General features: G+C 59.5%; 45 protein-coding genes and 4 pseudogenes (2 of these 49 only partly in view). 27 read left to right on the top strand and 22 right to left on the bottom strand.

All coding sequences use genetic code 11. From position 1 onward, the window contains the following. From K0P33_RS15140 to K0P33_RS15130, 3 genes are all read right to left on the bottom strand, one after another. Positions 1-1,227, bottom strand: partial view of a hypothetical protein gene (locus tag K0P33_RS15140; RefSeq protein WP_242155946.1) — the beginning only. It extends 2,070 nt beyond the left edge of the window; the window shows 1,227 of its 3,297 coding nt (coding positions 1-1,227); its start codon is at positions 1,225-1,227; the stop codon falls past the left edge of the window. Positions 1,228-1,665: 438 nt separating this feature from the next. Beyond that, entirely contained in the window at positions 1,666-5,142 is a 3,477-nt protein-coding gene (locus tag K0P33_RS15135) for a hypothetical protein (RefSeq protein WP_242155944.1), read from the bottom strand. A gap of 120 nt (positions 5,143-5,262) precedes the next feature. Continuing rightward, positions 5,263-6,282 (bottom strand): AraC family transcriptional regulator, encoded by a 1,020-nt coding sequence (locus tag K0P33_RS15130; RefSeq protein WP_094951133.1) that lies wholly within the window; start codon positions 6,280-6,282, stop codon positions 5,263-5,265. A 166-nt stretch (positions 6,283-6,448) separates the two neighbouring features. On the opposite strand from K0P33_RS15130, the gene efeU reads away from it, so the two are divergent. The 4 genes from efeU to efeO (K0P33_RS15110) are packed head-to-tail and all read left to right on the top strand — an operon-like array spanning position 6,449 to position 10,670. Then, on the top strand, positions 6,449-7,294 hold the full coding sequence (efeU, locus tag K0P33_RS15125; RefSeq protein ID WP_094951132.1) for an iron uptake transporter permease EfeU: 846 nt from the start codon (positions 6,449-6,451) through the stop codon (positions 7,292-7,294). A gap of 10 nt (positions 7,295-7,304) precedes the next feature. Continuing rightward, positions 7,305-8,507, top strand: coding sequence for an iron uptake system protein EfeO (gene efeO / locus K0P33_RS15120; protein ID WP_094951131.1), 1,203 nt, complete (start codon positions 7,305-7,307; stop codon positions 8,505-8,507). Positions 8,508-8,521: 14 nt separating this feature from the next. After that, positions 8,522-9,826, top strand: a complete 1,305-nt coding sequence (gene efeB, locus K0P33_RS15115; protein ID WP_094951152.1) for an iron uptake transporter deferrochelatase/peroxidase subunit — start codon at positions 8,522-8,524, stop codon at positions 9,824-9,826. 25 nt (positions 9,827-9,851) lie between these two features. Next, complete coding sequence (efeO, locus tag K0P33_RS15110; protein ID WP_094951130.1) at positions 9,852-10,670, top strand: iron uptake system protein EfeO; 819 nt, start codon at positions 9,852-9,854, stop codon at positions 10,668-10,670. A gap of 52 nt (positions 10,671-10,722) precedes the next feature. On the opposite strand, the gene K0P33_RS15105 is transcribed toward efeO (K0P33_RS15110), so the two are convergent. Beyond that, on the bottom strand, positions 10,723-15,393 hold the full coding sequence (locus K0P33_RS15105) for a hypothetical protein (protein WP_242155941.1): 4,671 nt from the start codon (positions 15,391-15,393) through the stop codon (positions 10,723-10,725). Between the two features lie 125 nt (positions 15,394-15,518). Beyond that, positions 15,519-16,862 (bottom strand): CDP-diacylglycerol--serine O-phosphatidyltransferase, encoded by a 1,344-nt coding sequence (pssA, locus tag K0P33_RS15100; RefSeq protein ID WP_094951128.1) that lies wholly within the window; start codon positions 16,860-16,862, stop codon positions 15,519-15,521. Positions 16,863-16,986: 124 nt separating this feature from the next. On the opposite strand from pssA, the gene K0P33_RS15095 reads away from it, so the two are divergent. Next, positions 16,987-17,550, top strand: coding sequence for a TetR/AcrR family transcriptional regulator (locus K0P33_RS15095; protein ID WP_094951127.1), 564 nt, complete (start codon positions 16,987-16,989; stop codon positions 17,548-17,550). A 55-nt stretch (positions 17,551-17,605) separates the two neighbouring features. After that, entirely contained in the window at positions 17,606-18,085 is a 480-nt protein-coding gene (locus K0P33_RS15090) for a nuclear transport factor 2 family protein (RefSeq protein ID WP_094951126.1), read from the top strand. A 1,006-nt stretch (positions 18,086-19,091) separates the two neighbouring features. On the opposite strand, the gene K0P33_RS15085 is transcribed toward K0P33_RS15090, so the two are convergent. Next, positions 19,092-20,249 carry a PQQ-dependent sugar dehydrogenase gene (locus K0P33_RS15085; RefSeq protein WP_094952461.1) on the bottom strand — a complete coding sequence of 386 codons (1,158 nt, stop codon included), beginning with the start codon at positions 20,247-20,249 and terminating at the stop codon, positions 19,092-19,094. 12 nt (positions 20,250-20,261) lie between these two features. Next, positions 20,262-20,576 (bottom strand): hypothetical protein, encoded by a 315-nt coding sequence (locus K0P33_RS15080; protein ID WP_094952462.1) that lies wholly within the window; start codon positions 20,574-20,576, stop codon positions 20,262-20,264. Between the two features lie 184 nt (positions 20,577-20,760). Here K0P33_RS15080 and K0P33_RS15075 point away from each other — a divergent pair. Further along, positions 20,761-20,838 (top strand): annotated as a pseudogene (locus K0P33_RS15075) (hypothetical protein); the annotation flags it as partial. A gap of 47 nt (positions 20,839-20,885) precedes the next feature. Beyond that, a pseudogene (locus K0P33_RS15070) lies at positions 20,886-21,294 on the top strand (DNA polymerase ligase N-terminal domain-containing protein); the annotation flags it as partial. Between the two features lie 25 nt (positions 21,295-21,319). Here K0P33_RS15070 and lpxO read toward each other — a convergent pair. Further along, on the bottom strand, positions 21,320-22,219 hold the full coding sequence (lpxO, locus tag K0P33_RS15065; protein ID WP_242155939.1) for a lipid A hydroxylase LpxO: 900 nt from the start codon (positions 22,217-22,219) through the stop codon (positions 21,320-21,322). A gap of 290 nt (positions 22,220-22,509) precedes the next feature. Between lpxO and K0P33_RS15060 the strand changes: the two genes are divergently transcribed. Beyond that, positions 22,510-22,896 carry a TIGR03067 domain-containing protein gene (locus tag K0P33_RS15060; protein ID WP_242155937.1) on the top strand — a complete coding sequence of 129 codons (387 nt, stop codon included), beginning with the start codon at positions 22,510-22,512 and terminating at the stop codon, positions 22,894-22,896. A gap of 138 nt (positions 22,897-23,034) precedes the next feature. Here the strand turns inward: K0P33_RS15060 and K0P33_RS15055 are convergent, their stop codons facing one another. Next, the gene (locus tag K0P33_RS15055; protein ID WP_242155935.1) at positions 23,035-23,847 is read right to left on the bottom strand and encodes a class I SAM-dependent methyltransferase; all 813 of its coding nucleotides are present in this window, start codon (positions 23,845-23,847) and stop codon (positions 23,035-23,037) included. A gap of 152 nt (positions 23,848-23,999) precedes the next feature. On the opposite strand from K0P33_RS15055, the gene K0P33_RS15050 reads away from it, so the two are divergent. The 3 genes from K0P33_RS15050 to K0P33_RS15040 all read left to right on the top strand — a co-directional run bounded on the left by K0P33_RS15050 (position 24,000) and on the right by K0P33_RS15040 (position 28,361). Beyond that, the gene (locus K0P33_RS15050) at positions 24,000-25,238 is read left to right on the top strand and encodes an MFS transporter (protein ID WP_242156050.1); all 1,239 of its coding nucleotides are present in this window, start codon (positions 24,000-24,002) and stop codon (positions 25,236-25,238) included. A 142-nt stretch (positions 25,239-25,380) separates the two neighbouring features. Beyond that, positions 25,381-26,967 carry an ABC-F family ATPase gene (locus K0P33_RS15045; RefSeq protein WP_026140064.1) on the top strand — a complete coding sequence of 529 codons (1,587 nt, stop codon included), beginning with the start codon at positions 25,381-25,383 and terminating at the stop codon, positions 26,965-26,967. Between the two features lie 218 nt (positions 26,968-27,185). Then, positions 27,186-28,361, top strand: coding sequence for an MFS transporter (locus K0P33_RS15040; RefSeq protein ID WP_242155934.1), 1,176 nt, complete (start codon positions 27,186-27,188; stop codon positions 28,359-28,361). Here K0P33_RS15040 and K0P33_RS15035 read toward each other — a convergent pair. Together K0P33_RS15035 and K0P33_RS15030 are read right to left on the bottom strand one after the other, a co-directional pair. Next, positions 28,355-29,392, bottom strand: coding sequence for a dienelactone hydrolase (locus K0P33_RS15035; protein WP_242155933.1), 1,038 nt, complete (start codon positions 29,390-29,392; stop codon positions 28,355-28,357). The genes K0P33_RS15040 and K0P33_RS15035 overlap by 7 nt on opposite strands. A gap of 241 nt (positions 29,393-29,633) precedes the next feature. Continuing rightward, positions 29,634-30,245: an FMN-dependent NADH-azoreductase gene (locus K0P33_RS15030; RefSeq protein ID WP_242155932.1), complete on the bottom strand. Its 612-nt coding sequence runs from the start codon at positions 30,243-30,245 to the stop codon at positions 29,634-29,636. A 232-nt stretch (positions 30,246-30,477) separates the two neighbouring features. Here K0P33_RS15030 and K0P33_RS15025 point away from each other — a divergent pair, with 232 nt between their 5' ends. After that, entirely contained in the window at positions 30,478-31,650 is a 1,173-nt protein-coding gene (locus K0P33_RS15025) for an MFS transporter (RefSeq protein ID WP_094952469.1), read from the top strand. A gap of 96 nt (positions 31,651-31,746) precedes the next feature. Here K0P33_RS15025 and K0P33_RS15020 read toward each other — a convergent pair. Further along, positions 31,747-32,055: pseudogene (locus K0P33_RS15020) on the bottom strand (AraC family transcriptional regulator); the annotation flags it as partial. 128 nt (positions 32,056-32,183) lie between these two features. On the opposite strand from K0P33_RS15020, the gene K0P33_RS15015 reads away from it, so the two are divergent. Both K0P33_RS15015 and K0P33_RS15010 read left to right on the top strand, forming a co-directional pair. Beyond that, on the top strand, positions 32,184-33,092 hold the full coding sequence (locus K0P33_RS15015) for a LysR substrate-binding domain-containing protein (RefSeq protein WP_094952470.1): 909 nt from the start codon (positions 32,184-32,186) through the stop codon (positions 33,090-33,092). Then, positions 33,089-33,442 carry an MmcQ/YjbR family DNA-binding protein gene (locus tag K0P33_RS15010; RefSeq protein ID WP_242155931.1) on the top strand — a complete coding sequence of 118 codons (354 nt, stop codon included), beginning with the start codon at positions 33,089-33,091 and terminating at the stop codon, positions 33,440-33,442. The genes K0P33_RS15015 and K0P33_RS15010 overlap by 4 nt, the downstream gene beginning before the upstream one ends. Here the strand turns inward: K0P33_RS15010 and K0P33_RS15005 are convergent. From K0P33_RS15005 to K0P33_RS14995, 3 genes are all read right to left on the bottom strand, one after another. Further along, positions 33,429-34,721, bottom strand: coding sequence for an amidase (locus K0P33_RS15005; RefSeq protein ID WP_242155930.1), 1,293 nt, complete (start codon positions 34,719-34,721; stop codon positions 33,429-33,431). The two genes, K0P33_RS15010 and K0P33_RS15005, sit on opposite strands and share 14 nt — an antisense overlap. Before the next feature lie 121 nt (positions 34,722-34,842). Continuing rightward, a complete protein-coding gene (locus tag K0P33_RS15000; RefSeq protein ID WP_094952473.1) occupies positions 34,843-35,226 on the bottom strand; it encodes a DUF1294 domain-containing protein in 384 nt (127 codons plus the stop codon). Continuing rightward, on the bottom strand, positions 35,223-36,053 hold the full coding sequence (locus K0P33_RS14995; protein WP_094952484.1) for an undecaprenyl-diphosphate phosphatase: 831 nt from the start codon (positions 36,051-36,053) through the stop codon (positions 35,223-35,225). The genes K0P33_RS15000 and K0P33_RS14995 overlap by 4 nt, the downstream gene beginning before the upstream one ends. A gap of 225 nt (positions 36,054-36,278) precedes the next feature. Here K0P33_RS14995 and K0P33_RS14990 point away from each other — a divergent pair, with 225 nt between their 5' ends. The 3 genes from K0P33_RS14990 (at position 36,279) to K0P33_RS14980 (ending at position 39,713) form a co-directional block, all read left to right on the top strand. Further along, complete coding sequence (locus K0P33_RS14990; protein WP_094952474.1) at positions 36,279-37,913, top strand: methyl-accepting chemotaxis protein; 1,635 nt, start codon at positions 36,279-36,281, stop codon at positions 37,911-37,913. A gap of 715 nt (positions 37,914-38,628) precedes the next feature. Next, the gene (gene pnuC, locus K0P33_RS14985; RefSeq protein WP_094952475.1) at positions 38,629-39,192 is read left to right on the top strand and encodes a nicotinamide riboside transporter PnuC; all 564 of its coding nucleotides are present in this window, start codon (positions 38,629-38,631) and stop codon (positions 39,190-39,192) included. Next, positions 39,189-39,713, top strand: coding sequence for an AAA family ATPase (locus tag K0P33_RS14980; RefSeq protein ID WP_094952476.1), 525 nt, complete (start codon positions 39,189-39,191; stop codon positions 39,711-39,713). Before pnuC ends, K0P33_RS14980 begins: the two co-directional genes overlap by 4 nt. A gap of 178 nt (positions 39,714-39,891) precedes the next feature. Here K0P33_RS14980 and ggt read toward each other — a convergent pair whose 3' ends face one another. After that, complete coding sequence (gene ggt / locus K0P33_RS14975) at positions 39,892-41,616, bottom strand: gamma-glutamyltransferase (protein ID WP_242155929.1); 1,725 nt, start codon at positions 41,614-41,616, stop codon at positions 39,892-39,894. Between the two features lie 113 nt (positions 41,617-41,729). On the opposite strand from ggt, the pseudogene K0P33_RS14970 reads away from it, so the two are divergent. Continuing rightward, a pseudogene (locus tag K0P33_RS14970) lies at positions 41,730-42,102 on the top strand (TetR family transcriptional regulator); the annotation flags it as partial. A 56-nt stretch (positions 42,103-42,158) separates the two neighbouring features. Here the strand turns inward: K0P33_RS14970 and K0P33_RS14965 are convergent. Next, the gene (locus tag K0P33_RS14965) at positions 42,159-43,547 is read right to left on the bottom strand and encodes a PLP-dependent aminotransferase family protein (RefSeq protein WP_242156049.1); all 1,389 of its coding nucleotides are present in this window, start codon (positions 43,545-43,547) and stop codon (positions 42,159-42,161) included. Between the two features lie 147 nt (positions 43,548-43,694). Here K0P33_RS14965 and K0P33_RS14960 point away from each other — a divergent pair, with 147 nt between their 5' ends. Genes K0P33_RS14960 through K0P33_RS14950 form a run of 3 tightly spaced genes read left to right on the top strand, consistent with a single transcriptional unit; the run spans position 43,695 to position 45,194 of the window. Beyond that, positions 43,695-44,171, top strand: a complete 477-nt coding sequence (locus K0P33_RS14960) for a carboxymuconolactone decarboxylase family protein (RefSeq protein WP_242155928.1) — start codon at positions 43,695-43,697, stop codon at positions 44,169-44,171. After that, positions 44,164-44,604 carry a GNAT family N-acetyltransferase gene (locus tag K0P33_RS14955; RefSeq protein ID WP_094952479.1) on the top strand — a complete coding sequence of 147 codons (441 nt, stop codon included), beginning with the start codon at positions 44,164-44,166 and terminating at the stop codon, positions 44,602-44,604. Before K0P33_RS14960 ends, K0P33_RS14955 begins: the two co-directional genes overlap by 8 nt. Beyond that, positions 44,601-45,194, top strand: coding sequence for an NAD(P)H-dependent oxidoreductase (locus K0P33_RS14950; RefSeq protein WP_094952480.1), 594 nt, complete (start codon positions 44,601-44,603; stop codon positions 45,192-45,194). The genes K0P33_RS14955 and K0P33_RS14950 overlap by 4 nt, the downstream gene beginning before the upstream one ends. Positions 45,195-45,239: 45 nt before the next feature. Here the strand turns inward: K0P33_RS14950 and K0P33_RS14945 are convergent, their stop codons facing one another. Then, positions 45,240-49,691: a hypothetical protein gene (locus tag K0P33_RS14945; RefSeq protein WP_242155926.1), complete on the bottom strand. Its 4,452-nt coding sequence runs from the start codon at positions 49,689-49,691 to the stop codon at positions 45,240-45,242. Between the two features lie 354 nt (positions 49,692-50,045). On the opposite strand from K0P33_RS14945, the gene K0P33_RS14940 reads away from it, so the two are divergent. Next, positions 50,046-51,191 carry a PatB family C-S lyase gene (locus tag K0P33_RS14940; RefSeq protein ID WP_094953591.1) on the top strand — a complete coding sequence of 382 codons (1,146 nt, stop codon included), beginning with the start codon at positions 50,046-50,048 and terminating at the stop codon, positions 51,189-51,191. A 193-nt stretch (positions 51,192-51,384) separates the two neighbouring features. Here the strand turns inward: K0P33_RS14940 and K0P33_RS14935 are convergent, their stop codons facing one another. Then, positions 51,385-51,600: a TOBE domain-containing protein gene (locus K0P33_RS14935; RefSeq protein ID WP_003173733.1), complete on the bottom strand. Its 216-nt coding sequence runs from the start codon at positions 51,598-51,600 to the stop codon at positions 51,385-51,387. A 335-nt stretch (positions 51,601-51,935) separates the two neighbouring features. Here K0P33_RS14935 and K0P33_RS14930 point away from each other — a divergent pair, with 335 nt between their 5' ends. From K0P33_RS14930 to K0P33_RS14920, 3 genes are read left to right on the top strand one after another with little or no spacing between them, the layout of a single operon-like run. After that, positions 51,936-52,907: an aliphatic sulfonate ABC transporter substrate-binding protein gene (locus K0P33_RS14930; protein WP_242155924.1), complete on the top strand. Its 972-nt coding sequence runs from the start codon at positions 51,936-51,938 to the stop codon at positions 52,905-52,907. Positions 52,908-52,917: 10 nt separating this feature from the next. Continuing rightward, complete coding sequence (locus tag K0P33_RS14925; protein ID WP_242155922.1) at positions 52,918-53,745, top strand: ABC transporter permease; 828 nt, start codon at positions 52,918-52,920, stop codon at positions 53,743-53,745. Beyond that, positions 53,742-54,458, top strand: coding sequence for an ABC transporter ATP-binding protein (locus K0P33_RS14920; protein WP_094953594.1), 717 nt, complete (start codon positions 53,742-53,744; stop codon positions 54,456-54,458). The genes K0P33_RS14925 and K0P33_RS14920 overlap by 4 nt, the downstream gene beginning before the upstream one ends. 21 nt (positions 54,459-54,479) lie before the next feature. Here K0P33_RS14920 and K0P33_RS14915 read toward each other — a convergent pair whose 3' ends face one another. From K0P33_RS14915 to K0P33_RS14905, 3 genes are all read right to left on the bottom strand, one after another. Beyond that, positions 54,480-55,400: a FecR domain-containing protein gene (locus K0P33_RS14915; protein WP_094953595.1), complete on the bottom strand. Its 921-nt coding sequence runs from the start codon at positions 55,398-55,400 to the stop codon at positions 54,480-54,482. Beyond that, the gene (locus tag K0P33_RS14910; protein WP_094953596.1) at positions 55,397-55,915 is read right to left on the bottom strand and encodes a sigma-70 family RNA polymerase sigma factor; all 519 of its coding nucleotides are present in this window, start codon (positions 55,913-55,915) and stop codon (positions 55,397-55,399) included. Before K0P33_RS14910 ends, K0P33_RS14915 begins: the two co-directional genes overlap by 4 nt. 92 nt (positions 55,916-56,007) lie before the next feature. Further along, the gene (locus K0P33_RS14905; RefSeq protein WP_242155921.1) at positions 56,008-56,625 is read right to left on the bottom strand and encodes an LpxA family transferase; all 618 of its coding nucleotides are present in this window, start codon (positions 56,623-56,625) and stop codon (positions 56,008-56,010) included. A gap of 113 nt (positions 56,626-56,738) precedes the next feature. On the opposite strand from K0P33_RS14905, the gene K0P33_RS14900 reads away from it, so the two are divergent. Further along, a protein-coding gene (locus K0P33_RS14900) for a threo-3-hydroxy-L-aspartate ammonia-lyase (protein WP_242155920.1) crosses the window boundary here: on the top strand, positions 56,739-57,671 show its 5' portion. Its footprint extends 33 nt past the window's final position; the window shows 933 of its 966 coding nt (coding positions 1-933); it begins with the start codon at positions 56,739-56,741; its stop codon lies off the right edge, out of view.

Here is a 57,671-nt window from a genome sequence, read left to right as displayed (position 1 = left end):
TTCACAACGCCTCAGTCCTGCGCCTTGAGTCAGCGCCTGGGTAATGAGCTCGTCGGCATTCTCGCGTATGTACTCCGAGCGCTTGCCTGCCCATGGTTTGGGCGAACAATCGAGCACCGTCAACTTCGGCGGTATGCTGGCGTCGGGCGCTGTCCGGCGTACTCTGATACGTTGCCCATCGCTCAGGGACGCTGGGGATTGCGGGTCCGTCAGAAAGTCTCGGGCATAGCTGCCCAATTCCGACCCTGGCGGCAGCGGGTTGAGTTTCCAGTTCAGCACGTTGTGCAGCTCCAAGGCACTGACCTTGGCAGGCAACTCGTCCATCCCGGCAAAGCGCAGCAGCTGCTGCGCGTCAGCTTTTGCGCCTGAATTGATGATATTTCCGGTCGTTTTCGCCTGTTCGATAGCGTTATCAAGAAGGGGGACCAGATCCGCCTTGGCTCTTACGTGCGCGGTCACGTTGTTCCATTGCCCGAGGCGACCACGGCTCTTGATAAACAACTGCCCATCTACCAGCCGAACTTGAGCGTTCCAATCCGCTTCGCACGTTCGCAAGATAGGCAGCAGGTAGGGATGGTCCCTCAGGTTCTTCAACAGTTGGGGTTTTGACTTATTGGCAAAGGCGAATGAGGACCCTGGCGTAATGGCCTGAACAATCATGCCTAAATCGATTTGCTCATCGCCAGGCTTGTCCTTGATGACGCCGAGCAATTGCTTTATCAGCGCGGCTTCTTGCTCTGTGCCCATGAACTCGCGCGATGCCAGTTCCCGAACGTCTGGGGAGCGCAGGGGGTCATCCGTCACCCCCACTGCGGGGAAACCGCTGATCCTGAGTTGGCCCGCCTGCGCATTGTTGAGAGGCCAGGTTGCGCCGTAGAACGCCATGACGTTTTCCGGCCAGAGAACAGCCCGGGAGCCGCCGACCAAGCCTGACTGTTGCGGGTCAAGTACGGCAGCGCTGGCAATGGCCTGGCGCCCTAGCGGCCACCAACCAGACCCGTCTGACGGCGTAAACGTGCGATGGGTGACTTTACCGTCCACGATCGATTGTGCTGTCAGCGTGCTGCCGTGTAGACGAAGCGAGCGAGGCACGAAATGTTGCGCCTTCATCCAGGCCCGCATTGCAGGCGTTCCCCACGACTGGTTGAAACGGCCCAGCCACTTGCCGACCGATGTGTCTGCCGACAGCGGCCGCCACAATCCGCTGTCGGCGTGCACATCGGCCATAAATTTGGCCAGTTCATCGTCAGCTTTTTTTGCACACTCACCGACGAATCCAACCCAAAGGGTGGCGTCGGCAAATTGAGGTTATGAGCGGATGAATCCGGCAGAACGGTCAACTGCGGATTGGGGAGCTCGTCCCCGTAAACGTTGGCGTGGGTGCCGAAAAACGATTCACTGTGCGAACGTTGTCCTGCATCGACGTTAATTAAACCCATGAACATTCTCCAGTTTGAAGGTGAGCGCATTCTGAAAACCGCCCTCCGCCCTCAAAATCGGAATTGTCCGAACGCTTCTAAGCATTCATGTGTACACATTTCAGTTCGCTGCCCAACCCTCTGGTGGGGCGCATCCAGGCGATTTTTTGCCTTATGTGTTGCGCGCAGTCTCTGAATATACCGGCCAGTGATGAGCCTCCCTGCTCGAAGCAATCGTCGTGATTATCTATGTTGCCAGGGAAATAGTACTGCCCGACGACACCGTCGGCGGTGATTGCTGGATAATATCGTTCGTGCCATAAGTCGTGTTGATCAAGCCGGTGTTCCCGAGTAGATCAATGGCCTCTTTGGGTACTGCCCCGTTTGGCGATAGCCTGATTAAACTCTGGGTATTTTTACCACCGCCACCCGCCAACTTTCTAAGATTAACCAGCCCTTTGCCCAATGCTTTAGGCACTACCGCGCCCACGCCAGTGACGCCGGCTGAAGTGAGTCGAAATAAAGACTTCGCGGTGCCCGTAACCGCCCCCGGAAGATTGAACATCGATAGCGCTGCGTTACCAAGCGCTGCAAGTTTGGTCGCTACCGAGGCGCCCTTTGCTATGCCATTGAAAGCACCGTAGACCACGAACAGAGCGCCTATAATTTCCACGCCCAGCCCGAAACCACCGATGATCATGCGCCGACGGTTGCCCGACGCGAGCTCTTCAATATTGCCTTTGAACGGAATCAGGGTATTGATGACAAAGGCATCCATGGCATCCAAGCGCTGCTGAAACGCCTCGTTGTACGTCAAGCCTGCGGCCTGCGTCAGCAGGAACCTGGGGTTGACAAGCAAATGCTCGTCCGCCAGCACCTTCAAGATTTCGTTTGTCCGACTCGATGAATAAGTATTAGGCAAATCGCCGGGTAGGCCCTGATTCTGTGGCGCAGGTTCGAAGTGCCAGCTGGTTTGAATATCAACCGGCAGTGAAGGATGGTCACTTTTGCGCAGGATGGGCCAATCCTTTAAGGCGTTTTTATTATACAACTCGCTCAGGCTGCTCATCGACGCGCACAACGCTGGGCGTTCTACGTATTGATTAGTCAACGGGAACAACTCATAACACTTGGCGCCCGATGCATCTTTGACAAATAGAATAGGTCCTATTTTTTGCTGGGCCTGCTCTTGAGTAAGCTCACCCTTCTCGGGCCGCTGAGACATTGAAGCCCCATAGACGGTGACCTCACCAAATTCCAACCGCCGTCTATCTTCGACAGGCATATCGCTCATCAGCATTTTCGTCGCGGTGACGCTCGCGCTCGCAAGGCTGAACGTTGCGAGCATGAAGGGGTGATGAAACACTTCGTGCACCGGCTTCAACTGCGCGAGCTTGATTTTTAATATCTCAAATACCGCTTTATCCAGTGGATCAATAAATGTCCATTTTTTTGAGTTTAAATTTCCAGCCGTCAACTGGCCTGATAAATAGAGGTCTCTGATGGAGCAAGGCCCGGCGGCAAGCTCGAATGCCGTCCCTTGAGGCCCACCCAACGCGTTACTGGCCGTGCTGGCAACAAAATCAACTATCCGGCTGCTGACAATTGACGACGCTGGGTCAAACAAAACCGTTGGCTTATTGAGAAACTTACTAAAGCCAGGGCACACCCTCGCCAACTCCTGCTCGCCCGCTTCAACACGGGTTTTAAGGGCTGACTTGGCCCTGTCAAAATCAGTCGCCATTAAACGGCTGTCGGCCAAGCGTTGAGTGTAAGCAGTCAGCGCGGTGTTGAGTGCCGAGGGTGAGTAGTCATCCCTGTCGGTCACCACCCCTTGGGCCAAGGCCCAGTCGTAAATAGGCCCTGCACTTTCCATTGCTTGCAATTGCTTGTGCTCAGGCGATAGCGGTGTCAGCAAGGCGCGTGAGCCAAGCTGTTGTGCGCTCATCAGGCGTGAACTGCCTTGGGATGCCATTTCCACCAGCGCTGTTTGAACGCGCAGGTTTACCAGTGACAACGTCCCCACCCGTACTGTATCCGCCCCCTTTACCAAAAACTCGGGAGCAGCAGTCGCCAATAAAGCATGTGTGACGACTATTGCTTGCTCGAGGGGCAACTGCTTTTCTTTGGCGATGTACTGTTCAAGCTCAGTACGCACCTGCACCAGCGTTTTTCCTGTGTTCGAGGCTGAATACAGGTTGTAGTCGGCAATATGATTACGTTGCGTACCCAGCGTTGGATCAATCACCAGCAGATCACGGGTGATGATCATCTGTTTGCGATAGCTTGGCGAAGCATCGCCGGTTGCAGATAACGGATCGTCTTTCAACGCAGTAAGAATGGGTTCGCAACGGCCCAATCCAGCGCCTTGAGTCAATGCTTGGGTAATCAGCTCATCGGCATTCTCGCGTATGTATGCCGGGCTCTTGCCTACCCATGGTTGGGGTGAACAATCGAGCAGCGTCAACTTCGGCGGTATGCTGGTTTCGGGCGCTGTGCGGCGTACTCTGATGCGTTGCTCGGCACTCAGGGAATCAGGTGATTGCTTATCCCCAAGATAACTTCGGGCATGGCTGCCCAGTGACGGTTGCGGCGCCAGTGGGTTGAGCTTCCAGTTCAAAACATTGCGCAACTCGCTGACAGAAAGGGTGGCCGGCAATTCGTTCTCGGTTGCAAACCGAAGCAGCTGCCATACGTCAGTGCTTGATTGAGAGCTGATGATTTTTGCGCTTTTTTCCGAGTGTTGGATGGCCCTGTTGAGTATTTCCGCCAGATTTGGATGGGTCAGAACGGTTGCCGTCACGTTACGCCACGCGTCAAGTTTGCCGTAGGCGTTTATAAACAGCTGCCCATCCACTAGCCGAACTTGAGCATTCGAGTCGGTCCGGTAAGCGCGCAAGATAGACGCCATCATGGGGTCACGCATCAGGGGCTGTAGTAGTTTGAGCCCCGCCCGATTGGCGATGGCGAGTGACGACCCTGGTTTTATGCCCTGCAAAATCGTACTCAGGTCGATCTGCTCATCGTCTGGTTTGTCTTGGACTTTACCGAGCAGCGTCTTTATCAGTGCGGTTTCATTTTCTACATCCATAAACTCACGCGCTGCCAGCTTGCGTATTTCAGGTGAGCGCATGGGATCTTCTCTCACGCGCTTGACTGGAAAACCGTTGGCGTTGAGTTGTTCGGCATCGGCCTGGCTGATCGGCCAATTCAGGCCGTAGAACGCCGCGATCTCTGAGGGCTGAAGGTGGGCTCCAGGGTTACCGCTCAGGCCCTTCCCTTGCGGATCAAGCATGGCAGCACTGGCAATGACCTGCTGCCCTATCGGCCACCAACCGGTTCCGTCAGAAGGGGTAAACGTGGTGGTTGTTTCTTTGTCGCCTACGAGCGATGTAACCGTCAGGGTGGAGCCGACGATGTGAAACCTAGGCATCACGAAATTGTGCGACTTTACCCAAGCCTGCACGGGCGGCGTGTTCCACGACTGAATAAAAAGGTCCAGCCATTTGCCGACCGACGTCTGTGGCGACAGTTTTTGCCCCCGCCAATCGTCCTGGTGCTTGTCAGCCAGCAATGTGGCCAGTTCTGCGTCAGCGTTTGTCTTAACCTCATCAGCCGGCAGGTCCGACTGAGCGATCGACGTCGCCAGGTTCAGCTCATTAGTTGGCGGATTTGATTGAGGCAAGAGCGCAAGGCTGCCTGAATCAATGCGGGATAGGCTCATTAAAAGTACTCCAGAGAAAGGAGCCTAATAGTCTGAGAACCGCTCGCCGCAACAGGATCAGCTTCTTCCGAAGCTGCTTTAGCAAAGTATATGTACGAATTACCACGCCTGAGCCTTGTGTCACACAGACGGTAACGCGTCACTCAGGATCAAACTGCGGTAGTGCCCCGGGTTGGAACCGGACCATTTGCGAAAGGCTTTGTAGAATGAGCTGACATCGGCAAACCCCAATCGCGCAGCGATTTCAACAAAACTGATGTCGGCCTCGGCCAGCCAGACAATTGCCAGCTCTTTACGGACACTGTCTTTAAGCCCCTGATAAGTCTGGCCCTCGTCCGCCAAACGACGACGCAGGGTTGAGGCAGAAATGCAGAGGCTGGCCGCCAGGCCGTCAGTTTCCGGCCACGTGTCTGGCGGCAGTTGGCGCAGGTCGTGCTTGATGCGGTTGGCGAGGCTGTCGGGGTCGCGATACTTGACCAATATGTTGGCCGGCGCATGCGCGAGGAAACGCTTGAGCTCTTCGGGGCTGCGCTTGATCGGCAGGTCCAGGCAATCAGCGGAGAAGATCATGCGGGTACGCGGCCGGTTGAAACGCAGGTTGTCGGAGAACATCACCCGGTAATCGTCATAGAAGCCCGGTTGCGAGCAACGCAGCTCAATGGCCAGGATCGGGATACGCCGGCCCGCCAGCCAACAGGCGACGCCGTGCACGATCATCCAGTAGGTGAAATAGGTAAACGCGCGTTTAGGCTCGGGTTCGAGCAATACGATTTCCGCCAGGCTTTGTTGGCGCACCAGTTGAGCGGGCATCTGCTCCAGCATCAAGGATAGAAAACCCAGGCCGGTTTCCAGGCTCGCGCCCAGAGTGGGTTGCGCCATCGCGGCGCGGCACAGGAACGCCAGGCTGCCGGACTTGAGCTTACGCGGGTCCATGCCAAAAAATTCATCATCCCTGCGCCGCGCCAACAAACGCCACAGCCGCGCGTACGCAGTGGCGGGTACGCGGGCGTCGGGCTGCTCGAGCAAGGCCGGGGCAATCCCGACTTTACTCAAGGCTTCGACCGTGGCCGCGCCGGGCGCGCAGCTTTGCAGCAAGGCCTCACGGACGAGATGGATGGAGATGGTGTCTTTTTCCGCCATGGGAGAAGGCTGTTCGGCTATGCATAAGATGGGGTGCATCATAAGGGCGGTTGCGATTCGCCACCACCGTTCAGCCGCAGTTCAGCAAAGGTCAATATTGGCTGTTTAGTAATGAGTATCATTATGTTACAAATTAGCATCCTCTCACGTCTTGATGCGGTGCCGAATGCTCGTTCCCTTTCTAATCATGTTGCGCGAAGGCATTGAAGCAGCATTGATCGTTGGCATCATCGCCAGCTACCTGCAACAGACCGGCCGCGGCCAGTGGATGCCGGCCGTGTGGATCGGCGTGTTTCTCGCCGCCGCCCTCGCCCTGCTGGTAGGCGGTGGCCTGGAACTGGTCAGCGCTGAATTCCCGCAAAAACAACAGGAACTGTTCGAAGGTGTGGTGGGCCTGGTGGCCGTGGGCATCCTCAGTTCCATGGTGTTCTGGATGCGCAAAGTAGCACGCTCGATCAAGCATTCCCTGCATGAGTCCCTCGACCACGCGTTGGCCGGCTCCAAGCACCAAGTGATCGCACTGATCGCCATGGTGTTTTTCGCCGTCGCCCGCGAAGGCCTGGAGACGGTGTTCTTTCTGCTCGCCGTGTTCCAGCAGAGCGAAGGCCCAGGCGCGCCGATAGGCGCCCTGCTCGGCCTGATCCTGGCGATCATCGTTGGTTTCCTGATCTACACCGGCAGCATGCGCCTGAACCTCGGCGCGTTCTTTCGCTGGACCGGCTTGTTCATCCTGGTGGTGGCGGCCGGCATTCTGGCTAACTCGGTGCAGGCCCTGCACGAGGCTGGTGTGTGGAACCACCTGCAAACCGTGCTGTTCGATTTCAGCGCGACGCTGCCGATGGATGGCCCGTTGGGCTCGGTGCTGGCAGGGATGTTCGGCTATCAGGATGCACCGACCGTCAGCACCCTGGGCGCCTATCTGATCTACCTGGTGGTGGCCCTGGTGATGTTCTTTTTGCCCTCGGCCCCACCCAAGCCCCTTGTCAAAACCTCTTCCGTTTCCAGTCAGTAAGGACCGCCTCTTGTCCAACCCAACCCCTCAAACGGCTCCGCCCTCCCGCGCCCTGCGCTGGGCGGTGGCCGGCTCGGTGGTCGTCATGATCGCCGCCGGTGCGTTGTTCTATTACGCCTCGCAATTGGCCGCGGCCAAGCGCCAGACCAACCACAATGAAATCGCCGTGACCATCCATGGCCACGCCTGCGAACCCAACGAGTTGAGCGTGCCTGCCGGCCGCGCCAGTTTCCGCATCATCAACCGCTCCGACCGGGCGGTGGAATGGGAAATCCTCGACGGTGTGCTGGTGGTTGAGGAACGCGAAAACATCGCCCCGGGCTTGAGCCAGGTGATCAACGCCAACCTGTTGCCCGGTGACTACGCGATCACGTGCGGCCTGCTGAGCAACCCGCGCGGCACGTTGCACGTCACCGCGACGGCTGAGTCCGACGCCCAGGCCAAGGCCAAGCCGTCGATGGTGGCCTTTATCGGCCCGCTGTCGGAGTTCCGCGTGTACCTGAGTGGCCAAGGCAGTGCACTGGTCAAGGCCGTGACCGCCCTGCAGCAGGCTATTGCGGCCGGCGACCTGGCCCAGGCGCAGGCTCTGTATGTGCCGGCCCGTGAGGCCTACCAGCGCCTGGCACCGGCATCGCAACGCCTGGCCGAACTGGACAACGCGATCAACGCACGCGCCGACTACTTTGAAAAACGCGAGCAAGACCCGGCGTTCAGTGGCTTCCACCGCCTGGAATACAGCCTGTTCCAGCAACGCAGCCTCGATGGCTTGGCGCCGATTGCCCAGCGCTTGGTCACCGACGTCACCACGCTCAAGCAACAACTGCTGGCCCAATCGCTGCCACCGGAGCAACTGGTGAGCATTGTGGTGCGCAACCTCAACAGCCTGGCGGACGTGCGCGCCGCCAGCGGTGAAGAGGAACGCTACAGCCATATCGACGTGAACGGTTTTGCCGCCAACCTGGAAGCCGCCCACAAGGTGGTGGAGTTGATGCGCCCGTTGTTGACCAAGTCTGCAGCTGACGTGCTGCCCAAGATCGACAGCGCCCTCGCCGACTTCGATGCACAGCTTAATGGTTTGAAAGTCGACGGCCAGTTTAGCCGCTACGACAGCGTCACCGCCGATCAGCGCAAGCAGATCGCCGACAAGGCCAAGGCTCTGGCCGTTGCACTCGATGGAATCGACCCCGCCCTTGGCCTTTCCGGCCTGCAGTGAAGACGACCTACTACATGAGTGATTCAGAACAGTTTTGCGCGCAACGCCGCCGAGTCCTGCTGGGCATGGCGGCCACCGGCGCCGCGATTGCCGGCAGCACCCTGAGCTGCCCGGCCATGGCCGCTGCGGCCGAGCAAGTCACCACCGCACCGCGCAGTGACAAGACCCAGGACCACCACGACTTTTTCGGCAAGCACCAGAGCGGCATCGTCACCCCACGCCCGGCCTGCGGCATGCTGGTGGCGTTCGACGTACTGGCCAGCGACCGTGAAGACTTGGAGCGTTTGTTCCGCACCCTGAACGAGCGCATCGCGTTCCTGATGACAGGCGGCACCGTGCCACAAGTCGACCCGAAACTGCCGCCCACCGATTCCGGCATTCTCGGCCCGGTGGTCAGCCCCGACAACCTGACCATTACCGTGTCCGTTGGCGAGTCACTGTTCGACGAGCGCTTCGGCCTTACCGCGGCAAAACCCAAGCGCCTGAGCCGCATGGTCGGTTTCCCTAACGACGCGCTCGAACCTGCGCAGTGTCACGGCGACCTGAGCCTGCAATTCAGCTCGAACACGCCGGACACCAATATCCACGCCTTGCGCGACATCGTGAAGAACCTGCCGGACCTGCTGTTGGTGCGCTGGAAGCAGGAAGGCAGCGTGCCGCCCCAGGCGCCTGCCAAGCCTGGCACGCCGGCCCAGAGCGCACGTAATTTCCTCGGCTTTCGTGATGGTTCGGCCAACCCGGACTCCAACGACGCCAAGGCCATGGACCAGATTGTCTGGGTGCAACCCAGCAGCGACGAACCCGCCTGGGCCGCCAATGGCAGCTACCAGGCCGTGCGCATCATCCGCAACTTCGTTGAGCGCTGGGACCGTACCCCGCTGCAAGAACAGGAAGGCATCATCGGCCGTATCAAGCCAACGGGCGCGCCGATGGATGGCCACACAGAAGCCCAGGTGCCTGATTACAGCAAGGACCCCGAAGGCAAATTGACCAAGCTCGATGCCCACATCCGCCTGGCCAACCCGCGCACCCCGCAGACTCAGGCCAACCTGATCCTGCGTCGGCCGTTCAACTACTCCAACGGCGTCAACAAAAACGGTCAGCTGGACATGGGGCTGTTGTTTATCTGCTACCAGGCTGACCTGGAGAAAGGCTTTATCAGTGTGCAAACCCGGCTCAACGGCGAGCCCCTGGAGGAATACCTCAAGCCGGTCGGCGGTGGGTACTTCTTCACCTTGCCGGGGGTCACCGGCCCCAAGGATTTCATTGGGCGCACGCTGCTCGCCGCAACGCACCCTCAAACCACTGCCAACACCTAAAACAAACCCGAGCGGAAAACGTCCCATGAAGAAGTCGACTATCGCGTTGTCGTTGTTAATGACCCTTTCGCCGCTGGCAGCGCTCGCCGCTACCGCCCCGCTGGACCTGGTAGGCCCGGTATCGGATTACAAGATCTACGTCACCGAAGAAATCGGTGAGCTGGTCACCCAGACCAAAGCGTTCACCGACGCCATCGACAAAGGCGACCTGGCCACCGCCAAGAAGCTCTACGCGCCAACCCGCGTGCATTATGAGTCCATCGAGCCGATCGCCGAGCTGTTCAGCGACCTTGATGCCTCGATCGACTCGCGTGTCGACGATCACGAAAAAGGCGTGACCGCCGAAGACTTCACCGGTTTCCACCGCATCGAATACGCGCTGTTCTCCCAGAACAGCACCAAAGGTCTGGAAACCCTGACCGCCAAACTCAACACCGACGTCAATGACCTGAAAACCCGTGTGGATGGCCTGACCTTCCCGCCAGAAAAAGTGGTCGGCGGTGCCGCAGCGTTGCTGGAAGAAGTCGCCGCCACCAAGATCTCTGGTGAAGAAGACCGCTACAGCCACACCGACCTGTATGACTTCCAGGGCAACATCGATGGCGCGAAGAAAATCGTCGACCTGTTCCGTGGCCAGATCGAGAAGCAAGACAAGGCCTTCCTGGCCAAGGTCGACAAGAATTTTGCCGCCGTGGATAAGATCCTGGCCAAGTACAAAACCAAGGAGGGTGGCTTTGAGACCTACGACAAGGTGAAGGAAAACGACCGCAAGGCGCTGGTGGGCCCGGTCAATACCTTGGCTGAAGACCTGTCGACACTGCGCGGTAAGTTGGGTTTGAACTGATCCAACCGCTCCCGTGCCGCCATTAAGGCGGCCGGGAACTTGGGGCGTTGCCTTAGGCCTTTATCATGCTCAGCGGATTAGAGACATCCAGCGGCGTGCCCATCGGTAAACCTGTTCTCGGGTTAATGACGTACAAAAATCCATCGACCTGCGTCGTCGTACCATCGCCCTTCTTTTTTTCTCCTTCGGAAGAGACAGACTGCAGGCCAGTTTTTGAGGCCTTCCCCGCCTTTTTAACGCCGCTACTCACCGCAAGGTAGGTGCGCAACTTTTCCTCCACGGCACCCAGCGCGGTCAACGCATCCAACTGCGGGCTCTTGGCCAACAATTTAGGCAACGCCAAGATGCCTTTTGTACCGGCTACCAACAGATCCGCCGAACCATCCAGCGGGTTTAAAAAAGCACTGACGGTGACCACACCCTTTTCCAGTACTTGAAAAGCCTTGGCTCCGAAGGGAGCAATGACTTTTGTGGACTTTATTAAAGGTTTCAAGCTGGACGCTGCGCCACCTATTAAGGCGCCTGCTGTATCGACAATCAGCCCTTTCGTACCTTCGACAAATTTGCCATTAGAGAAATCCATCATCGCGCCTACAAAGGGGATCATGCTCAACAGAATGCTCTTGTTGTTGCTCAACAGCGTGCGCTGTTCCTCCAGCGGTAACTCCCCCTTGGCAGCCTTCAAGACGGTGTCGCGGTGATGAACAAAATTGCCCTGCATTATCCGTTCGACAATCGACTGGGTTCGAGCTGATGCAAAACTGTCGGGCACAACGGTTTGCGCGCCGGCGTGTTCAGGTGGGGCCTGCAACGTGCCACCCAGTTGTTCGATGATAATGCCGGGCGACGTCGCACCAGGCCGAGGAGACGCGCTGGAACTGTAGGCTTTGAAATCAAACGATTCCACAGCCCCGTTTTGCAATTGAGTGATGGTGGGCGCCCACGGCCCATAAGTCTTGGGAACATCTTCCAGGCTACCGTCCAGGGTCAAATGTTCTGGAAGATCGCCGCGTTTGACGATCAGCATCTTATCCGGGAACACTTCAAAATAGCGGGTCGTTCCCTCGTACTTGCTGCTTATCAATGTCCCTTTTCGCCCTCGCCGTTCCTCGCGTTGCTCAGCTGTCTGATCCAACGTAGGCACAAGATCGACTTGCTCGCGCAAGGTAAACAGCTTGACTTCACCAAACTCCAGGGCCTGGCGGTCAGGCAAACTCAGGTCCGCAATCATACGCTTCGTGACAGTGCTCAAACCTTCCTTCAGGTTGTTCAAGTAGGTGTCAACTTCGCCGGGCAATAGGTCCTCTATATTGGGTAAGTTGGCAATCTTGGCGTCCAAGACCACAACATTTTTATCAACAGCCGCTTGGTCGTCCTTGCTCAGGCCTCGGTTAAAGTCAAACGGGCTTGTTTGCTTGGGCGGTTGAGGCACCTCCTCGCCTGGAGCCAGCAGCATCCAGCGACCCTTTTTAAGATCGCCGGTCATGTACGTTTCCACCAAAGAGCGAGTCGTCGGTTCAGACCCCTTCATGTTGCGACGCTCTTTCTGGCTTGCAACGCCTACCCTCAGAGCTAACAACTGTTCAACGCTGAGGTTCGCAAACTCCTTTTGCAAATGCGTCATCGCCAAGTCTTTTCGATTCGGCACCGGTACAACAAACATCTTCAGAGCGTGTACAAGTTGCTTGCGTTGGTCATCGAAGGCTTTAGCAGCCAGCTCATGCTGCTGCGGTGTGTATCGACCGTCCGCCGCCTTGGTGTAAAGCCCCTGCATCAGGCCCCACTCCATCAATATGTCGACCCCATAGTTATCCAACACAGCCGCTTCCTGCTCCGTTCGAGGCGACAGGCGGCTGAAGCTCATGATGTCCTTATAACTCATGGCCCGCGAACTCCCTGCACCACCCAGGCGCTCTGCCATTGCAACGCCCAGGCGCAGGTCGGACCATTCCATGGAGCCCACGCGCAGGGTGGCTGGGATGTCCCTTACGAGAAGCTCAGGCGCCGCGCTTGCCAGGAATAGATGGGCAACCAGCGCCGCAGCCTTGGGGTCGAGCCGCTTGTTTTTCATGAGGTGGGCTTCGATATCCGCCCGCAGCTGGGCCATGCTTTTTCCGCTGTTGCCTGCCTGATAGATATCAAACCCGGCGACTGTTCCTGGGCGCCCAGGGCTGTCAGGATCTATCTGCAGCTTTACCGCGGCAATGACCCATTGCGCGCTTTCCTGGGCTGTCAGTTGGGTTGTTCCCGAGGCCCCGCGAAAATTCCGCTTGCCGGCGATCTCGTCGCCCCACTGCCTCGCCACGCGACTGCCGAGTAGCTTATCCAAGAAGCGATCCGCCTGATTACGCAAAACATCGAGTGGTTTTTTCTCAAGAATCCCGCCCACATCCAGCACACGCAGGAGGCTGGACGTGTTCGGACTACGCGGCGAATCTTCATCGCTCAAATGGGCCAAATACGTTTTGTCAGCGGCAGACAAGTACCCTGGCGCCCAATCGCTCGATAGTAGCTGGGAGTAGTTTCCCTGGGGCGGAGGCGGCGCTAATGTCGCGGTGAGCCATTGCACGATATTACGCAATGCCCCCACGGTCTTTGGCGGCGCCATCCCGTGGGCTCGCAGGAGGTCTTCGATTTGCACCTCGGTGGCGCCGATCCTGGCCTGCGCCGAGGCGCTATTGATTGGCACCTTGATACCTCCCAGTGCAACCGCTTCGCCATCGGGCTTGTCTGCGATAAGCGTTGTAAGGATGGTTGTCATCTGGGCGCGCTGATCCAGCGAGTCAATAGCCTTCAGACTCGTTTCCACGCGACGCTCACGCTCAGCTTTTTTAGCCGGTGGCAACGCAAACCAATCGGCCTTCAATAGATCATGCTTGGCCCGCGTCAATTTGCCATCGCTGGCCGGAGGCTGCACGCCATACCACCGCAGAATCACATCACGGGAAAAGCCGTCGTTATCATCGCTGGCATACGGTATGCCCCTCCCCCGAGGGTCAAGGCCCTGCGCAGCAATACGCAACGTTGTACTGGCTTGCCACCAGCCCGATCCATCACTGGTGGTGAAGGTTTTCATACTCGTTACACCGTTACGAGTGACCATGCCACTGACCGAGTCAGGCTTGATAACCACCGACGACAACGCCATGCCCTTGCTCAGGAACCAAGCTTTGAGTTCCAGCGTATTAAACGCCGCGCGGTAGGCATCGTAGAGGGGAAAAATAGTGGTGCCGGGCAGGAGCTGGACGTTCTTGTCTGCCACACTCATCAAGGCTGAGCCACCCAGCGATAACTGGAGTAATCGATCGGCGTTTGAAGAGGCCTTAGAGGACTCGAAAAAGACAGGCTCTGCAGCGTTCGACGAGGGCGGCACAGTATCGGAAAGCGAGGCGATGGCCGACTTCACTTGCGCAACCGTACTGGGTGCCCCAAGCCCGGAATACGCCAGGACCTGACGCACATCGTACATGGGACGCGAATATAGGGCGTTACCGGTGGATTTGCTCAACGCCACGAGCCGCTGAAAATCGTTACTAAGGGTCGTGATAGCCGTTTGATCAGCGGCACTACCGCCTACCTGAACCTTACTGATCTCATCCTCAAGAGCGCTTTGCAGAGGCCGCCATTTGTTAGCGCTGTCGCGTATTTCAAGGTTGCCATCGGATACCCTGTAAACGCTGTCTTCACGGCCAAGCCCGGACTTATCAATGAACGTCTTGAACGCTGGCCTCGCCAGCCAATTGACAAAGAACTCACGTATATCCTGACTGAGCGACGTCAGCGTCGACCCTGTACTAACGACTGCGAGCTGACCACCCAGGTCGAGCGTTTCACCCTCTCCCTTGCCTTGAACCAGCGTCTGCAGTTGTGACGTCGTGTGAATGCGGTCATTGATATCACTGTTGGCCCGCACAAGTTCGTTGAACTTCCCGCGCCATAGGTTACGTTTGGCTTCGCTTATCGGCGGCCAGCCCTGCTTTCTAAGCTGTTTGCCAAGCGCGGCGCGCTCTTCTGGGTTGCTCGGTGGTGCCACAGCGTAAAAATCAAGAATCGCGTCGATGGAGCGAAACTCCCCCGTGTTCTTATCCGGCAGCAGAACCCCATAATTATCAGGGCTTAGCCTGCTCACAGCTTCGGCTACTTTTGCGCCGACGGCCCCCCAACCAAGTCCGTCGGTAAAGGTGAACCTTCGCGTGATTTTCTCACCGTTTTCAATCACCGTGCCTTCAACCGCATCGCTGAAAACACGCACTGTCGATAAATCCAAACCTTTGGAACTGAACCAGGCCATCACCTGTGGCGCGCGCACTGCGTCGTTGAAGGCATCAATGAAGGGTTTGATCGAGGAGTTGTTAGGAATTGTGCGCTGAGTGGGGACGCTGGTAATTAGCCATCGAACGAGGTTTTTTTGCAGTCGCTCATCAGCTTTTTTCGCGGCTTCTGACGCTGGAAAACCCGGACTTTTTAGCTCTGCTTCAGCCGGACTGTGAAAGCTGGCTGAAGCAATTGCGCGCCTTTCGCGTGTAAAGGGCTGGTCAAGCCTGACTTGCGCCAACTGCCCTGCCCACTGCCGTGGCGAGCCTGTAACCGTTGAATTTTCAGCTTCGCCGACCCGACCCGAAGGGCTTGGATCAATGACGGGTTTAAGGGTTACCGTGTCGCCATCGCGACCAGTCGAAAAGTAATCAGCCGTGGTCAAGCGATTTGTAATATTTGTCGACATTTCAAGTTCTCTTCACGATTGATCGCAAGAGTTCTTGCCCCTAAGAACCGTCCACCGGCAGATTACAAAGGCGCCCCAATCAAGGACGTAGGAGGATTCTGAACAGGGTCGGCGAAACCAGGGAGTTACAAGATGCGGTAAAGCAACCGCTCGATCCGCACCCGGCTGACCCGTCGCAGAAACTTGCCGACCGCTTGCGGATAATCCACCAGCGTCTGCAGTTGCTGGTAACGCTCGATGCGCGTGGTGTGCTGGAAAATCTGCGCCAGCTCAGTACGCCGTGGCCCCAGCCACTGGCCTTGCGGGTCATCGATCAGCAAGGCGTTTTCCAGGTCGAGGCGGAACGCCCGCGGGTTGAGGTTGTTGCCAGTGAGCAAGGTGTAGCGCTGGTCGACCCACAGGCCCTTGAGGTGATAAGTGTTGTCGCCATCACGCCACAGGTGCAGGTTCAACTGGCCGCTTTCGATCATCGGCTGGTGGCGTTTGGCGAAGCGGCGCAGGCTGATTTCATACAAATAGGGCAGCGCCGCGATCACCTTGAACGGCTCGCTGGGCGGGATGTAGAAGTCGTTGGCGGTCTTGTCGCCGACGACGATGTCAACCTTCACGCCGCGCGCGAGGGCGCGGTTGATTTCCCGGGTCACCGGCAGCGGCAAGTTGAAGTACGGCGTGCAGATGGTCAACTGGTGCTGGGCACTGGCGATCAGTTCGAGGATCACCCGGTTCAGCGGGTTGTTCTTGCCGACACCCAGCAATGGGCTCACCGACATGTGCCCGTTGGGCAGCAGCCCGGTAGTGGTGTCGTAGGCCGCATGCTTGAGGCGGCTGCGCAGGTCGCCGATATCATTGCGCAGGCTGCGGGTGGTGGGCGGGTTCGGCAGGTCCAGGCGATGCACCGCATTGGAGGTGATCAGGCCGTGCTCCACCAGGTGCTGCATGGAATCAGCCAGCGGTTGGCTATGGATCAGGTGATAACGGTCATAGCGGTACTTGTCGAACTTGTGCAGGTACACGTTGTTCAGGCTGGCGCCGCTGTACAGCACGCTGTCGTCAATCACAAAGCCCTTGAGGTGCAACACGCCGAACAGCTCGCGGGTCTGCACCGGCACACCGTACACCGGCACTTCACTGGCATGGGATTGAGTCATGGCCTGATACCAGGCGCTGTTACCCGGCTGCTTACCGGCGCCGATCAACCCGCGCTGTGCGCGCAGCGAGTCAACCACCACCACAATGTCGAGTTCGGGCCGTGCGGCCTTGGCGGCGTGCAAGGCGTCATAGATCTCCTGGCCGGCTTCGTCCTGCTGCAGGTACAGCGCGACGATGTAGATGCGCCGGGTGGCCTGGGGGATTTTTTCCAGCAGGCAACGACGAAACGCAGCAGCGCCGGACAGCACCTCGATGGCCTCGGGAGTCAGTGGAAAACCGCGCAGTTTGGGCAACAGGGAGCGTTTGAAGAACGACGGCATAAGGCTCGCAATGGGTCGAATCCGAAGAGGACCAGAGCTTACACCATGGGGCAGCTCAGGTCTTGTCGGCGAAGAGCGGAAAAGTTAATTGACCAAGGAGAACGATCATTCTACTGTAGGCAGCATGAATGACATGCCCCTCAATGAAACCCGCGACATTATCCTCGACGTCACCGAGAAGTTGATCTATCGCCATGGCATCGCCGCCACCGGCATGGACCTGCTGGTAAAAACCGCCGGGGTCTCGCGCAAAAGTATTTACCGTTACTTCGCCAACAAAGACGAGTTGGTGATTGCCGCCTTGCAACGCCGTGACGAGCGTTGGATGCAGTGGTTGCGCGGCGAAGTGGAGCGCAGCGAAGGCAGTGGCGAGCGTTTGCTGGCACTGTTCAGCGCCCTGAAGGCTTGGTTTGGCTCGGCGGACTTTCGCGGTTGCGCCTTTATCAACACCAGTGGTGAAACCGGCGACCCGCAAAACCCGGTACGCCTGCTGGCCAAGGCGCATAAACAGAAACTGTTCGAGTACACACTCCAACTGTGCAAAGCACATGGCACCCCCGACCCCGAACGGCAGGCCGCGCAGCTGCTGATCCTGATCGATGGCGCCATTACCGTTGCCCTGGTCATGGGCGATTCAACCGCCGCTGATAATGCGCAAGGCATGGCGCGCACGTTATTGGCACTTTGAACGCACAGGCCACACAACGTTGGCCAAAACCTTATTGTTCTCTGGAGCAGTTCCCATGTCATCTAACGCAGAAGTACGCCCGCCGCTGCCGCCGTTTACCCGTGAGTCGGCTATTGAGAAAGTTCGCCTGGCCGAAGACGGCTGGAACTCCCGCGACCCGCAACGGGTGTCCCTGGCCTACACCCTCGACACCCAGTGGCGTAACCGTGCGGAATTCGCGCATAACCGTGAAGAAGCCAAAGGGTTCCTCACCCGCAAATGGGCCAAGGAACTGGACTATCGCTTGATCAAGGAGTTGTGGGCCTTTACCGGTAACCGTATCGCCGTGCGTTATGCATACGAGTGGCACGATGATTCCGGCAACTGGTTCCGCTCCTATGGCAATGAGAACTGGGAATTCGACGAGAACGGCCTGATGGCTAACCGTTTTGCCTGCATCAATGACCTGCCGATCAAGGAAAGCGAGCGCACGTTTCATTGGCCGCTGGGTCGGCGCCCGGATGATCATCCTGGGTTGTCTGAGCTGGGGCTTTAAGCGCTGCCCGGTCACCCTGTGGGAGCTGGCTTGCCTGCGATAGCCATAGGTATCTACGCAACTTTTTGTGTTGCTTTTAGCCTGCGATGGTTTAGGTAGATTGAGTACATATCCGTTGCTGCGGTAACGGCGACTATTGGTTCCGCCCTTACGGCGGGTCACTTTTGGAAAAGAGCCCCAAAAGTAACCAAAAGGGCTCTTGCCCCACCACTCGGTGCCTCGCTCCGGCTTGAATCCGTGGGCCGCCGCCATGGGCCATCCTTGGCCCATCGCGGCTAACCCGGCGTCCTGCCGGGTTACCCACGGATTCAAGCCTGCGTTCGGCCATCGTGGTTAACGGGGCGCCTAAGATCAAGATCAAAAGCAAGAGCACGGCGGCCTAGTAGCCGACCTGAGTGGTTGAAGCAAAAGCAAGGCAGAAGCAGAGCAGAAGCAGAGCACCACCCTATCTAGCTGATGTAATGAGCTCCCACATTAGATTGAGTTCAGCCTCCAAGATCAGGTCGGCTAGCAGGCCGCCTCAGCCGTGCTTTTGATCTAACCACTCAGGTCGGCTACTAGGCCGCCGTGCTCTTGCTTTTGATCTTGATCTTAGGCGCCCCGTTAAACCACGCTGGCCGAACGCAGGCTTTGGAGCGGGGGTAAACCGGCAGGACGCCGGTTTAGCCGCGATGGGCCAAGGATGGCCCATGGCGGCGGCCCACGGTCCAAAGCCGGAGTGAGGGCACACCGAAGCGTGAGCGAGGTGCCGAGTGGTGGGGCAAGAGCCCTTTTGGTTACTTTTGGGGCTCTTTTCCAAAAGTGACCCGCTGTAAGAGCGGAACCAATAGCAGCCGTTACCCAAATAACGGATATGTACCCAGCGCCCCCGCGACAACCCAAGAATTCAACCCATAAAAAGATGTGTAGATACCTATGCTGCGATAGCATCGCCTCGGTGAACTTGACAGACCGAGTCTGTCTATATCGCAGGCAAGCCAGCTCCCAAACGAGCCCATTTCCACATTCAGTCCTGGTTCAGACCTACCCGATACAACACACCGTCATCCTCATCCGTCAGTACATACAAAAACCCATCCGGCCCCTGCCGCACATCGCGGATCCGTGCTTTCAAACCGCCGAGCAAGCGTTCTTCATGGATCACTTTATCGCCATCGAACTGCAAACGAATCAACTCCTGACTGGCCAGCGCACCTATAAACAAATTGTGCTGCCACGCCTTGAACCGGTCGGCGTCATAAAACGCCATACCACTGATGGCCGGTGATTTCTCCCAGACGTGATGCGGTGCCACCGTGCCTTCCACCGTCTTGCCTTTGGCTTCGGGAATCGGTGTCAGGGAATAATTGATGCCATGGGTCGCCAGCGGCCAACCGTAGTTCTTACCGCGTTCGATGATGTTGATTTCATCGCCGCCGCGTGGCCCATGTTCGTTTTCCCAGATCGTACCGCTCCACGGGTTCAGTGCCAGCCCCTGCGGGTTGCGCTGGCCATACGACCAGATTTCCGGGCGTACGCCCTGCTGGCCGACAAAAGGGTTGTCATCCGGCACGCGGCCATCCGGGAAGATGCGCACCACCTTGCCTTGCAGCTTGTCCAGGTCCTGGGCCGTCGGCCGATCATTATTCTCGCCGAGGGTCACGAACAGGTAGCCATCACGGTCAAACGCCAGGCGCGAGCCGAAGTGGTTACCGGTGGACAGCTTGGGCTCCTGGCGCAGGATCACCTTAAAATCCTTCAAGCCGCTCAAATCATCCGCCAACCGCCCACGCCCCACGGCGGTGCCGGCTTTGCCACCCTCGCCGCCACCTTCGGCGTACGACAGGTAGACCATACGGTCTTCCTTGAAGCCCGGCGACAGCACCACATCGAGCAAGCCGCCCTGCCCTTTGGCCCATACCTGCGGCACGCCGGTCAAGGGTGCGGACAACTTGCCGTCCGCGCTCACAAAGCGCAGATGGCCTGGGCGCTCAGTCACCAAAAAGCCTTGTTTATCCGGCAGAAACGCCACCGCCCAGGGGTGGTCCAGGCCTTTGACGATCGGGGTCGCGGTGATGCTGCCTTGCTCACTGGGGAATTGCTGGGCGTCGGCGGCGTAAACCGCCGCCAGTGGCAGCAGCGTGGTTGCGCAAATAGCGGCTAGCAGGGTTTTGCGTAGAAACATAAGACGGAATCCTTACCGGCGATTGCCGTTGGCATCATAGGTGGGGGCTTTGGTTTCGGTGGTGGGACGGCTGGGGGCGGCATTGCGCGTTGGATAGCGGTTGCCGATGCCGCCGTTTTCCACGGTCGGTGCGGGGCTGGTCGGGCCGGTCTGGATACCGCGAACCGCCGGCGCATTGGGCTGCGTGCCCTGCATGCTGTTGGGGTTGGCCCGGTGAATTGGGCTGTTGTTGCCATCGCTTCTGCCGGGCAGGCTTTGAGCCTGGGCCAATGGCGTGAGCGCCAGGCCCAACGCCAGTACTGCGAGATGACGCACACAACTGTTCATGACAAAGCCTCTCTAGGGCGAGTGGTACGTGCTTTCGATAACACGCTACGCCTTGGGTTCGGCTTTCGACACTAAATAGTTTCTCATCAGGTGTAACACAATCTGTCCGCGCATCTGCCCGCCGAAACTTTTTTCGGCGCCCGCGAGTCGCCCGAACACAGTCTCTTCTCAAGGAAACGCAGGCATGCCAAGGGCAATCTGGAAAGGCGCCATCCGTTTCGGCTTGGTCCATATCCCGGTATCACTGGTCTCAGCCACGTCCTAGCAAGGCGTTGATTTTGATTGGCTGGACAAACGCAGCATGGACCCGATGGCGTGCTTAAAAACTGGGCGGTGCCTAAAGGCCCAAGCCTGGACCCGACCCAGAAACGCCTGGCGGTGCACGTGGAAGAACACCCGCTGAGCTCTGGCAATTTCGAGGGCAGCATCCCAGCAGGCCAATACGGCGCAGGCGATGTGATTGTGTGGGACCGTGGCATGTGGCAACCGCATGACGACCCGCACTTGGCCTATGCCGCCGGCAAACTCAAATTCACCTTGGTCGGCGAAAAACTCGCCGGCGATTGGGCCTTGGTGCGCACCCGCCGCAAAGGCAGCGGCGACAAGGAGCAATGGTTACTGATCAAGGAAAAGGACCCGCAAGCGCGGCCCGCGCGACGACGACATCGTTGAGGAGCAGCCCAAAAGCGTGCTCAGCGATGCTTGGGTCGGCAAGCCAGCACAGTGATTCGCGCCCTAGCGTTTCAGATGAGGATGAAGATCAGTGCCAAGCCTGCAAAAATTGCCCACTTTTCCAAGTAGTAGCGTGCACGATTGCGCTTCTTCAGCTCTTTGCCGCGCAGGCGAATCTTGTACAGGCGGGTAAACGCACGGTTCAGGCCGCCGGTCTTGTCACCGTCATTATTGGGCGAGCCAGCCGCCGCCATTACGTTGCGGCTGAACCAGCGGTTGAACGCCGCCGCCCAGCGGTACTTCATCGGGCGCTCAATGTCGCAGAACAGGATGATGCGGTTCTGCTGCGTGGTGTTTTCCGCGTAATGAATGTAGGTCTCATCAAACATCACCGATTCGCCGTCGCGCCAGTAATAGCTTTCGCCATCCACGTTGATGTAGCAGCCAGGACCGTTAGGCGTATCCAACCCCAAGTGATAGCGGTAGGAACCGGCGTAAGGGTCGCGATGGCGCACCAGCTTGGAGCCCGGGGGCAATTCGGCGAACATCGCCGCCTTGATCGAGCCGACGCTCTGCACCAGTTCAGTGGTGCGCGGGCACAGCTTCATCGCCGACGGGTGGCTGTCGCCATACCACTTGAGGTAGAAACGCTTCCAGCCGGACTTGAAGAACGAATTGAAACCCACATCGTTGTACTGGTCCGAGCGCTTGATCTCGCCCATACGCATCAGGTTCTGGCCTTCCTCGCGGATTTCTTCCCAGTGTTCCTGCAGCGGGCTCAGGTCCGGGAAGTCGGCAGGCGACAGGAATGGACGGCTCGGCTGCTTGGAGAACAAATACAGGAAGCAATTGATCGGCGCCAGGAACGTCGAGTGATCACTAAGCTGGCGGCCCAGTTTGTGTCGCACCCGACCACGCAGGTGAACATACGCAATGGAGGCGACGTAGAGAGCAACAATGATGAGTTTCAAGGGATTCGTCACAAGTCAGTAGAGAGAACAGGCTGCTCCTGCGTGCCCACAACGGCCGAGGATTGGATAAGCAGCACCTGAAATCACAATTCACAGATAAGCGACACGACCGGCAAAGCGCTCACCGGCTCATGACTATTGGCAGTTATTTAGCCACAGTTTGTAACCAAAGGTTAACTAAGAATTGTGAAAAGCTGTCCAGTCATTGTGCTGGATCAACACACGCGCTTGTCTCGCCGCCGCCTGCGTGGTGCACTGTAAGAAACCACCTTCAACAAAATGGAATTTGTATGTCAGCTCTGTTACACACCGATCATCAAGCCCTGCAAGGCACCTGGGAACAAACCGCACTCGAAGACAGTGGCGTGCTCAACCCCATCGACGCCCACAGCGCGCCGGGCGCCCTGACTACCATCACCGGTGACTGTTTCGAAGTGCGCACGACGAACGGCGAGGTATTGCTGGCCGGTCGCTTTTCCCTGGACAGCAGCACCACGCCAAAAAGCATTACCTGGGTGGATTCAATCGGCGAAGACGCCGGCAAGCAATTGCCCGCCAGCTATCGCCTGGAAGGGGATGATTTCGTGTTTATTGCCGCCGATGAAGGCATGCCCCGGCCGACCGTGTTCAGTACCGGGCCAGGGCAAACCATGCGCAGCTTTGTGCGCAAAGGCTGATCCGCGCGCCTCCGAACGTGCGACAAGGTTTTCACATGGCCTTCACTTCTTGGCCTATAGGGTGAAGCCTACCTACTCCAGTGAATCACTTGGCCCGCCTCTCTTGGCGGGCCTTTTTTTTGCGCGCGGGAAAGCCGCTCAGGTGCGGCGCTGGGTGGCGGTCAAGGTAAAGCACAGTGGCAGTTGCGCCGGCTGATGCTCGTACTGGTCGTACAATTCCTCGCGATTGGAATGCGGGTACTCCTGCAGGTGCTCAATCTGCAAGTGCGCCGCAATCGCCCCGCTCACCACGCTGCCCAGGGTATGCACGTACCAATAGGACGTCGGCCCGGCAATATCTGCCTGCCCTTCGTAGACAATCGACTGCTGCAGCACGAAGGGGTCGCGCTGGAAATACGAGCTGACGGGCAACAATGGGTTTGCCGCCTTGGGATCAAACACTTCCAAAAACGGATGAGTTTCGTAGATCACCAGCGTGCCGCCGGGCTTGAGCACACTCGCCACATGGCGCATAAACAGCGCCACATCCGGCATCCAGTTCAGTACGCCAATGGTCACCAGCGCGACATCAAACCGACCGTGCAAGCGTTCAGGCAGATGATGGATATCGGCTTCAACAAATTCAGGGTTATGCGGCGACACCTCGGCCAGTTCCTGCGCTTGCTGCAGAAAAGCGCGGGATTGGTCGACACCCACCACGCTGCGTGCGCCCAGGCCGAACAACGATAGGCTTTCACGCCCATTGTTACAGCACAGCTGAATCACGTCTTTGCCGGCCACGCCGACGTCTTGCAGCAACGCGGTGATGGTCGGGTCAAGGCATGAAAAGCCTGGCTGGGCGACCGATTCGAGCAGCGCGTTCCAGGTGGCGGTGTCTTTGTGCAGCTTGGCGGAGGCGTCCCAGGCGTCTTTGTTGCTGGCGATGGCCTGTTGGGCTGAGGGCATGTCCATTGCTTCTCCAGAGAGTCAGTACAGCGGGCTTCGGAAAATAAGCCAATTGCCTGTCAGAAGAAACCCTCTGTGGCGGCGAAACTTCTATCCAAGCCTGTAGGTCACTAGCCCATTGAGTGTTCGCCCTGAGCACCCTTGTCGAAGGCAGCGCTATGGCCAATCACTCCGACCTGCGCAATACCTTGTCCTTGGACAGCTTGAATTTCTTCCTGGCGGATGTCCGCGACGGCCTCGGCCCCTACTTGGCGATTTACCTGCTGGCCGTGCACCAATGGGACCCGGCCAGCATCGGCGTGGTCATGACTCTGGCGGGCATCGCCGCCTTGCTCACCCAAGGCCCGGCGGGGGCGCTGATCGACCGCACGCGCAGCAAACGCGCGGTGATCGCGGTGGCGGCCGTTCTTGTCACCGTCAGTTGCCTGGTACTGCCGTTTGTCAGCTCATTCAGTTGGGTGGCGTTGACCCAGGCGGCCAGTGCCATCGCCGCTTCAGTGTTTGCTCCGGCGATTTCGGCCATTTCCTTGGGAATTACCGGGCCGCGCGCCTTCACCCGCCGCACCGGGCGCAACGAAACCTTCAACCACGCCGGCAACGCCGTAGCGGCGCTGCTGGCGGGCGGCCTGGCATATCTGTTCGGCCCAGTGGTGGTGTTTTACCTGATGGCATTTATGGCGATCGCCAGTGTCGTGGCGGTCAGTTGTGTATCAGCGTCGGCGATTGACCACGAGGTCGCGCGGGGCTTTGACCCCGCTCACGCCCACGAACACGAACAGCCCTCCGGCGTGAAGGTGCTGCTGGCCAATCGCCCGTTGCTACTGTTCGCGATCTGCTGCGCGCTGTTCCACCTGGCGAATGCCGCGATGCTGCCGCTGGTCAGCCAGAAGCTGGCGCAGATCAACCTGCACATGGCCACGCCGCTGACCTCGGCCTGCATCGTCGCCGCGCAAGTGGTGATGGTGCCGATGGCCTGGCTGGTGGGCAGCAAAGCTGACGTGTGGGGGCGCAAGCCGTTGTTGCTGGCCGGGTTCATGATTTTGCCGCTGCGTGGCGTGTTGTATACCTTGTCCAGCGACCCTTATTGGCTGGTCGCCGTGCAGATGCTCGATGGCATCGGCGCGGGGATTTTCGGCGCGCTGTTCCCAGTGATCGTCAAGGACCTGACCCAAGGCACCGGCCGCTTCAACGTCAGCCTGGGCGCACTGTCCACGGTGTTTGGCCTGGGCGCGGCACTGAGCAGCAGCCTGGCTGGTTTCGTGGTGCAGCAAGCGGGCTACAACGCGGCGTTCCTGACCCTGGCGGGCGTCGCGGCGGCGGCCCTGGCGCTGTTATGGCTGGCGATGCCGGAGACATTGACGAAACCATCGTTCGCGCGCATTACAACTGTCGCCTGACATATGCGACAATGCGCGCCAAATTCCAACACACATCCAAAATTTTCTGCTCAGCGACCGGGTTTCGCGCCTTGATGTCGCTGTTGACGCATGCCTGAAGGCTCCTGCCGCCACGCTCGCAACCCATTGATAGGTAAAGTAATTGATCTCCACAGCTAACATCACCATGCAGTTCGGCGCCAAGCCGCTCTTCGAGAATGTCTCGGTCAAATTCGGCGCCGGCAACCGTTATGGTTTGATCGGTGCCAACGGTTGCGGCAAGTCGACCTTCATGAAAATCCTCGGCGGCGACCTTGATCCGTCCGGCGGCCAGGTCATGCTCGAGCCGAACGTACGCCTGGGTAAACTGCGCCAGGACCAGTTCGCCTACGAAGAATTCACCGTGCTCGACACCGTGATCATGGGCCACGAAGAGCTGTGGAAGGTCAAGGCTGAGCGCGACCGTATCTACTCGCTGCCGGAAATGAGCGAAGACGACGGCATGGCCGTGGCCGAGCTGGAAACCGAGTTCGCCGAAATGGACGGCTACACCGCCGAATCACGTGCCGGTGAGCTGCTGCTGGGCCTGGGTATTCCCCTGGAACAACACTTCGGCCCGATGAGCGAAGTGTCCCCAGGCTGGAAACTGCGGGTATTGCTGGCCCAGGCGTTGTTCTCCGACCCTGAAGTGCTGTTGCTCGACGAACCGACCAACCACTTGGACATCAACACCATCCGCTGGCTGGAAAACATCCTGACCCAGCGCTCGAGCCTGATGATCATCATCTCTCACGACCGTCACTTCCTGAACAGCGTGTGCACCCACATGGCTGACCTGGACTACGGCGAGCTGCGCCTGTTCCCGGGCAACTACGACGAGTACATGACCGTGGCGACCCAGTCCCGCGAGCAACTGCTGTCGGACAACGCCAAGAAGAAAGCACAGATCTCCGAGCTGCAATCGTTCGTCAGCCGCTTCTCGGCCAACGCCTCGAAAGCCAAGCAGGCCACGTCCCGCGCCAAGGCGATCGACAAGATCCAGCTGGCCGAGGTCAAGCCTTCGAGCCGTGTGAGCCCGTTCATCCGTTTCGAACAAACCAAAAAGCTGCACCGCCAGGCGGTCATCGTCGATCGTATGGCCAAAGGCTTCGACGGCAAGCCACTGTTCAAGGACTTCAGCTTCCAAGTTGAAGCCGGCGAGCGCGTAGCGATCATCGGCCCGAACGGTATCGGCAAGACCACCCTGCTGCGCACCCTGGTCAACGAACTGACGCCGGATGCCGGTAGCATCAAGTGGACCGACGCCGCAGAACTGGGCTACTACGCCCAGGACCACGCCCACGACTTCGAAGACGACATGAGCCTGTTCGACTGGATGGGCCAGTGGACCCAAGGCGAGCAAGTGATTCGCGGTACTTTGGGCCGCATGCTGTTCTCCAACGACGAGATCCTCAAGTCGGTCAAGGTCATCTCCGGTGGTGAGCAAGGCCGCATGCTGTTCGGCAAGCTGATCCTGCAAAAGCCGAACGTGCTGATCATGGACGAACCGACCAACCACTTGGACATGGAATCCATCGAAGCGCTGAACCTGGCGCTGGAAAACTACCCGGGCACGCTGATCTTCGTCAGCCACGACCGCGAGTTCGTATCGTCCCTGGCCACCCGCATCATCGAGTTGAGCGCCAACGGTGTGATCGACTTCAGCGGCACCTATGATGACTACCTGCGCAGCCAAGGCGTGGTGTTCTAAGCAACGCCACTGCAGTTGTGGCGAGCGGGCTTGCCCTGCGTTGGGCTGCGAAGCGGCCCTAAAATCAAACACCGCGTTCTGTCAGGCAGAACGCGGTGTTTTTTATTGGGGCTGCTGCGCAGCCCAACGTGGCCTATCAAACAAACTAGTTAGCCTGCTTCCTTTCCCCCCACGCCCTTGCCATCATGCCGTCACCGCCCGCCCGCGAACGAGTGACCATGCCTGCCGTCGCCCCCAGCTCAATGTCGATCACTTTGCAGATCGTCTCCATCGTCTTCTATACCTTCATCGCCTTTATCTGCATCGGCCTGCCGATCGCGGTCATCCCGGGCTATGTGCACGAGCAACTGGGCTTCAGCGCGGTAGTGGCCGGGATCACCATCGGCTCGCAATACCTGGCCACCCTGCTCAGCCGGCCCATGGCCGGGCGCATGTCCGACAACGTCGGCACCAAGCGCGCGATTGTGCTGGGCCTGGCCGGTATTTTGGTCAGCGGTGTGCTGACGTTTTTCGCCACGCTGGTCGAAAGCCTGCCCGCCCTGAGCCTGGGCATCCTGATCGTCGGCCGGCTGCTGCTCGGCGTAGCCCAGGGCCTGATCGGCGTGGGCACCATCAGTTGGTGCATGGGGGCGGTTGGCGCCGAACACACGGCGCGCTCGATTTCCTGGAATGGCATCGCCTCCTATGGTGCTATCGCCATTGGCGCGCCGCTGGGCGTGGTGATGGTGGCCGAGTATGGCTACACCAGCCTCGGCATCGCGTTGACGGTGCTGGCAGCGTTGGGCCTGGTGCTGATCCGTAATAAACCTTCGGTGCCGGTGGTACGCGGCGAGCGGCTGCCGTTCTGGGCGGTGTTCGGGCGTATCGCGCCGTTTGGCGCCAGCCTGTGCTTGGCCTCAATTGGCTACGGCACGCTGACCACCTTTATCACCCTGTATTACCTCAGTCGCGGCTGGGCCGGGGCGGCGTACTGCCTCACGGTGTTTGGCGCGTGTTTTATCCTGTCACGGCTGGTGTTTATCTCGGCCATCAGCCGCTTCGGCGGTTTCAGCGCAGCGATTGCCTGCATGACCATCGAAGCCCTGGGCCTGACGCTGCTGTGGCTGGCGCCCTCCACCGGGGTGGCGTTGATCGGCGCCGGGCTGACCGGTTTTGGCTTGTCGTTGGTGTACCCAGCGCTGGGCGTAGAAGCCATCAAGCAAGTGCCCAATAGCAGCCGTGGCGCCGGGCTGAGTGCGTATGCGGTGTTTTTTGATCTAGCCTTGGCGATTGCCGGGCCGTTGATGGGCGCCGTGGCACTGAACCTCGGCTACGGCTGGATCTTCTTTTGCGCCGCGCTGTTGTCGGTCACGGCGCTGGCCTTGACCGTACTGCTCAAGCGCCGCACTTACTGATCGGCGGTCTGCAAACCGGCGCGGGTCATTTGCCCGAGGGTGTGGGAGAAGAACCGCCCTGCCTCTGAAATCAGGTCGCGGTGAATACCTTCGCGGTCGACGCCATCGGCGTCTGTGCAGATGGCCGGCATGGCCACCAACTGATCGCTGTCACACGGCGCCATGAACACAAAGTGCCCTGCTCCGGCCAACAGTTTGAAATCCGGCGGTTCCGGCAGCTTGCGCGCCAGTGCGGCGGCGTTTTTGTCCACGGCCACCAGCTTGTCGCCATCGCCGCTGTAGAGCAGCACCGGCACATGCACGTCGGCCAAGGTGTGGCGGCCAAACATCAGGCTCAACGGCGCCATCAGCATCAACGCGTGGATGCGCGGGTCGGCCTGTGGTTGCAAATCGTCGCGGTCGACCACCAGCTCACCTTTGGTGGTGCAGGCGTCGCGGTCTTCCGGGCGCTCCTGGCAATAGCGGCGCAGGCGATCAAAATCCGGCTTGGCGCCGGCCAGAATCAACGCGGTTTCACCGCCGGCGGAATAACCGATCACGCCCACCTGGTCGATATTGACGAATGGCGACAGCATTGGGTCGCTGAGGGTGGCGGTGATCGCTTCGGAAATCTGGATCGGCCGACCATACAGGTTGCTCACGGTGCCCAGGCGGCTGTGGTCCTTGTAGTTGTCGCCGGGGTGCAACACCGCCACCACCACAAAACCCTTGCGCGCCAGTGAGGTGGCCAGGTCGTGCAGGGCCAGCGGTGTGCCCGTGTTGCCGTGGGACAGCATCAGCATCGGGAAGCGGCCAATGGCGACCTTGGAGTCTTCAGCGGCGGCGACGTGATAGGCGCCCAATTGCGTACTGTGCTCATCGTCGGTGGACGGGTAAAACGCGATGGCTTTCATCGGCTGCTGGTCCAGCGGGTCGAGAAAGGTCATGCGATGGAAACCCACACTCCAATGCGGGTGCGGCGCCGGGGCGGCGTGCACTGAAATCAGGCTACCGAGCAGGGAGAGTACCAAAACAGCACAAAGACGCATCATGGGGATGTCCACCTTTGCTGCGTGACCACGTTCAACACCCGCGGCATATCTGTATGAAAAGTCCATGGTTCAAGGTGCTCACACCGGGTGATAAACCCATGCCTGCATAACCTGGGCCAAAGTAGTGACAGCGGGCAAACGAAAAAACTCCGTACTCCGGTCGTTTTGAGACGACCAGAATACAGAGTTTAGGCGCCCGGTTTCAGATTGGAACCGGACAAAGGCGAACTTTACACAAGCCTTACGCGGCGGCGAACAATTGTTCGTTGATGACTACGTTAGCGTCGCTCAACGCCTTGCTGCGCACTTCCTCACCGTAGGCCAGGCCTTGGGCACGGACGAACTCGATGTCGGTGATGCCGAGGAAGCCAAACACCAGTTTCAAGTAGTCTTCGTGGCCGACGTTGCTCGCCTGACCGGCATGCAAACCGCCGGCGGTGGAAACGATGATCAGCTTCTTGCCACCGCACAGGCCTTCAGGGCCGGCTTCGGTGTAACGGAAGGTCTGGCCGGCGACGGCGATGCGGTCGATCCAGGCCTTGAGCTGAGAAGGTACCGAGAAGTTGTACATGGGCGCACCCATCACCACAGCGTCGGCGGCGATGAACTCAGCCAGCGACGAAGCGCTGAGGTCAGCCTCGTGCTTTTGTACTGCGTCACGCAACTCGGCAGCGGTGCCCAGGGCGCCCAGGGTCAGGCCGGAAAAGTGGCTGATGCCTTCGCTCGCCAAGTCACGGTAAGTCACTTCCACACCCGGCTCAGCCGCTTGCCAGGCCTTGACCACAGCAGCGCTGAGCTGACGCGAAGCCGAGTTGTCGCCGAGGATGCTGGAATCGATATGCAACAGTTTCATGTGGGATCTCCAAGTGAGGATCGCGGCTAGGCGATCGAGTGAGGTTGATCCTACACACGAACCCAATGATCGATTAGAGGGGCAAAATATGATTGTTCGTCCTGCCAGCAGGACAATGCTTTTTTGCAAAAAACCATTCCAGTCGGCTTGATGCCCACACCTCTGCGGCACTGGATTTCACCCGTGCTTCACTTCATTCTCGCCGGCTGACCCGACAGCCACCGGCCATCCCATGCACCCACCTTCTCCCGCCCTGACCAAGGGCCTGACCTTGATCCTCGCCATCTGCTGCGGATTTTCGGTTGCCACGATTTACTACAACCAGGCCATGCTGCCGCTGATTGCTAACACCTTCGAGGTGTCCACCGCGCACGTCGGGCAAATCGCGATGCTCACGCAATTGGGCTACGCCAGCGGCCTGCTGCTGTTCGTGCCGCTGGGCGACCGGATCAGCCGGCGCACGCTGATCCTGGCCGTGCTGTGCCTCAACTTCATCAGCCTGCTGGCCTCGGCCGCAGCGCCGACCTATGCCTGGCTGCTGGTGGCGAGCGTGCTGCTGGGGCTGTCGGGTATCAGCGCGCAGGTGATCATTCCCGCCGCTTCGGACCTGAGTACCGTTGAGCAAAAAGGCGCCGTACTGGGCTTGATGGTCAGCGGCTTGTCTGCCGGCGGGTTGCTTGCCAGGACCGTCAGCGGCGTGGTCAGCGGATGGCTGGGCTGGCGCGGCATGTTTGCGCTGGCAGCGGCGCTGGATGTGCTGCTGTTCATGGCGATTCTGACGCGTATGCCGGTGTCGATTTCAACCAGCAAGCTCGCGTATGGCGCCTTGCTCAAATCCCTGTGGGGCCTGGCCAGGCAATACCCGACCCTGCGCCAATCAGCATTCAAAGGCGCCCTGGTGTTTGGCGCCTTGAATGTGTTCTGGGGCTCGATGGCGGCCCTGCTGGCCTTGCCGCCGTATGGATTCTCGAGTGCCCAGGCAGGCCTGCTGGGCCTCTCGGCCATCGTCGGTATTCTTTGCGCATCGACCATCGGCCAACAAACCCGACGCCATGGGCGTCTGCTCGAGCGCGCGGGCATCACCACCGTGCTGGTGGCGTTTATCCTGATCTATACCCTCGGGCCAAGCGGCTGGTGGTGGCCGATCTTGATCGCGGCGACCTGTCTGGACCTGGGTAACCGGATCAACCAGTTGGCCAACCAGACCCGCGTGTTGGCACTGGAGCCGTCCGCGACTAGCCGACTCAACACGGTGTTCATGGTGGTCTACTTTATCGGCGGCGCCTTGGGTTCGGCGGCTGGAGCCTTTGCCTCCGAGCATTACAGTTGGCAGGGCCAGGCGCTGACCGGCGCGGCATTTGCCGGGTTGGCCCTGTTGATCACGACGTTCAGGGCACACAAGTAACCCTGTGGCGAGCGGGGCAAGCCTGCTCGCCACAACACCAGGCCTGCTCATCGCAATCAATGCGACGACACATAAATCGACGCCGATCTTGGCGCAGGCCGTGGCGGCGGTGATGTCGTTGCGCAGCATCAATAAGCGCGCCTGGTGCAGGCGCGTGGACTTGAGGTATTGCATCGGCGAGGTGTCGGTGACCGTGCGAAAGTGCGCATGAAAACTCGGCACGCTCATCATCGCCCCCCTGGCCAGTTCCCCCGCGTCCAAATGCTGGTGGTAGCCCCCATGAATCTTGCGAATCGCCCGCGCCACCTTGCCGAACGGGCCCCGACGGTTGAGCGCGGCGCGCAGGGAGCCGCCCTGCTCGCCCGTGATGATCCGGTCGTAGAGCTCGCCCATCAGCGTCGGGCCAAAGCGGGGCCGCTGCGCCCCCCCTGCGGCAGCAAGCTTCCTCGCCACAGCAGCCTCCAATATTTGTAGTGGATTTGCCCTCGCCAGACGCGGATAGTTCGTCCCACTGACAGGACAATAGGTTGACCATGCAAGACCTCAACGACCTCTACTATTTTGCCAAAGTCGTCGAAGCCGGCGGCTTTGCGGCGGCCGGACGGCTGCTGGGCATCCCTAAGTCGCGGCTTTCACGGCGCATTGCCGAGCTGGAAGAACGTCTCGGCGCACGCCTGTTGCAACGCACCACCCGCCAACTGACCCTCACCGCCGTCGGCGAGCGCTACCTGCGCCATTGCCAGGCCATGCTGCTGGAAGCAGAAATGGCCGACGAGGCGGTGGCCAGCATGTCCAGCGAACCGCGCGGGCGCCTGCGGGTCAGCTGCCCGGTGGGCATGGCCCAGCACCTGCTGCCGGACATGGTCGCCGGTTTTCTCGCCGCCCACCCGCTGGTGCAGCTTGAAATGATGCTGGTGAACCGCCGCGTTGATCTGGTGGCCGAAGGTATCGACGTGGCCCTGCGCGTGCGCGAGTCAGGCGATGAAGACCCGCTGCTGGTGACCAAACGCCTGCGCCAGGCCCAGGCCATCCTGGTGGCCAGCCCTGAATTCATACAAGGCCGGCAAATCGACAGCCTCGAAGACCTCAAGCAACTGCCGGTACTGGGCGCCCTGGAAGCCGACCGCCTGGTGCACCTGCGCCTGATCGACCCACAAGGCAAAAGCGAAGACCTGGCGCTGGAAGCACGCCTGGGCATCGACGACTTCATTGTGCGCAAAGCCTGCGCCCTGAAAGGCTTGGGCTTTACCGTACTGCCGATGATGTATTGCGAAGAGGAATTGGCCAGCGGCCAATTGGTGCAACTGCTGCCGCAATGGTCCTCGCCGGGAGGCTGGTTGCAGGCGGTGTACCCGCACCGTCGCGGCGTACTGCCGGCCATTCGTGCCTGGATCGACTACCTGGAAGAAGCCTTCAAGGGCTGCGGAGATCGCTTGCTATGAAAATGACTGAAGCACAGGTCGCCGCTTTCTGCCTGAGCCTGCCCGGCGCGCGGGAAGACTGCAAATGGGGCGGCGTGCGCGTGTTCTCGATTGCCGGCAACAAGATGTTCGCCCTGCAAAACCTGCGCGGCGAGTCGCTGGCGTTCAAGGTCGACAAAGAACTGTTCCTCGGCCACGTGGACCGCCCCGGCATCCATCCGGCGCCTTACCTGGCGCGAGCCCAGTGGGTCATCATGAACACGCCCTACCCGATCGGCGCCGAGGAACTGCGTGGGCTGTTGCAGCGTTCTCACCAGTTGGTGGTGAGCAAACTGCCCAAGCGCACGCAAGTGGGGCTCAGGTTGGATTGACAAAAGGCACGGCGCGCTCAATAGCCATCGCCGCCGCCAGCGCCAAATGCTCGTGCCACGGGCGCGCGACGATCTGCACGCCTACCGGCAATCCCGCAGCATCGGTGCCTGCTCGCACGACCACACAGGGCCAACCCGCCAGGCTGTACGGCAAGGTGTGACTGAACAGCCCCGGCCGTTCGGCACCCAGCCGCGACGCGGGCGCGGCGTCAACCGGGCACAGGATAAGGTCGTAGTCCGCCATGAAACCTAACATCCCACTGCGAAACTGATCCCAGTCGGCAAACAGTTTTATCGACTGCGCACCGGTGCCTTTGCTCATCGCCCAGTAGCGCTCGGTAATCTCGCGTGAGTGCCTCAGTACCGATGGGAACGCTGGATAGATGACGGCGCCCGCGCGCTCCAACAGATTGGCGGCTACCTGCAGCGTGGCTTGAGTTATCTCGTCAGCGGGCGCTATACCGCCGTCGCAATACCAAGCCACGCGCAAGCCGCTCAGCGCTTGAGCCTCTACAGCGCGTATGGGCATCGGAATTACGCCGGCATCCTGCCCATCTTCGCCGGCAATCACCTGGAGCACCAAGGCCAGGTCTTCCACATGCCGGGCCATCGGACCAATCTGGCTGCGACAGTCACTGAACCCGCCCGGGTGATCGAAAACCCCGGTGTTAGGCACGCGGCCAGTGGTGGGTTTTAAGGTGCTAACACCGCAAAAATGCGCCGGTACGCGCAAACTGCCGCCGGAATCACTGCCCAACCCCACCGGTGAAAGCCCCGCAGCAATGGCCGCCGCTTCGCCGCCGCTGCTGCCGCCTGGGCTATGGGACAGCGCATGCGGGTTAAGGGTGGCGCCATAGACGGGGTTGTCGGTCACCCCACCGCCACCGCCCGGCGGGCAGTTACTTTTGCCCAGCAGGATGGCGCCGGCAGCTTTCATACGCGCCACTACCACGGCATCCTGCGCCGGCCGGTAGTCAGCGCGCTCAGCCAAACCCGCCGCCGACACCACCCCACAGGTATCGATAACGTCTTTGACGGTAAAGGGAACGCCCTGCAGCACGCCGCCATACTCACCTTGAGCGACGGCCCGATCCGCCGCCCATGCGCCGGCCAACGCCGTCTCGGCGCACACTTGCACCAGCGCGTTGATCGCAGGGTTTTGCGCCTCGATACGGGCAAGGTAGGTGGAAACAATGGCGGTGGAGGTGAGCTTGCGCTGTTGAATCAGTGCGCCAAGCTCAGTCGCTGAATGGCGTAGCAATGAATCCGAGAAAGACATTCGTGTTGGCCCAGTGCATTCAAGTGCCTGGAGCATAACGCCAGTGTGGTGCGGGCTCCTATCAATGATTGGGTAAGGTGCTTCCCACAGCTTTGTAGGGAATATTCCTAGCGCCTCTGCCCTACAACACCGACAGCAAGGTACCGCCCAGGAACAGTTGGTCAAGCCAGAACACCTGGTGCAGCAACACAATCACCCAGAACAGCACCTGATATGACACTTTGCGCGTCTTGTGCCGGAACACCTGCTGGGCGATCAATGCTCCAGGCCAGCCGCCCGCCAGCTCCACGGCATGCAGGATGTTTTCGCGAACGCGCGGGCCCTCTGTCTGTGCCTTGCGCTTGTCGCCCCAGTACAGAAAAAATGCCACCACGCTGACCACACCATACGCCGCCAGCGGGATCACCGTCTCACCGCGAGACCACACCAACGCCGCGCCAATCAGCGGCGCGGCGCACAGCACCCCAAAGATCAACGCCTTCAGGCGCGGGTGCTGAATGTTCATGGCTTGACCGCAGACCAGTCGATCCAGCCGAACTGCCAGGTCGCCAGAATGACTAGGCCAAACGCGATCCGATACCAGGCAAAGGCCGCATAGCTGTGGCTGGCGATGAACTTGAGCAAGGCCTTGACCGCGATCATCGCGAAGATGAACGAGGTGACAAAACCAATCGCGAACACCGGCAGGTCATCGGGCTGGAACAGGTGACGGTACTTGTAGCCCGAATACACCGCCGCACCGACCATGGTCGGCATGGCGAGGAAGAACGAAAACTCGGTGGCGGTCTTGCGCGACAGGCCAAACAACAGGCCGCCGATGATGGTGGCGCCGGAGCGCGACGTGCCCGGAATCATCGCCAGGCACTGGGCCATGCCGACCTTGAGCGCGTCTTTCCAGGTGATCTGATCCACGGTTTCGGCGTGAACCGCGTGCTGCCGGCGTTCCGCCCACAACATGATCACGCCACCCACTACTAGGGCTGTGGCCACGGTGATCGGGTTGAACAAGTAATGCTTGATCAAGTCGGCAAAAATCACCCCCAGCACGATCGCCGGCAGTACGGCGATGATCAGGTTAACCGTGAAACGCTGGGCATTGCGCTGGGTCGGCAAGCCGGTGACCACATCGAGGATCTTGCGGCGAAACTCCCAGACCACGGCCAGGATCGCGCCCAATTGAATGATGATGTTGAACGCCTCAAAGCGTTCGCCGCCGAAGCCGATCAAGTCAGCGACGATGATCTGGTGGCCGGTGCTGGAAATGGGCAGGAACTCGGTCAGCCCCTCCACCACGCCAAGAATCAATGCCTGTATGGCGGTCCAAAAATCCATGCTTCCCCCGAAGGTCATGCTCAGCGGCATGCCTTGACTGTCTTTTTAATAGTTCACTGACGAGCGCACTCAAATTCCGGTGCTGATTTTCAACATCGATCTGCAAAAATTTCGTGAAAAATCAGGGAGTACTCAGGTTTTTCGATTACAGGCCGAAAGCCTATCAGACAAGCCGGAAATGTCGATGCAGCGCCCAAAAATATAAAAGCATGGAGTGACAGGACGATGAACAGTTTGCGCAGCATGTCGATCAGCCGCCGCCTCTGGCTGATCCTGATAGTCGCCGTGTTGATGCTGCTGACCTTGGGGCTGTTGATGCTCAAGCAGATCCACGGCGACCTCTACCAGGCCAAAAGCCAGCAGACCCAGCATGTGGTGCAGACCGCCAGCGGCGTGCTGGCGTATTACCAGAACCTTGAAAAAACCGGGGTACTGACCCGTGAAGCCGCGCAGCAGCAAGCCTTGAGCGCGGTGCGTGGCCTGCGCTACGACCACGACGATTACTTCTGGATCAACGACCTGACGCCGGTGATGATCATGCACCCGGCCAACCCCAAGCTTGACGGCAAGAACCTCTCGGCGATCCGCGACCCGGACGGTTTTGCAGTGTTCAACGAGTTCGTGATCCTGGCCAAGGCCAAAGGTGCCGGCATCGTCAACTACCGCTGGCCCAAGCCGGGTGCCGAAGCGCCGGTGGAAAAAACCTCGTATATCCAACTGTTCGAACCCTGGGGCTGGATTATCGGCTCCGGCGTTTACGTGGACGATGTGCAAGCCGAATTCAATGGCCAGGTGTGGAAAACCTCGCTGATTGTCCTGGGCATCGCGCTGGTGATGACGTTGCTGGTGGTGCTGATCGCCCGCAGCATCGTGCAACCCTTGCAGGCGGCGGTGAACGCTATGGCCAATATTGCCAGCGGCGAAAGCGACCTGACGCGCAGCCTCGATACCCATGGGCGCGACGAAGTCACCCAACTGTCCAAACACTTCAACAGCTTTACCGCCAAGCTGCGCCAGGTGGTCGGCCAACTGCAGGTGTGCGCCAACGCCTTGGGCCAGTCGTCAACGGAGCTGGGCACCAACGCCAGCCAGGCCCATGACCGCAGCCAGCAGCAGTCGCAGCAGATGGAGCTGGTGGCGACGGCAATCAATGAAGTGACCTATGGCGTGCAGGACGTGGCGAAAAACGCCGAGCATGCCGCCAGCGAAATGCGTGACGCCCAGGCCCAGGCGCAGCAAGGCCAGGTGAATATCGACGGCAGCTTGCTGCAGATCGATCAGCTCTCCAGCACCATCAGCCAGGCCGTGGAGGTGATCCGCACGCTGTCCAGCGAAAGCACACAGATTGGCGGCGTGCTTGAGGTGATTCGTTCCATCGCTGACCAGACCAACCTGCTGGCGCTTAATGCTGCGATTGAAGCTGCACGCGCGGGGGAACAGGGCCGTGGTTTTGCCGTGGTGGCGGATGAGGTGCGGCTGCTGGCTCAGCGTACGCAAAAATCCACGGCTGAAATCCAGGTGATGATCGAGCGCCTGCAAGGTCATTCGGAAGCGGCAGTGAAGGTGATCAGCGACAGCCACAGCGCTTCGCAACTGACCATTGAACAGGCCGGCCAGGCGGGTGCCAGCCTTACTGCCATCGGGCAGGCCTTGCATAACCTCAACGGGTTGAATGCCTCGATTGCCAGCGCGACGTTGCAACAGGCGCATGTGGTGGAAGACATCAACCAGAACGTTACCCAGGCGGCCGGGTTGTCTCACAGCACCGCGCTGGCGGCGCAGCAGTCCAGCGTGGCGAGTGCGCATTTGCGTGGGTTGAGTGAACAGTTGGATGGGTTGTTGCGCCAGTTTAAGGTTTAGATCGCATTGCTGGGCTGCTATGGGAGCTGGGGGGGCTAGGGGGTTATCGGGGCGCCTAAGATCAAAATCAACAGCACGGCGGCCTAGTAGCCGACCTGAGTGGTTGAATCAAAAGCAAAGCCGAGGCGGCCTTACAGCCGACCTGATCCTGGAAGCCGAACTCAATCAAATGTGGGAGCGGGCTTGCTCGCGAATGCGGTGGTGTCAGATACAAGTGAGTTGACTGACCCACCGCATTCGCGAGCAAGCCCGCTCCCACATTTAGATCTCATTACATCAGGCAGAAGCTGTGTTGCTGTGCTTCTGCCCTGCTTCTGCTTCTACCACTCAGGTCGGCTACTAGGCCGCCGTGCTCTTGCTTTTGATCTTGATCTTGATCTGAGGCGCCCCGTTAAACCACGCTGGCCGCACGCAGGCTTGAATCCGTGGGTAACCCGGCAGGACGCCGGGTTAGCCGCGATGGGCCAAGGATGGCCCATGGCGGCGGCCCACGGATTCAAGCCTGCGTGCGGACACACCGAGCCACAGCGAGGTGCCAAGTGGTGGGGCGAAGACTTTTTGGTTACTTTTGTGTCTTTACAAAAGTGACCCGCTGTAAGAGCGGAACCCTAAGCCGCCGTTACCCAAATAACGGATATGTACTCACACCAACGTTTGAAGAAAACTCACCTCTGGTTACAATCACCGCCCTCTCCCACTCTCCCAAGGAACCACCATGTCCGGGCTTGAACTGTTCGCCGCCGCCCTGGGAGTGATTGCCGTCTGGCTGACGGTCAAGCAGAACCCTTGGTGTTGGCCCATCGGCCTGGTCATGGTGTTGCTCTACACCTGGGTATTCTTCGACGTAAAACTCTATTCCGACATGCTCCTGCAAGTGGTCTACGCCGCCCTGCAACTTTACGGCTGGTGGCAATGGACCCGCGCCGGCCAAGTCAAGCAAGGCCGTCAGGTCACCAGCCTCGGCGTACCCGCGATCATCACCAGCCTGGCCATCGGCGCCGTCTTCAGCCTGTTGCTCGGCGCCGCCATGGCCCACTGGACCGACGCCGCCCAGCCGTGGCTCGACGCCGCCCTCACCGGCTTCAGCCTGGTGGCGCAAATGTGGATGGCGCAAAAACGCGTGCAGTGCTGGCCGCTGTGGATTGCCGTGGATGTGATTTTCGTCGGGTTGTTCCTCTACAAAGGCCTGTACCTCACCGCCGTGCTCTACGCCCTGTTCACCGTGATCGCCGTGCAAGGCTGGCGTGAATGGCGCGCCGACCCGGCGCTGCACGCATGAAGGTAGTGGTACTGGCCGGCCCCGAGTCCAGCGGCAAAAGCTGGCTGGCGGCGCAACTGCACGCGCACTTTGGCGGCCTTATGGTGGGCGAATACGTGCGCCATTTCATCGACCACCACCAACGCGACACCACCCTGGCGGACATCCCCGCTATCGCCCGTGGCCAACTGGCCTGGGAAGACGCCGCCCGCGCCGAACAGCCCAACCTACTCGTCCTCGACACCCACCTGCTGACCAACAAGCTGTGGAGCCAAACCCTCTTCGGTGACTACCCGGCGTGGCTGGACAGTGAGCTGCTGGCCCGCCATTACGACCTGCACCTGCTGCTCTCTCCCGAGGATGTGGAGTGGACCGCCGACGGCCAGCGTTGCCAACCGGAACTGGCGGATCGCCGCGCGTTTTTCCAGGGTAGCCTGGAGTGGATCGAGCAGCACCATAAGCCCGCCGTGGTGATTCGCGGCAACTGGGAAGAGCGCCGTGCCCAGGCATTTGAAGCGGTAACGCAACTGCTCAACGCGTAATACCGACCACCGGATCAACGCAGTCCCTTTCTCTTCGCGCCAGTCAATCTTCTAAAGGAGATTGGCCTATAAACATGCGCATCATTGAAGGTGGCGATTTTCAGCGCGCTCATGGGGCGGGGTCCTTCCAGGGCTCTTGGGGTAGAGCCCGGAAGGTGTGCAGATGCTCAATCAGTCCTTAGTAACCGAGCGACAACCCCGTGTTACGACGCGGGTCGTTAGCCCCGTAGAAGCGATTGTTGCCCACCGGCTTGCCACCCAAGGACGGCGCCCCCACCAGAATGGCCGCCAAGTGGTTGGCATCCTGAGGGCCGGCAAACTTGTGGCCCCAGCTCTCGAGGATTTTCTGAGTGTCCGGGCTCACCGCGAAGGTTTCGAGGTTAGTGGTCTCAGGCATCCACTGCTGGTGGAAACGCGGCGCATCCACGGCTTCCTGGATGTTCATCTTGTAGTCAATGACATTCAGGATGGTCAGCAAGGTGGCGGTGATAATCCGGCTACCACCGGGCGTACCCACCACCATCACCGCCTTGCCGTCCTTGGTCACAATGGTCGGGCTCATCGACGACAACGGTGCCTTGCCCGGTGCGATGGCGTTGGCTTCGCCCTGGACCAGCCCGTACATGTTCGGCACGCCGACCTTGACGGTGAAGTCGTCCATTTCATCGTTGAGGATCACCCCGGTCTTGCTCGCCATCACGCCGGCACCGAACCAGTCGTTGAGGGTGTAGGTCACCGAAACTGCGTTGCCCCACTTGTCGACGATGGAATAGTGCGTGGTGTTGTTGCCTTCATGGGGCGACACACCCGGCTTGATCGCCTGGGAATCCCCGGCCTTTTGCGGCTCGATGGCAGCGCGCAGCTTGGCGGCGTAGTCCTTGTCCAGCAGGTGGGCAATCGGGTTTTTCACAAAATCCGGGTCGCCGAGGTAGCTGTTACGGTCCACGTAGGCGTGGCGCATCGCTTCGATCTGGTAGTGCAGGCCTTGGGCCGAGTGATAGCCCAGGTCGGCCATTGGGTAGCCTTCGAGGATGTTCATGATCTGGCAGATCACCACGCCGCCCGAGCTGGGTGGCGGTGCCGAGACCACGTGGTAGCCACGGTAATCGCACTCGATGGGCGCCAGTTCACGGGTCTTGTACGTGTCGAGGTCAGCCTGGGTGATGATGCCTTTGCCGGCCTGGCTGGAATCCACCAGCGCCTTGGCGACCCAACCTTTATAGAAGCCGTCGGTGCCCTTGGCGGAGATTTCCTTGAGGGTCTTGGCCAAGTCTTTCTGCACCAACTTCTGGCCGACCTGCATCGGTTGGCCGTTGTGCAGGAAGATCCCGCGCAGGTCTTTGTCTTTTTCAAACTCGCCGGTGGCGGTGTGCAGCAGGTCGATATCACCCTGCTCCAGTTCGAAACCGTTTTCCGCCAGCTTGATCGCCGGCGCAATCACTTGGGCGCGCTTGAGGGTGCCGTACTTGCTCAGCGCGGCTTCCATGCCGGACACCGTGCCGGGCACGCCGACCGCCAGGTGGCCCTTGGCGCTGAGGCCATCAATGACGTTGCCGTCTTTGTCCAGGTACATGTCGGCGGTGGCCGCCAGCGGGGCTTTTTCGCGGAAGTCGAGGAAGGTCTTGCGCCCGTCCGCCAACTGCACGGTCATGAAGCCGCCGCCACCAAGGTTACCCGCCGCCGGGTACACCACCGCCAACGCATAGCCCACAGCCACGGCCGCATCAACCGCATTGCCGCCAGCCTTGAGCACATCCACACCCACATGAGTGGCCAAATGCTGGGCGGTTACTACCATGCCGTTTTCACCGGCCACCGGGGCCAGGGAAGCGGCTTGCACACCGCTGACCGTCAACACCAGGGCGGTGGCGATTAAGGTGCGGCTCAAAGGTTGGTATTTCATCCATGGCTACTCTAGTTATTGGGACGCACCAAAATAGCCCTTCCCGGATTTAATCCCCAGCGCAATGGCGTTTTTATTACAGAACTTGTCGGTCATAGAACGGGCGCGAAAAGCGTGTCGACTGTATTTCCAAGACAGCCGACTCCAACGACCGCATGCTTTATTACTATTTCTGCAGCAAGGAACACCTGTTCATCTGCGTGCTGGAATACGTCTACGAGCAGTTCAACAAGGCCGAAAGCAAACCCAAGCTGGACCTGGATGCACCGCTGCAGGTGTTGCGCGATCTGGTGGCGTTTATCTAGAACGACCGCGTCAAGCACATGTACTTGATGATTGCTTCGCTGTGCTACTTCTATAGCTCCAACCGCCATACGCTCAGCTCGTTTCTGGGTGAGGACCTGGCAGATAAGGGGGCAGCAGCAGGATTGGCTGGGGTTTATCCGTGATTTGGTGTTGCGTGGCGTAACACCGATCCCACGGTAGAAACCGGGTCGAACTGTGGGCGTTGGCCAAAAGTGACCCGCCGTAAGAGTGGAACCCTAAGCCGTCGTTATCGAAGCAACGGATAGACACTGCGCAATAACCCTGTGCAAAACCATCGCCAGATCCGCCGCATCTCGAGCCGTCACCACATTCGTAAACCCCATCACCACCCCCTGCTCCCGCCCCGGCTCCAGCATCCAACCCGACAATGCATGAACAGCCAAACCCGCACGATCAGCCGCCTCGGCAACAACATGATCCGGCACCGAGACCAACAACCGCGCCAGCAGGTTAACCCCCCCAGCCTGCTCATCCACCCGCAAAAACCCCGAGCAATGCACCTCCAGCGCCTCCACCAACAACCCCCGGCGCTGCGCATACAACTGCCGCATCTTCTTCAGATGCCGAGTAAAATGCCCCTGCTCCAAAAAATCCGCCGCCGTCAATTGCAACAACTGCGCACTACGCTGCTGCAACCTCTCAGCACTACACCCAAACGCCTCCACCAAAGAAACGGGCACCACCCAATACCCCAACCGCAACCCCGGAAATAGCATCTTGCTGAAGCTCCCGGCATAGATCACCCGATCCCCTACATCCTGACTCTTGAGCGCCGCCAACGGCTGCCCCCGGTAGCGAAACTCACTGTCGTAATCATCCTCAACCACCCAACTCCCCTGCTCCCGCGCCCACTCCAGCAAAGCCTGGCGCCGCGCCGGACTCAACGCCACACCCAGCGGGCTCTGATGCGCCGGCGTCACAATTGCCAACCGCGCCTGCCGATCCCTTTGCATCCCACGCTCAACCTCCAACCCCTCACCATCCACCGGCACCGGTACCAGTTCCACGCCTTGATGAACCAACAACCGCCGCGCATGCAAATACCCCGGGTCTTCAAACCAGCAACGCTGCCCCGTCATCTGCAGCGCATCGCACAACAGCGTCAAACACCCCGCATACCCCGCGCACACGAACACCTGCTGCGGCGTGCACTCCACGCCCCGGTACAGCGCAAGGTAGTTGGCAATCGCCACGCGCAAGGCCAGGGCGCCACGTACGTCGCCCATCGCCAGGCTATCGGCATCAGTGCGACGCACTTGTTGAGTGACCAGCCGCGCCCACAGCTTGCGCGGGAACGCATCCAGCGCCGGCAGGCCCATTTGCAGTGGCCTCGGCCCCGGTGCAGTCGACGGCACCGCAGGCTGCGGCTTCACGGGCACCTGCGGCAAAGCCCCAGCAATCACGGTGCCGGCCTGCCCACGCGCCTCGAAAAAGCCCTCGCTGACCAGCAACTGATACGCCGCCTCCACCGTCCCCCGCGCCACGTTGAGTTCCAGGGCGAGGCTGCGCACCGACGGCACCCGATCACCCGGGCCAAGTTGGCCCTGGTCGATGGCCAGGCGAAAGCGTCGGTAGATTTCCTGGTATTTGGGCAGTGGTGACATCGCAGGCAGGCTCGGCAGATAGACAACGCTGAGTCTGATCATGTCCCAACCCACTTGTCCAATCATGCCCCTGTTGGGCAGCCGTGCCGCCGCCGAAAATGGCGCATCCCTTATCAGTAAACCTTATTCAACAAACAAGGATCGCCCATGAACCACCGCCTCGATTACGCCTTGGCCGCGCCTGCCGGCTACAAAGCACTGGGCTCGGTGCACAGTTACATCCACGGCTGCGGCCTGGAGAAAGAATTGATCGACCTGGTGTACCTGCGGGTCTCACAACTCAACGGCTGCGCCTATTGCCTGGACTCCCACTCCCGCGACTTGCTCAAGCAAGGCGTGAGCCTGGAAAAAATCATGCTACTGGCCGCCTGGCGCGAGGCATTACCGCTGTTCACGCCACGTGAAAGCGCAGCACTGGCCTGGGCCGAGATCGTCACTCAAGTGGCGCAAACCCAGGTGCCGGATGCCGACTACGCCGAGGCAGCGGCGGTTTTCAACGAAAAAGAAATCGCTGACCTGACCCTGGCGATTTCACTGATGAACGCCTTGAACCGCGTCGCCATCAGCTTTCGCAAAGTACCCGCCGCGATCAAGGCTCATCTGGAGAACCTCAGCTATGAATGAACACGTCGAATTCGTGCCCATGCAAACCCAGGCTGAATGCATCGAAAGCTTTGCGGTGATGCAGCAACTGCGCCCGCACCTGACTGACGCAGCAGCGTTCGCCGAACAAATCCAGCGCCAACAGCAAAACGGCTATCACCTGCTGGCCGCCCGTGAACAGGGCAAGGTGATCGGTTTGGTCGGCTATCGCCTGACGGAAAACACCCTGTACGGGCGTTTTATCTACGTCGATGACCTGGTCGTGGACGCCGCCTTGCAGCGTCGGCGCCTGGGCGAGCAACTGCTTGACCGGGTCCGTGAAGAAACCCGCGCACGCGGCTACCGCTACTTGGTGCTGGATACCGGCATGCACAAGGCCTTGGCCCAGCGTTTCTATTTCCGCCAGGGCTTGCTGCCGCTGGGGATGCACTTTTCCCAGGATTTGAGCCAATGACCCGCGCCCTGCTGCTCAGTTTCAGCCCCCACGGCAAGGCCGCGCAGACCTTCAAGCTGGCACGCGCCCTGCTCAACGAGCAGGTGCCCGATGCCCACGTCACCGAGCGCGACTACGGCGCCCGGGCGCTGCCGCCGCTGACCCGCGAATACGCCAATGCACTTACCACCCCAGGCGGTTTGAGCGGCAGCGCCACGGCCCTGTCGGAACAGTTGATCGTTGAGCTGGAAGCCTGCGACCTACTGGTCCTCTGCACCCCGGTGCACAATTTCACCGTACCCGCGGCGCTCAAGGGCTGGATCGATCATGTGGTGCGCATTGAACGCAGTTTCACGGTGAATGCACAGTTCGAAAAGGTTGGCCTGCTCAAGGACCGGCGTACGTTTGTGCTGGTCAGTTCGGGCAATGCACGCAAAGGGCATGAGCCGGATTTTCTCACGCCCTACATGACCGCCATCCTGTCGACGGTGGGCATCCGCACGGTGGGTTTTGTCTACCTGGGCGCGATGGTGCGTGGTGCAGAAGCGGTCAGTCGCGCCGTGGAACAGGCACGCCGGCAGCTGCACGAAACCATCAGCTCTGGCCTATAACAATAATAGCGCTGGGGTCAGCGCCATTATTGCGCCCGCCCGACCTTAAGCTTCAGGCTTGCCACCCCCAACCTTCATACTGCTCACTTGCACAACACGGTTGGATGAACCCGCTTTGCGCGGGGCATTGATCATCATCATCACGCCGTCGTCAGTGATGAATTTCAGCCGGACGTTATCCGCTGTCGAGCCATCGGGATAGGCATTCTTGATCGTCAACAGTCGAGTCTTTCCGGGTGCATCGCCGTTCAATGTTGCGACCAGATCCCCTTCGTGCGTAACGCCCCAATCGCGGATTTGAGCGGCGCTGTAATCCAGCCTGACGACGCTGTCGGCCGGGTCATTGATGGTCACGGGCCGCGGGGCCTTGTTAATGATGTAGGTATTGGCATCACCCTGCCCGACGACGCTGGCGCCACCATTGATCACAATGACGTTCGCGCCTTTACCGGTTAAAACCGTGTCGTTCTTGCCATTGAGCGTCAGCATATTGCTCTGATCATCGCCCTGGACAAAACTTTCCCCATTTTCAACCGTGGCAGCATTGGAAAATGAATGAAAGCGCGCAACGGGCGCCGCGCCGTGAGTGTTCGAGTCAGGGGTATTGACCGCAATCGTACCGGTTTTGAAGTCAATGACATGCCCCAGATAGGTGGCTGTCTGAGGCTCGCGAACGACCGTGTATTTAGTGTTCAGTTCGCCGGAAAAGATCAGTGTGTTTCTGCCGTCACCCCCCCAGAACTCGGAACCCTTTTCCCTGACGCCGTTCGCTCCGGCCTCCCGAACTTGCCTGGCTTGCTCCAATGTCTGGCGCGCATCGGCGGTGAAGATGACCGTATCGTCGGCCTCCCCTCCGCTCATCAGTTTTTTGCCACCGCCCAACGAAAAATAATTGGGTTTGGTCTGCACGCCTGACACCGTGTCATCACCGTCGCCCAAGTCCCAGAGCGTGGCTTTTTTCTCCCCGCCAACGCCTTCCACAGGAGGCACCAACTTGCCGTTCCAGGACTCCGGAGGCGCGTTAATACGATCGTTTCCTCCCTGGGTTTTGACGTTCGTGACGGTGCCATCCACTTTGATCAGGTTCAGCAGATAGGTAATGGGGGCCCACCAATGCTGCCCTGTAAGCCCAACACTCCCCGGAATCTGCGTGACCTCAACCTTCACAGAGCCGAATACAACACGCTCAAAAAGGTCCTTGCCTGGCCCCTCCAGAAATTTTTTAAAGCGCTCCCGCTCCGCTGCTTCGTGCTCCTTGGGTATCTTCGCTTCCAAAAAGGGCTTCATAACGTCAAACCCCGGTTCAAAGCCCAGGAACGCCTTCGTACCGAGCGAAAACTTCTGCTGCCCCGTCAGCGGAGTATGTTCATTTATGTTCTCTACGGTACGCACTGCCGAGTAAATCGCCTGGGCGCTCATCAAAACCCCCGCCACAATCAGCCCTGCCGGCCCGGCTGCACTAAAGCCCGCCAGATAAGCGGCGGTCAAGGCAATCGAGGTGGCAGCATTGGCGACTGAAAAGGCGCCATTAACGTAGTGATCCTGAGCTTCCTTGCCCGTGCTTTGACCGGCTTTTTTGAACGAATCAACAGCATTGACCACATCAAAAGGCGCGCTGAACACCGTTCCGGCGGTACCCGCGACTTTGCCGATCATTTTGCCGATAGTGGCGGTCTGGAAGCTGAGTATGGTGGGCGCAGCCTTGCTGACCGCCTTCTGCGCCACGTTGTTCAGGCCAGCCTCTAGCCCCATGCCGGCATAGTCAGCCGCCACGGCACCGAGGCTTATGGCGCCCGCCGTGGTATCACCACGATTGAAACTGTCGATGGCACTGCGTACCCCTTGAAAGGTACTGAAAGCCTGAAACCCGAGACCCGCGGTGTTCGCCGCGCCTGGTTTATCGGGGGATCCCGGAGAAAAGAAATCCGCGGGGAGCGGCTTGTTGTTGCGCTGCATCTCGCGGATTTCAGCAGCCTGTCTCGACATGTCACGGGCGGATGTTTGCAGGGTCTCAAACATGGCGCTTGCGTCGCCACTGCCGATCATGGGTGGCGCGTTCACACTGCGCTGGGAGGCGATCTCAGTAAACACATCAGAGGCTCTGCCATCGTCGCCACCCCACTTGAGATACGCCTGGAAGCTCGGATAATCCAGGTGCATTGTGCCCGCTAACTTGCGACCCTCCGGATCGCCGACCAATGGATTTTCCACCGGCTTGCCATTGATGCTGTACCCCATTTTGTACAGTTCGACGCGACTGAATTGTTTTTCACCTACGTTGATCAATGGCCTGGCATCATCGAGTTTTTGCAGGCGCAGCAGTACTGCCTCATTGACGTGCGCAAGCGTCAGCGGCGGTGGTGCGTAAATGGAAGGTGCGACGGGGGTTCTCGGCTTAGGGACGGTGCCGGGACGCAAAGAGCCGTCTCTGCGCACAGGCGTGGACCCAGTACCTGATGCGGGTGGAGGCGTTAATACCGGCTCAGGCCCTACGGCGCTGCCAGTTGGCGCGAAAATCCTGTCAAGTTCGGCCGTGGTACGCTTATCAAGCGACCCATCGTAGAGCCGCGCGGTGAAGGCTTGCGTCACAAACTCCAGCTGGTTTCTGCCGGCACGTGCACTGAGCGTGGGCCCAGCGGGTTGGAACGTTTGTTTATTGTTAATGACCTCGAGAAAACCTTTGGGGTCCGCTTTGTAATAGCCCAGCGTGCCAAACAGGCCCGCGAGCGATGCAGCTTGCTTATTCGCTAAGGGCGGATCGCCCATGTGTCCGGCAAAAATGCCTACTCGATCGGCAACGGAGTCGCCACGCTCGCCGTGGGTGAAAAAATCGTCACCGATAATCAAGGTGGGCTTTGTGTCGGTTATGCGCAGCTGTGTTTGCGCCTGATCACCGGGGCTGGCAATGATCACTTTGATCTCCCGCCCCACCGCCTGGAAGGTTTGCGGGTCGTGTTGGCTAAGTTTCAATAGCGCAGCATCCACCGCATCAATCACGACTTTGAACATGTCGGGGTCAGCCTTGATATGACTGTGCAGATCAACTTCTACACCCTGCAAGACCTTAACCTGAGACTTGGTTACTGCACCTAACTCACGCTGGGGCAGATCGGCCCGCTGTTTCTCCATACGCTCGAAGGCATAGGGATACCCAACAGGCGCAGCCGCCTCATTGATCACGTTGAGCAACGTTTGCTCAAGTATCTTCATATCCTTTACGAGGGAAGAGTCTGGATGGTGAGCTGTAAATTGTCGGGCGGCCTCCAAGACACTTACCGTGTCATGAAACTGCGACATTCCCTTGGACTCATGCAGTTTTTCCAGGCCCTTTGACACCTTTTGATAATCCGCCAAAGGCGCACCTGCGGGGGCCGGCGCCCTGATGCCAAATTCCCTCGGCGTCGGCACGACAGAGGCATCAATCACCTTTACGTCATCGAGACCGGCCAAAGGAGCGTCATACATAAATCTAATGTCGCTCAAGGTGGGGGCACCCTGCCGAATATAATGGGGATTGAATACACTCATTTGATACTGAGGCCGAAAAGAACTGTCATTAATCGGCTTGTTAAACCCCTTCAGCCTGGCACTGGTAAATACCTTCTTTAACCCTTCGTCAAAAGCCTCCTTGGAAGAAAACTCGATAAAAGCACCGTTCGGATCACTGAAGTAATACGTTCGCTCTTTATCAGGCCCCACGATGACACCGGCAGTTATGCGATGCCCGGAACTGCTGATCAACATCGTTTTTGTCGTAGGCGAATCAGTCAGTTCGGGTGCAATTGCCGTATAGGGGACATCCTTCGAGGTTGTAGGGTCATGCGCACCATTCGGTTCAAACGACAACTGCACCTCGGCAAGCCTACGAAAAAAAACTTGTGACTCAGGCTTGTCGGGATAGGCAAGGGCCTGATAAATATTACCCAGAAAAATATGCTGTTTGCCCTCTCTCACGGCCAGCGACAACAGATGTGAAATCCCTGCACATTCGCCCTCGCTTAATTGGTTGATCACAGAGAGGTAATAACCTTGAGGCATGGGTGTGACCTTCACGCCGCTGCCCGACAACTCCTTCGAGAACACGCGCGAGTGGTCATGAGACGTGTTGATAAAACGTTGCTCATTGAGACGGGTTAATGCCCCGACTTGTTCTGGCGTTATCGACGGACTCAGCGCCAACCTCATCAGCGCCAAGGCGCTCATCTTGTCAGAGTAACCGGGGATCACTACAGCAGAGGGCCGGTTAAAGCCCTGCATAAATTCGCTGTGCGCAGGCCCCACTTTGGTATCACTGATTTTTTTTATAAAGTGCTTGGGTACTTCAGCGTCCTTGATCTTTTTAGGCTTCGGTGTTTGGCCGGTATCCGTCACATTAGCCGTATCCCTGCGTGACCGAGTGTGAGCAGTTACAGCGGGCTGGTCAGGCACCGAGGCGACGCTCTGGTCAGGTGCGATGGCCGGTAAAAACGGATTAGCAAGCGAAGACAATAGTTGCATGGATAGTTCCGTGTGTAGTTCCGTGTATACATCTATAGGCCCGTCATCCTTGTCAGCGTGAGTCCTGATCAGGCGAACATACAAACTCACTCCACGGGTAACTATCGGATTTATCTGCGCCTTCTTCTGGTGACCTCTTTAAAACAAAAACAGCGCCCACAAAAGTTCGAGGCCCAAGGTCCGCCGCCTGGGTTTCGTCTACTTCGGCGCGAGGGTGCGCGGTGAAGAAGCGGTCAGCCGAGCCATGGAACAGGCACACCGGCAACTGTCTGCAGCAATCAGCTCTGGCCTATAAAAATAATGGCGCTAGAATCAGCGCCATTCTTGCGCCTGCTTTCCTGACACGAGCCCCCCATGAGCTTTGATTTCGACACGATCCACCCCCGCTTCGGCACCGGCAGCACCAAGTGGAACCGTTACCCGCAAGACGTCTTGCCGATGTGGATCGCCGACATGGATATCGCCGCGCCACCTGCCGTACTGCAAGCCCTGCATGATCGCCTCGACCAGCAAATCCTGGGCTACAGCGTCGCCGGGCCGGACGTACGCGAAGCCATCGTTGCCGACCTCTGGAACAAATACGCCTGGCGCGTACAGCCCGAAGCGCTGTTGTTCCTGCCGGGCGTGGAGCCGGGCTTCAACATGGCCCTGCACGCGTTCGTGCAGCCGGGCCAGCCGGTGGTGCTGCAAACCCCCAACTATCGGCCGATTCGGCTGGCGCCGGGCCACTGGAACCTGCCGCGTATCGAGGTGCCGTTTGAGTGGGCCAACGGTGAGTACGCGACGCCGTTGCCAGCCATGCGCCAAGCGCTGAACGGTGCCGGTGCGCTGCTATTGAGCAACCCGCACAACCCTATCGGCAAGGTCTTCCCGCGCGAAGAACTACTGGCTGTGGCCAACGCCTGCCTGGAAAACGGCACGCTGATCATCAGCGACGAAATCCACGCCGAACTGTGCTTCGACGGCCGCCGCCACATTCCCACCGCCAGCCTCAGCGAGGAAATTGCCCAACGCACCATCACCCTGATGTCGGCGAGCAAAGCCTACAACGTGGCGGGTTTAAAGACCTGCTTCGCGGTGGTGCAAAACGCCGAGGTGCGCGAGCGGTTCAACAACGCGCGCTGCGGCATGGTCGACAGCGTAAGCCCCTTGGGCCTGGAAGCCACTCGCGCCGCCTACAGCCAGTGCGGCGAATGGCTGGACGCGCTGGTGCAGTACCTTCAAGGCAACCGCGACTACTTGCACAATGCCGTGCAAACCCGTCTGCCCGGCGTGGTGATGCATGCGCCGCAAGGCACCTACCTGGCGTGGCTCGATTGCAGCGCGCTGGGCCTGGATGACCCGCAGCAATTCTTCCTGGAACAGGCCAAGGTCGGCTTGAGTGCGGGGATAGAGTTCGGCGATGACAGCCAGCAGTTCGTACGCCTGAACTTTGGCTGCCCACGGGCGATGCTCGAAGAAGGTGTGCAGCGCATGGAACGTGCACTGCGTCACCGCTAGGCTTCAATTCACAACGTCGAAAATGTTCGGCCTCAACTGAGGCCCATTAGGCTGGCATCTATCAATGTGGGAGCTGGCTTGCCTGCGATGCAGACACCTCGGTGTATCAGGCATAACGCGTGGATGCCATCGCAGGCAAGCCAGCTCCCACAGAAAAGCAGAACATTGCGGTGCTGCCAGACGAATTCAGGGTTTACAGCTTGGCAATCGACACTTCGGTCGACTTCACAAAGGCAATCACTTCGCTGCCCACTTTCAATTCCAGGTCACGCACCGAGCGGGTGGTAATCACTGAGGTGACAATGCCGGACGCGGTTTGCACGTCGATCTCGGACACCACTTCGCCCAGCAGGATCTCCTTGATCACGCCCTTGAACTGATTGCGCACGTTGATCGCTTTAATAGTCATGTCGGCTTTCCTTTTGGCTGTTGGGTCAATCCGCACGAATGCGCAGGCCCTCAAAATGCGCTATCCAATCGACCATTAAAAGGAATAAATAACTCTTTATTTATTCGATATTGATATATGACAGCTGTTCACCTGGCAACAGCTGATCAACAAACTGCCCGCTCCCATCACAGCAATCGCTGCTCAACCCCAAGCAAATACGCCTGCGAACTCAATGGCACAGAGACTGCATCTGCTCCGATCAAAGAAAGCCGACAAAGCATGATGGAACATGCCATTTCAATTTTCTGAATATAAAAAAAGCCTTCTCTCATCGCCTTGCCCGGAGCTGTTCCATGAAACCCTTCACCCAACGCTTACTGGGCGCCTGCGCCCTCGCCCTGTGCCTGCAACCACAGGCCTTCGCCGCCGATACCGATCCCGCGCACGTCAACTTGGATTATGCCTACTACTCACCGGTCAGCCTGGTGCTCAAGCATTTCGGCTGGCTGGAACAAGCCTTACCGCACACCAAAGTCGGCTGGGTCCTAAGCCAGGGCAGCAACCGTTCCCTGGAATACCTCAACAGCGGCGGCGTCGACTTCGCCTCCTCCGCCAGTTTGTCAGCCGTTTTGAGCCGCGCGAATGGCAGCCCAATCAAATCGGTGTACGTCTACAGCCGGGCCGAGTGGACGGCTTTGGTTGTTCGCAAAGACTCACCCTTCAAAAGCGTGACAGACCTCAAAGGCAAGAAAATCGCCGCCACCAAAGGCACCGACCCGTACCTGTTCACCCTGCGCAGCCTGCAACACGCCGGGCTGAAAAAAGACGATGTCGAGTTGGTGCACCTGCAACACCCGGACGGCCGCACCGCGCTGGAGAAAGGTGACGTGGACGCCTGGGCCGGCCTCGACCCGCACATGGCCGCCAGCGAAATCCAGGCGGGTTCGCGCCTGTTGTACCGCAACAAAGACTTCAACAGCTACGGCGTGATCAGCGTCACCGAGCAGTACGCCAAGGCGCACCCACAGACCATCAGCAAAGTGCTCGGCGCCTATGAAAAAGCCCGCGACTGGGCGGTGAAACACCCGGATGAATTCGCCAAACTGCTCGCCGACGAATCCGGCCTGCCGCTGGAAGTGGCCAAGCTGCAACTGTCGCGCACCGACCTCAGCGCACCGTTGCTGACCGACAAAGATGCAGTGTCATCCAAGGCCGCCGCGCCGATCCTGGTGTCCGAGGAGTTGGTCCGCCGCGGGGTGAATGTGGACCAGGTGATCGACCAGTTGATCGATACCTCGTTCGGCCAGACCTTGCCGAAACAGTAAGGGGCGCGTGATGACCAGCAAAACCCAAACCGTGCCGCTTGTGGCGCCGGTGGTCATTCACCGCAGTGCCTGGCCACGGCGGCTCAAAGGCCTGACGTTGCCGGTGCTGATCCTGCTGGTGCTGGAGGTGGTGGTGCGTATCGGCTGGCTGCCGTCGTACCAGATGCCGGCGCCCAGCGAGATCGCCGTAACCCTCACTGACCTGGCTGAAGGCGCGTTATGGAAACACATCAGCGCCAGCCTGTTGCGGGTGCTGGCGGGCTTCGCCATCGGCGCCGGCCTGGCCCTGGTGTTCGCCGCCTGGGTGGGTTTGAGCCGTGAAGCCGAGGCCTATCTGGAACCGACATTTGCCGGGCTGCGCTCAATCCCGAGCCTGGCCTGGGTGCCGCTGTTGCTGCTATGGCTGGGCATCGATGAAACCTCGAAAATTGTGCTGATTGCGATAGGTGCGTTTTTCCCGGTGTACCTCAATGGCGTCGCGGCGATTCGCGATATCGACCGCAAGCTGGTGGAAGTCGGGCAAATGTACGGCTTCAACCGACGCCGTCTGGTGCGGCGGATTCTGTTGCCCGCCGCCCTGCCCGGCCTGTTTACCGGTTTGCGCAGCGGCCTGAGCCTGGCGTGGATGTTCCTGGTGGCGGCCGAATTGATCGCGGCCACCAAGGGCTTGGGCTATTTGCTCAGTGATGGGCGCGAAACCTCGCGGCCGGACATCGTGCTGGCAGCAATCATCGTGTTGGCGCTGCTCGGTAAAGTCAGTGATGGCGTACTCGCCGCCTTGGAGAAACGCTGCCTGGCTTGGCGTGACACGTTCAACGGCCAAGGTGCGCAGCAATGAGCATGCAGCCTTTATTGGATATTCGCGTGGAGCGTAAAAGCTTCGCCAGCACCACCGTGCTGACCAACGTGCACCTGGCCTTACAGCCGCGCGAAACCGTGAGCCTGCTGGGGCCAAGCGGCTGCGGCAAAAGCACATTGCTGCGCATCGTCGCCGGGCTGGAAAAGGACTTTCAAGGCCAACTGCGCAGCCCCGAAGGCGAAGTGGCCTTTGTGTTCCAGGAACCGCGGCTGATGCCCTGGCTGACGGTGGAGCAAAACATCGGCTTCAGTGATGACGACCACTATGACCCAGCCTGGGTTACCCAGTTGATCGAGGAAGTCGGTCTGAAGGGCTTCGCCCAGGCACTGCCCAAGGCGTTGTCCGGCGGCATGGCGCAACGGGTGGCGATTGCACGCGGCCTGTATTCGCGTCCGCAGGTGTTACTGCTGGACGAGCCGTTCAGCGCGGTGGATGCCTTCACCCGCATGAAACTGCAGGACTTGCTGCTGCAACTGGCCGAGCACCATGCCATTGCGTTATTGCTGGTGACCCATGACGTGGACGAGGCGCTGTACCTGAGTGACCGAGTGCTGGTGATGGATAATCGGCCGAGCAGCATCCGCCAAGAGCTGGCGGTGGACCTGCCTCACCCACGGGACCGGCGCGACCCGTTACTGGCTCGGCTCAAGGCGCTGTGCCTGACCGAGTTGCAGCGGGCGCATGTGATCTAGGCCGCCTGCCACAACAACTCGTTAAGCCAGTGTGCGGCTCAGCGTCACCCAATACCGCGTCCGCGCGCGCACCTCAAACCCCAGCGTCTGGGACAGCAGCGTCAGGATGCGGTCGGTGTCATCCAAGCGAAAGCTTCCCGTAACCCGCAACGTTTCCAGGCTCGGGTCCCAGCGCAACACACCTGGGCGATAACGCTCCAATTCGCGCAGAAAATCCCCCAGCGGCTGGTTCTGAGCGGTCAACACACCGTCCCGCCAGCCCAGTTGCAGCACATCAAACGGCGCCCAGGCGCCAAGCCCGTGGGCCTCCAAGGGGGCTTGCTGACCACGGCTTAGCGTCGCCACTTGCCCTTGCAGGTCACGCACTTGCACCGCCCCTTTGAGCACCGACACCAGGCAACCGGCCGCCAGCTGCCGCACACACACCTCGGCCTGGCTGACTTCAACGTCGCCGTAGCGGGTTTGCACGCTCATCAACGCTGCGCCCGGCACATTCACCGCCAGTTCACCGTCCACCAAGGTGACGCGCCGCTGTGCAAGATCGACATCCACCGCCGTGGCGGTGTTGAGTTGCAAGCTGCTGCCATCGGCCAACGGCAGGCGTTTGCGCTCGCCCGTGGCGGTATGCAAATCGGCCCGCCACGCGTCGATGGGCAACTGGCGGCTGATCAGCCAGGCCGTCGGCACCAACGCGGCAACCCCCAAGGCACGCTTGAGGATTGCGCGTCGCCCCGGTTGCGAGCGGTCGAGGCTGGCCATCGCCAATGCGTGTGGCAAGTCGCTGAAACGCTGGCGCAGGGATTGGGCTTTCTGCCAGGTCTGTTCGTGGTGGGGATGGCTGTCGCGCCACTGCTGCAACGCTGCGTGGTCACGCTCGGTGGCCGCGCCCGACTCCAGCAAGGCCAGCCACTGGGCGGCGGCACGCGCGACATCGCGGCTCACAACTCCACCAGTAAACAGTGTTCGTAGGCCTGCGCCATGTAGCGCTTCACCGTGCGCTCGGATACGTCGAGCCGTTCGGCGATCTCGCGATACCCCAGGCCTTCCAGCTGGCTCCACAGAAACGCACGGCGCACCAGTACCGGCAAACCGTCGAGCATCTCATCCAACGCTTGCAGGGTTTCCAGCACCAACCAGCGTTGCTCCGGCGACGGCACACAGGTTTCCGGCAGGTTTGCCAGGGCATTCAAGTAAGCCTGCTCAAGGCTACGCCGCTGATGAAAGTTGACCAGCAGGCGCTTGCCAACCGTCACCAGGTACGCGCGCGGCTCCTGCATCTGCGCAATCGGCTGGGCACTGGCCAGCACCCGCAGGAAGGTATCCTGGCTCAGGTCCGCCGCATCCCAGGCATTGCCCAGGCGCCGCCGCAGCCAGCTTTCGAGCCAACTGCGGTGGTCGCGGTACAAACTCGACAGCGTGTGTTCGGCGGCGTGGGTCGGGACAACAGCATCATTCATGGCAAGCGACCTGCGCGGCGCGAGTGAGTCTCAAATGAGATTCATTCTATTTAATATCGTGCCGACACACCATGCTCTTTTCAACATTACGTTTATGCAGACGCCTCCGCGTCGAACACCTGCCCACGCCCGATGACGCTGGCAGGCGCCAACACCGCGCCCGGCGCCAGCACCGCATTGGCGCCGATTCGGCTTTGATCGCCGAGCAAAGCACCGAATTTGTCGCAACCGGTGCGCTGCAATTGCCCGTCGATGCGCACCTGCACGTCCTTGTCCTCTCGTTCGTTGCGGTAGTTGGCGACGATGCTGCCGGCCTCCAGATTGATCCCATGGCCGAGCACCGAATCGCCGACAAAATTGAAGTGCGCCAGCTTGCTGCCACTGAACACAAACGACGTTTTCAGCTCGGCGCCGGGGCCGATGATGCAGTGCGCGTCCACCCAGCAGCCACCACGCAGCAGCGCGCCGCTGGCGATGAAACACTCGGCACCGATGATCAGCGGGCCCTTGAGCAAGGCGCCGGGTTCGACCGTGGCGGTACGGTGCACGGCGATTTCGCCCTGAATGATGTACTCATCGGCAGGCAGTTCGGCCAGCAACGTACGAACAATGGCGGACGCCTGTGTCACCAGCGCCCAAGGTGCCAGTTCAGCCCACGGCGCCAACGGTGACTGGGCAACGTTGGCGATGTAGTCGGTGAGTCGGATCAACGGCGAACCCTCCAGCAGTCAAAGAAGCTCGAAACGCTAGCATGACCCAACGGAACTTTACTATTTGTCTTGATATGGATATTTTATCCAAACACGCAAACGAGGTCCGTCGCATGCAATTGCCTACCTACCCAGACGTCATCGCCGCCGCCCAGCGCCTGGAGGGCTTCGCGCATCCCACGCCAGTGTTCACCTCGCGCACCCTCAACGCCGAAACCGGCGCTGAAGTCTTCATCAAATGTGAAAACCTGCAACGCACCGGCTCGTTCAAGTTTCGTGGCGCGTTCAATGCCCTTTCGCAGTTTGACGCGCCGCAGCGCAAGGCTGGCGTGGTGGCATTCTCCTCCGGCAACCACGCCCAGGGTATTGCCCTGGCGGCGCGCTTGCTGGGCATGCCGGCGACGATTGTGATGCCCTCCGATGCGCCGGCCGCCAAGGTTGCCGCCACCCGCGAATATGGCGCCAGTGTGGTGCTGTATGACCGCTTCACTGAAGACCGCGAAGCGATCGGTCGTCGCCTTGCCAACGAGCAAGGGATGACCCTGATCCCGCCCTACGACCACCCGCACATCCTCGCCGGCCAAGGCACGGCCGCCAAGGAGTTGCTGGCGTTCACCGGGCCCTTGGACGCTCTATTCGTCGGCCTGGGCGGTGGCGGCATGCTTTCAGGCACTGCGCTTTCGACCCGCGCGCTGTCACCGGATTGCCAGCTGTTTGGTGTCGAACCCGAAGCCGGCAACGACGGCCAGCGCTCATTGCGCACCGGCAGCATCGTGCACATCGACACCCCGGCGACCATCGCCGACGGTGCGCAAACCCAGCACCTGGGCAACTTCACTTTCCCGATCATTCGGGACCTGGTGAGCGACATCCTCACCGTCTCCGACGCGCAGTTGGTGGATGCCATGCGGTTTTTCATGCAGCGCATGAAGATGGTGGTGGAACCCACCGGCTGCCTGGGCCTCGCGGCGTTGCGCCAACTGGGCAAGCAGTTCAAGGGCCAACGCGTGGGGATTATCGTCACCGGTGGCAACGTCGATATCCAG

The sequence above is a fragment of the Pseudomonas sp. ArH3a genome, assembly GCF_022648765.1.
GTDB lineage: Bacteria > Pseudomonadota > Gammaproteobacteria > Pseudomonadales > Pseudomonadaceae > Aquipseudomonas.
The sequence above is the reverse complement of the archived record's forward strand: the minus strand, read 5'-3'. Positions and strand labels throughout refer to the sequence as shown.

Bases quoted from the DNA above. Each gene is read 5' to 3' on its own strand.
- K0P33_RS15135 (WP_242155944.1), bottom strand. From the start codon at position 5,142: ATGAGCCTATCCCGCATTGATTCAGGCAGCCTTGCGCTCTTGCCTCAA.
- K0P33_RS15130 (WP_094951133.1), bottom strand. From the start codon at position 6,282: ATGGCGGAAAAAGACACCATCTCCATCCATCTCGTCCGTGAGGCCTTG.
- efeU (WP_094951132.1), top strand. From the start codon at position 6,449: ATGCTCGTTCCCTTTCTAATCATGTTGCGCGAAGGCATTGAAGCAGCA.
- efeB (WP_094951152.1), top strand. From the start codon at position 8,522: ATGAGTGATTCAGAACAGTTTTGCGCGCAACGCCGCCGAGTCCTGCTG.
- efeO (WP_094951130.1), top strand. From the start codon at position 9,852: ATGAAGAAGTCGACTATCGCGTTGTCGTTGTTAATGACCCTTTCGCCG.
- K0P33_RS15105 (WP_242155941.1), bottom strand. From the start codon at position 15,393: ATGTCGACAAATATTACAAATCGCTTGACCACGGCTGATTACTTTTCG.
- pssA (WP_094951128.1), bottom strand. From the start codon at position 16,862: ATGCCGTCGTTCTTCAAACGCTCCCTGTTGCCCAAACTGCGCGGTTTT.
- K0P33_RS15095 (WP_094951127.1), top strand. From the start codon at position 16,987: ATGAATGACATGCCCCTCAATGAAACCCGCGACATTATCCTCGACGTC.
- K0P33_RS15090 (WP_094951126.1), top strand. From the start codon at position 17,606: ATGTCATCTAACGCAGAAGTACGCCCGCCGCTGCCGCCGTTTACCCGT.
- K0P33_RS15085 (WP_094952461.1), bottom strand. From the start codon at position 20,249: ATGTTTCTACGCAAAACCCTGCTAGCCGCTATTTGCGCAACCACGCTG.
- K0P33_RS15080 (WP_094952462.1), bottom strand. From the start codon at position 20,576: ATGAACAGTTGTGTGCGTCATCTCGCAGTACTGGCGTTGGGCCTGGCG.
- K0P33_RS15060 (WP_242155937.1), top strand. From the start codon at position 22,510: ATGTCAGCTCTGTTACACACCGATCATCAAGCCCTGCAAGGCACCTGG.
- K0P33_RS15055 (WP_242155935.1), bottom strand. From the start codon at position 23,847: ATGGACATGCCCTCAGCCCAACAGGCCATCGCCAGCAACAAAGACGCC.
- K0P33_RS15050 (WP_242156050.1), top strand. From the start codon at position 24,000: ATGGCCAATCACTCCGACCTGCGCAATACCTTGTCCTTGGACAGCTTG.
- K0P33_RS15040 (WP_242155934.1), top strand. From the start codon at position 27,186: ATGCCTGCCGTCGCCCCCAGCTCAATGTCGATCACTTTGCAGATCGTC.
- K0P33_RS15035 (WP_242155933.1), bottom strand. From the start codon at position 29,392: ATGATGCGTCTTTGTGCTGTTTTGGTACTCTCCCTGCTCGGTAGCCTG.
- K0P33_RS15030 (WP_242155932.1), bottom strand. From the start codon at position 30,245: ATGAAACTGTTGCATATCGATTCCAGCATCCTCGGCGACAACTCGGCT.
- K0P33_RS15025 (WP_094952469.1), top strand. From the start codon at position 30,478: ATGCACCCACCTTCTCCCGCCCTGACCAAGGGCCTGACCTTGATCCTC.
- K0P33_RS15015 (WP_094952470.1), top strand. From the start codon at position 32,184: ATGCAAGACCTCAACGACCTCTACTATTTTGCCAAAGTCGTCGAAGCC.
- K0P33_RS15010 (WP_242155931.1), top strand. From the start codon at position 33,089: ATGAAAATGACTGAAGCACAGGTCGCCGCTTTCTGCCTGAGCCTGCCC.
- K0P33_RS15005 (WP_242155930.1), bottom strand. From the start codon at position 34,721: ATGTCTTTCTCGGATTCATTGCTACGCCATTCAGCGACTGAGCTTGGC.
- K0P33_RS15000 (WP_094952473.1), bottom strand. From the start codon at position 35,226: ATGAACATTCAGCACCCGCGCCTGAAGGCGTTGATCTTTGGGGTGCTG.
- K0P33_RS14995 (WP_094952484.1), bottom strand. From the start codon at position 36,053: ATGGATTTTTGGACCGCCATACAGGCATTGATTCTTGGCGTGGTGGAG.
- K0P33_RS14990 (WP_094952474.1), top strand. From the start codon at position 36,279: ATGAACAGTTTGCGCAGCATGTCGATCAGCCGCCGCCTCTGGCTGATC.
- pnuC (WP_094952475.1), top strand. From the start codon at position 38,629: ATGTCCGGGCTTGAACTGTTCGCCGCCGCCCTGGGAGTGATTGCCGTC.
- K0P33_RS14980 (WP_094952476.1), top strand. From the start codon at position 39,189: ATGAAGGTAGTGGTACTGGCCGGCCCCGAGTCCAGCGGCAAAAGCTGG.
- ggt (WP_242155929.1), bottom strand. From the start codon at position 41,616: ATGAAATACCAACCTTTGAGCCGCACCTTAATCGCCACCGCCCTGGTG.
- K0P33_RS14965 (WP_242156049.1), bottom strand. From the start codon at position 43,547: ATGTCACCACTGCCCAAATACCAGGAAATCTACCGACGCTTTCGCCTG.
- K0P33_RS14960 (WP_242155928.1), top strand. From the start codon at position 43,695: ATGAACCACCGCCTCGATTACGCCTTGGCCGCGCCTGCCGGCTACAAA.
- K0P33_RS14955 (WP_094952479.1), top strand. From the start codon at position 44,164: ATGAATGAACACGTCGAATTCGTGCCCATGCAAACCCAGGCTGAATGC.
- K0P33_RS14950 (WP_094952480.1), top strand. From the start codon at position 44,601: ATGACCCGCGCCCTGCTGCTCAGTTTCAGCCCCCACGGCAAGGCCGCG.
- K0P33_RS14945 (WP_242155926.1), bottom strand. From the start codon at position 49,691: ATGCAACTATTGTCTTCGCTTGCTAATCCGTTTTTACCGGCCATCGCA.
- K0P33_RS14940 (WP_094953591.1), top strand. From the start codon at position 50,046: ATGAGCTTTGATTTCGACACGATCCACCCCCGCTTCGGCACCGGCAGC.
- K0P33_RS14935 (WP_003173733.1), bottom strand. From the start codon at position 51,600: ATGACTATTAAAGCGATCAACGTGCGCAATCAGTTCAAGGGCGTGATC.
- K0P33_RS14930 (WP_242155924.1), top strand. From the start codon at position 51,936: ATGAAACCCTTCACCCAACGCTTACTGGGCGCCTGCGCCCTCGCCCTG.
- K0P33_RS14925 (WP_242155922.1), top strand. From the start codon at position 52,918: ATGACCAGCAAAACCCAAACCGTGCCGCTTGTGGCGCCGGTGGTCATT.
- K0P33_RS14920 (WP_094953594.1), top strand. From the start codon at position 53,742: ATGAGCATGCAGCCTTTATTGGATATTCGCGTGGAGCGTAAAAGCTTC.
- K0P33_RS14910 (WP_094953596.1), bottom strand. From the start codon at position 55,915: ATGAATGATGCTGTTGTCCCGACCCACGCCGCCGAACACACGCTGTCG.